Below are 41,537 nucleotides of genomic sequence, written 5' to 3'. Positions count from 1 at the left end.
GAACCCGTCCACCCGGCCCGCGCGCACCGCCGGCCGCGAACCTTCGACGATTTCCCCACCGCCACCGACCAAACCCACCAACTCCTCGACATGGTCACCCGCCTCGGATCAATCCCCGGCCTCTACCGCTTCGACGACCTCGCCCTCGAATACCAACTCACCCGCCCCGGCCCCGGCCGCGACCACCTCGGCACCCTCCTCAACCCCCTCGACCACCACCCCGAACTCCTCACCACCCTCCAAACACACATCGCCAACAACCTCAACCGCCAACGCACCGCCCGACTCCTCCACGTCCACACCAACACCGTCGACTACCGCCTCAAACGCATCGCCCAACTCACCGGCTTCGACCCCACCCAAGCCAGCGGACTCTGGTACCTCCGCTCCGCACTCGTCGCCCGCACCTACACCACCGCATGAGGCCCTACCGGAAGAGGCATCGGTCGCCGCACCGCAGCAGCGGTCAGTGGGCAGGGTGTCTGCGTATTTCGGCGACGTAGGCGCGGGAGACGGTGCAGGTCAGCAGATCCAGCATGTCGACCAGGAAGCTGCGATCGGCCACCGGATCGGTGGTTCCTTTACCACCGGCCGGATCGATGCGATCAAGGGTCAGTTTCACCCCGTCGTGAATCGCGTGCTGCACCATATCGATCGGTACGCCGTCGCGCGCCCACACCGCCGCGGCGTGTTCGAGTCGCCGCAGCGCCCGCGCCGCCCCGGTGGGCGCATCGCCGAGTAGGATGAGCGCCAGTTCGAATCCCATCCGCATGACTATCGCGGGATCGGAATGCGTTGCACTCCTGGCATTTCCGGAATCGAATCCATCGCCCTCCGCGGATTCCGCATCCCAGGAGTCGTAGGCCGGCATCGCGCTCCTTCCGTGCGCCCGATCCCCATCGCACTGACGAAGGTAACGGTGACGCGCGGTGATTACGAGCAGTCGGCGCGGGTTGGCCCAAACATCCGAACCACAGGGGTCCGCGGTTGTGAGATCTCCCAATCGTCGGCCGAATTCGGGTCATCCGTCCGCAATTCGGACGGCCCAGTCCGGCATACGAGAACCGTCGGCTGATTCCGGGAGATCCGCGGATATTCGCGACTCCGGCCGCACTCGGCTGTCGCCGAAACCGTGATAGCCTGAACGTGATACATGCTAGCGTGATTATCACGCGAAGGAAAGCGATTGGGGCGGAAGAGATTTCGTCGGGCGTATGATCATCACGCAGCAGTGCCTCGTTTCGTCGACCTCCCGGGCCGCGCGCCGCGCCGATACGCTGGCACCCATGGGAGCCCGATTACGTACCGCGCGAAAATTGCTGCTGGGCCGCGAGATCGAACATATGATCAGCACCGCGGGGGTGAATCAGGCGGAGGCCGCACGGATCATCGATACCAGCCAGAGCCGGATCGCGATGTTGATCAACGGCGCCAGCTCGATCACCGTCGGCGATCTCGAACGCCTCGCGGTCGCATTGGGTTTCACCGACCCCGGGTATCTCGACAGCCTCGAGGCGTTACGCCGGGACAACCACAAACGCGGTTTCTGGAATACCGGTCACCGCCGCGCCTACCTCGAGGAATTGCGTCTGCTGGTGGACCTCGAGGCCCACGCCAGTCTGCTGCGGGTCACCGAGGCCGAGATCGTGCCCGGACTGATCCAATGCGAGCCCTATATCCGGGCCCTGCACGAACCCCCGCACGACGCGCAGACCGCGTCCGCCGATCCCTGTGCGGTCACCGTGGAGGATTCCGTACGCGCGCGACTGGCCCGCCAGGACGTCCTCACCGGTCCCGCCGCGCCGCGTTTCCACGCCGTGCTCTCGGAATCGTGCCTGCGCCGCGAATACGGCGGCCGCGCGGTGATGGCCGAACAACTGGAATACCTGCTCGAACTGTCGCATCGGCCCAACATCATCCTGCAGGTGCTGCCGTTCACCGTCCCCACCCGCGGCGCGGGGATGGAGGACCGCTTCACGCTGGTGCGGGTCCCCTCCCCCGGCGCGGCGGGCGACCTGGACATGGCGATCGTGGAGAGCCAGGGCGACATTCGCTATATCGACGACAAGCCCGCGGTACGCGCCCGGGAGACCGTCTGGGACCGATTATCCGCGGCCGCAGCGGATCCCGATCGGTCGCGAGCGTTCATCGACCGGATCGCGCGTTCGTTCCGACGCGAGAGCGTCACCGGGACGTGACCCACCGACCGTAATCTGCAAAGCCTAAGGAGTGCCGGGCAGCTATGAGCGACAACGACTTTCCCTCACGCGACATCGACACGAGCCGGCCTTCGGCGGCGCGCATGTACCACTACTATCTGTCGGGACAGGCGCTGTTCGACGTCGACAAGGTCTTCGGTGAGCGGGTGTTCGCGCTGTTCCCCCACGCCGATGCCTGGGCGCGGCACAATCGCGAATTCCTGTGCCGCGCAGTCGATTTCATGGCCACACTCGGCATCCGGCAGTTCCTCGACATCGGCGCCGGCCTGCCGACGGCGGGCAACACCCACGAGATCGCGCGGGCCCACGAGTCGCGGACCCGGGTCGTGTACGTGGACAACAACACCGAGGCGGTGGCGCGCTGGCACGATCTGCTGCACCGTACCGACACTCTCGCCACCACCGCGGTCATCGATGCCGATCTGCGGTGTCCCGACGATATTTTCGACCATCCCGAGACCCGGCGCCTCATCGATCCGGATCAGCCGCTCGGATTGCTCATCGTCGGCGTCTGGCCGTTCGTGCCGGACAGCGACCGCCCGTACCGGCTGATGGCCCAGCTACGAGATCGGCTCCCGCGCGGCAGCTGTGTGGCGATGAGCCATGCCGGTCTCGACGACGCGTCCGAGGATGTCCAACGCGGAATGGCCGCGGCGGCAGAGCTCTACAAGCAGACCTCGGATCCGTTGACCCTGCGCCGCCGTGACGATTTCGCCGCCTTCTACGACGGCCTCGAACTCCTGAATCCCGGGATCGTGCACGCCCCCGATTGGCGGCCCTCTGCACCGGTGGACATAGCGGATCCGGCACGGCCGTGTAATTTCGCGGCCGTCGGCTACAAGCCTTAGCCGGCACGGTCGGCGCGGCGGTCCGCGCATCGGTGCGCCGGCAGCTTTACTCCGTAGAAAGGGCATCCGATGACGCGGCCACCGACCTTCACCGTAGGTGAATTCCGAAAAGCCTCAGCCAGTTCCCCGCACCAGAACTGCGTGCGCGTCGCACGCAAACACGGATGGACCGCCGTCTGGGACGACAAGTGCGCTACTGCCGCCACCACCGCCGCCACGGCCGTGGGCAGCACCGAGATGCTGCTGGTCACCGACGAACAGTTCGACAAATACCAGGCGGGTATCCGTGCCGGGCGCACCGAGCGATTACCGATCACGCAGTTGCGGCGCCCCGACGGACGCTATGTGCTGCGCACCGAAACCGGCCGTCGCGCAACGGATGTGGAGCTCGTCTTCGATCGAGCCGAGCTCGACGCCTTCCACCACGGTGTGCGGACCCACGAATTCGATCTGCACAGATTCACCGCACCGGCACTCGACGGTGCCGAATACGACACTCGCGCAAGCAGTCTCACGGCTCGAATACCGGCCTAGCGGCTCCCGCACGTCTCCGGTGCCCGCCCGCGCGGGCACCAACCCCCCTCGAAAACCTCTGCGCCGCAGAGTGTCCGGATCAGTCCGAGCCCGCGGCGGTGTTGTCGTCCAGCTGCACCTGTACCCGCACCCGGCCCTTCTCGTCACGCGTCGCCACGGCGTGGCCGCGCCGGTCGCCACCGTCCAGATGCAGCGTGATGGGGCCGCCCTCACCGGTGAAGTTGCGCCACCAGCTCTTGCGATCGGGCATAGCGACGCCGATGAGGATGGAATCGCCGGAACGCCGATAGTTCACCGGTGTGCTGAACGTCTTACCCGACTTTCGCCCGACATAGCTGATCTCGACGAACCCCTTCCGCATCAGCGGGCCGAGAACCGGCGCCTCCGTGAGCGTGAGTACCACCGAATTGAAGCCGCGCACGGCCGATTTGACGTCCACCTGTTGCCTCCTGACTGGCCCGATCGAAAGATGTCACTCTACCGGCGTCCGATGACATCGCCAGGCGAGCGACGACGTTCAGCCCAGGTCCGGCCCGGACCGGATCTCGGCCCCGAGCGGGTGTTTGGCACGCCGCGGCGATCGGCCGGCCGCCCGGCATCCCGCCGCACCTCGTCCGCCCGCGGAGGCGTCCGCGACCCGGTCGATGGTCCGATCCGGTCCGCGCACGGGCGGCTCCCGCGTCGGCTCCGGCAGGGCACCGGCCAGCCCGGCGCCGATTCCGAGTGCCGGCCCGGCGACCGCGCCCGGTGCGAAGGCGGCGACCACCGCACGACGCCGAGCGGGCCACGGCGACGTCGCGCGCACCATCGCCCACCAGACCCGGATGCCGTCCGCGGTCGCGTCGCAGAGGCGCAGATACGGCACGGCGGCGTAACCGGCGGCGAGGATCAGGACCGCACCGGCGGCGCAGTCGAGCAGATAGTGGTTCGCGGTCCCGATCACCACCAGCGTGATGAGAATCGGATAGCCGGCACCGGCCCAGCGTGCGAGCGGAGTCCGGCCGAAGCGGTACAGCATCAGCCCGCACCACAGCGCCCAGCCGACGTGCAGACTCGGCATCGCGGCGAAATCGTTGGTGAGCGAATCCAATCCGCGCGGCGTGCCGGCATCACCCTGCCACCAGCCCACCGAGGCGTGCAGTGCCATCACGTCGATGAAACCGTGGGACTCTTCCAGCAGTCGCGGCGGCGCGGTGGGCAATGCCACGAATCCGATCAGGCCCGCGACGGTCGCGATGCCCAGCTGGGTGCGAGCCGCCCGGTACTGCTCGCGGTGCGCCCACCACATCCAGATCAGGATCGCCGGAGTCACGACGTAGTGCAGCGTGGCGTAGGCGAAGTCGGCCGGAATCGCGATCCAGGCGTGGCCGACGAAGATCCGGTTCAGCCACAGTTCGGGGTCCAGCCGCAGCCAGTCCTCGATCCGCAGCAGCGCGTGCGCGTCGTGACGGGCGTGGTCGATACCGCTGCCGACCAGCAGCCGGGCGCCGTCGTAGGCGAAATACACCACGACGACCAGCACCACTTCCCGAAACCAGCCCCCGGCTCGCGCCGGAACCTGCGCGAGCGGACCCGAGATGGTTGTTGCAGCCACGACCCGACCTCCACGACGAGGGCTGACGTACAACGTACGGTACGTCGTACGTGCATACTACAATGGCGGCGAGACCGGATTTCATCCCGACCGGAGACAGTGCCGTGACATCTGAGCCCGCCCGACGAACCCGAACCGGGGGCGGCCGCCGCCGAGTACCGCGCCATACGCTCAGCGCCGAGGCGATCGTGGACGCCGCGCTGCGCATGCTCGACGACACCGACTGCGAGGGCATCTCCATGCGCGCCCTCGCCGCCGAACTGGGCGTCGGCACGATGACGCTCTACACCTACTTCCGCAGCAAGGACGAACTGCTGCAGGCCGCGCGCGATCAGGTGCTCGACAGCTTCCATCCGCCGGACGTCTCCGGCGACTGGGCCGATCGGGTACGGGCGTGCTGCCAGGCGCTGTACCGGCTGCTCGTGGAACGCCCGGCGGTGCTTCGGGTACTCGCCGTGAAGCCCGACGGCGACGGCGATTTCGCCGATACCGCCACCGCCGCACTGGAATTGGTGCTCTCCCAGTTACGGGCCGCCGGTCTCGGCCGACAGGAGACCGCGCGCGGATACGTGGTGCTGTTGCAATACACCTTCGGCTCGGCGCTGCGTCATGTGTTCGCCCCGGCGCGCCGCAACGGTGAGAACATCCCCAGCCGCCTGCAGATGCTGGATCCGGTGGCCCATCCGACGATCACCGATCTGATGCCCGAACTGGTCATCACGCACGGCAGCGGCGAGGAGCAGTATCTGTTCGGCCTGGATCTGATTCTCGACGGGTTGCGCAAGGCGGCCGCGGCACAGCACTAGTCGGGCGCAGTACTAGTCGATCGACAGGCGCAGGGCCAGGTCGATGATCACCGCCTCACGCGGTGCCACGACGTCGCGGCGAGGTTCGTTCACCCACAGCACCGTCTGGCCGGCGCCGTCGAAGCGGGGCAACGCCACGCAGCGCCGCGGCCCGACCACCACGACACGGTGCAGACGCAGCAGATGCAGCAGCGCCAGCGGTAGATCGAGGGCGGGTGCGGTGACGACGAAAGCCAGGCGCCGCGACCGCGGATGCCCGAGCACCGGACCGCAGATCGGCAGTGCGGCGATCATCCTGTGTCCCAGTCGGTTCGGCAGAGCGATCAGGCCGAACCGGCCACCGGTCACCAGATGCGGCCGGGGGCCGATCATCGTGACCGGCAGTCCGCGGTCGGCATACGCCGCGCGGATGCTGTCCGGGTCGTGGACGCCGGCGAACATCATGGGCCCTGCCCGTTGCCTCGCGCCACCTCACCCGTCTCCCTTGCCGGCTCCTCACCTCAACAGCCGCGACGTGGCCGGATCAGGGCCGAAAGTCCCCGCCATCGGGGACCTTGGTCATCGATCCGGGATTTGTAGGATTGCCGGAAAGTAGCAGGAGCTGCTTCGGCAATCGGGAGGCCCGATGATCGACCGGAACCGGACGGCGACACCCGTACGCGGCCGCTGGGGCATGCTGGCGGTGCTGTGCGCGAGCCTGCTGCTCGTCGCCATGGACGCCACCGTGCTCAACGTCGCGTTGCCCTCGCTGATCGAGGACCTGCAACCGGGGGCGCTCGCGCAGCTGTGGATCGTCGACATCTACGGATTGGTTCTGGGCGGCCTGCTGATCACCTTCGGCGCGGTCGGCGACCGGATCGGCCGCAAGCGGCTGTTCCTGACCGGATTCGCGCTGTTCGGCGTCGCGTCGGTGGTCGCGGCGACCGCACAGGTCACCGGTCAGCTCATCGGCGGCCGCGTGCTCCTTGCGGTGGGCGGCGCGATGGTGATGCCCTCGACGCTCTCGCTGATCCGCAACATCTTCGACGATCCGCACGAACGCACCCGGGCGATCGCGATCTGGGCGGCGATCGCCGGGGTCGGCGCGGCGGTGGGTCCGATCGTGGGTGGCGTCCTGGTCGAACACTTCGGCTGGGCCGCGGCGTTCTGGATCAACGTGCCGGTGGTCGTGCTCACGCTGGCGGCAGGGATCGGTTTGCTGCCCGAATACCGGGCCCCGTCGACCACCCCGTTCGACTGGCCGAGCGTGCCGCTGTCGGTGCTCGGTATCGTCGGATTCGTCTGGGGCGTCAAACATCTCGCGCGCGGGGAGGACATCGTGCTGAACGTGTGCGTCCTGCTGGCCGGGCTCGCCATGCTGTTCTGGTTCGCGCGCCGGCAGTTGCGGCTGACCGATCCGCTGCTCGACATCCGGCTGTTCCGGCGACCGGTCTTCCTCGCCGCGGCCCTGGCGACACTGATGGCGATGATCGCGATCGGCGCCGCCCTGTTCCTGATTTCGTTGTGGCTGCAATACATTCACGGCTACTCTCCCGCCGAGGCCGGGATCCGGACGGCGCCGGCCGCGGTCGCGACTCTGGTCGGCTCGCTGACGACACCGGCGCTGCTTCGCTGGACCGGTGTGCGCGGAGTGATGGTCACCAGCCTGCTCATCCTCGCCGCCGGCTTCGCGGTCCTGGCGACCTCGCCCGAACCCACCAGCTACGCCGTGGTCGCGCTGGTCCTGGTCTGCCTGGGTATCGGTGACGGCATCGCGGTCACCGCCGCCGCGGCGGTTCTGGTTTCCTCGGTGCCGGCCGAACGCGTCGGCCAGGGCGGCGCGGTCGAGGAGACCAGCTACGAACTGGGCAACGGCCTGGGGGTGGCGCTGCTGGGCAGTGTGCACGGCGCGCTGTTCACCCATTACATGAGCGAGGTCCCGCTGACCGGAGCCCAGGGCGAGACGGCCCGCGAATCGGCCGGCGGCGCGATCGCGGTGGCCGGCGATATCGGCGGTGAACTCGGGAGCCGCGTGCACGAGATGGCTTCGGCGGCATTCGATTCCGCACTCACGGTCACCTCGTACGCGGCCGCCGGTGTGGTGGCTGCCGTCGCGGTTCTCACCGCGATACTGATCCCGCGGCACACCAGCGTGACACCGCAGCACTGACGCGCCCGCCGACTGCGCGTTCAGCCGCCGCGTTTGCGGCGATGGCGGCGATGGGTGGTATCGCAGAGCGGATAGATCCCGGACCGGCGGCAGGTGCACACCGCGACCACGAACCGATCGCAGCGCACGACGCGTCCGTCGTCGGTCACCAACTCCACCGGCCCCTCGACGAGCGCCGGACCGTCCTTGGTGAGCGTGACCCGCGTGCGGCGGGCCGGGCCGGGGGTGGGCTCGTCATTCTCGATCGGCACGGATCACCACCAACTCCTCTTGCCGTGTTCCCGGTTCGATCAGGCGCTGTCGCTCCAGCCAGTGCGCGCGCCGGTTCAGTACCGGACCGAATTCGCAGGTTTCCCGCACGACGATCGCGGCCTTGAGCCCGCCGTCGCGCAGTTGCCGTACGGTCAGATCCGGATCGCACAGCGAGGAATGCACGATCAGCGCGATTCCCTTGGTGCGCAACAGCTCCGGCATCATCCGGCACAGCGGATCAAGAAGCGCCCGGCCGCGTGGTCCGCCCTCCCAGGCGCGCGCCCGGCCATGTGCCGGAATCTCGGTAGGACCCGGCACGTAGGGCGGGTTCGCCAGCACCGCGTCGAAGGTACGCCGGTGCAGCACCCGGCCGAAATCGCCGTGCAGCAATTCCAGCGGCACCCCGTGCAACCTGCTGTTGAGCCACGCCGAGGCCAGCGCGCGGCGCGAGATGTCCACCGCGGTGACCGCGGACGCACCGGCCCGCCCCGCCTGGATCGCCACGGCGCCGGTACCGGTGCACACGTCCACCACCTGGGACCCCTCCGGGATGGCGGCGGCCCCCAGCGCTCTGATCAGCAGTCCGGTATCGGCTGTCGGGGCGTAGACACCCGGTGCGCGGAACAGTCTCATGATCGCCGAATACCCGCCTTCCGATGATCAACCCGCGCGATCGCGTGGGATCGCCTCCGGGTCGCGCAGCGAGCTGCGCCCGGCCGACCAGCTGTCGAGCATGTGGCGGTCGATGGCGTTCTCCAGCAATGTCGTCGCCTGGATGCCGAAGACCATCGGTGCGATCAACTCGGGCTCGCGGACCGACAGATCCCCGATGACGTCGCGGCGCATCACCTGTTCGTGCACCGCGTCGGCCTCCACGTGTTCGGCGTAGAAGCGCACACACGCTGGATGCGCGTCCAGCCGCCGCAGCGTGTCGACCATGCGACGCGCCGCGGGTGGCGACCCGATCTCGACGCTCGCGAAGTGGCCGACCAGCTCGCCCCGGAACTGCCGGTGCAGGCCGAACAGCGACATCATGTTCACCAGCGCCAGCATCGGCGCGGGGACGGCATCGAGATAGTGCAGGTAGGTGTCGTCGAGGCCGGCGCCGGCCAGCAGATCGGCGAACAGCTGAGCGTGGACGTCCTCGCCCCGGCCGGCGCCGAACTCGTCGTATTCGACCGCGACCAGCGCGGCCTTCGCCTGACCGCGCAGACGGGGAATCACCCACGCGTAGGGATCGGCCTCTTTGTGGTGGTAGATCGAGCGGTGCGCGAAGTATTCGCACACCTGCCACCACTGGCCCTGTTCGTTGAGGAAGTGCCCGACGCCCGTGCCCTCGACCGGCTCGACGAGCAGATCGTCGAGTTCGCCGTCGAGGTCGTCGCCGCCGGGCACATCGCGTCGCATCGCGGCCAGGAACCGGTCCTCGAGGTGGGCGCGCATGCGCAGCAACGCCGGGTCCCACTCCCACCGCGGGTCGACGGAATCGAAACCGCGGTAATGCAACTCGTAGCACAGGTGCAACGCCAGCTGCAGATCCTCGCCGTACGGGTCGGTGTTCGCGGTGTCGAAATCGACGTGGCAGGCGGTGCCGCTGAGCAGTGCGCACAGACCGGCGGAGAGTTCGCCGCGCGGCTGCGGTAGCGGCGGCGCGCCGGTATTCGCGGTCACCGGCGCCGGGGTGGGCCGATGCCGGGACGCCGAGAGGTGCCGATGGCCGGATGTTCGGCGCACTTCGGGGTGCGGAATCTCCATAGGCGCCGCATACCCGGTGCTCGTCGCCTTCAATCGGCGCACCGGGGCAGACAGGTTCGAGCGCGGATCGGCGGGTATGCGCGAAACAGAGCATCCCGTCGCCCGTCGAAAGGAGCACCTTGTGAACGACCCGACCGGTTCCCGAGCTCCCGGGGACGACCTCACCGCCATCGCGATCAGTTGCACCCTGAAGAAGTCGCCCGATCGATCGAGCAGCGAGCTGATCGCCGAGCAAGTACTGCGCGAACTGTCGAACCACGGCGTCACCGGCAAGACCGTGCGCGCGGTCGACCTGGACATCCGACCCGGCATCACCGCGGACGAGGGTGACGGCGATCAGTGGCCCCACCTGCGCGAACAGATCAGCGCGGCGGACATCGTGCTGATCGCGACGCCCACCTGGCTGGGCCACATGTCCTCGGTCGCGCAGCGGGTGCTCGAACGCCTCGACGCCGAACTGTCGGTCACCGACGACCAGAACCGGCCCGCCATGGTGGGCAAGGTGGGGATTGCCGCCGTCGTCGGCAACGAGGACGGCGCGCACAAGATCTGCGCCGACACGTTCCAGGCACTCAACGACATCGGCTTCACCGTGCCGGCCCAGGGGTGCACCTACTGGAACGGCGAGGCCATGAGCGGCGTCGACTATCTGGACCTGGACAGCACTCCCGAGGCCGTCGCGACGACCACCGCGGGCATGGCGCGCAATGCCGCGCATCTGGCGCGGACCTTGAAGGCCGCGCCCTACCCGGCCTATCCGTCGTAGGGCCCGGGCGGATCGCACCGCGAATCTTCATGCGTTCGAGGAGCCGATATGTACACCGAAAGCGCCGGACCGCGAATACGGGCGAGCGAGACCCCGGTCCCGGAACCGGTTCCGCCACAGCCGGTTCCGGATCCCACGCCCGAACGTCCGATCCCGGCCCCGGAACCCGATCCGCGGCCGCCGTTCCCGGAGCCCGGTCCCGTTCCGGGCCGGCCGCCCGAACCCGGCCGCCCGATACCGGGACCCGCCCCGGATCCGATCCCCGGCCCGCCGCCGCCGAGCCCCGGCCGACCGGTCCCTCCGGAGCCCGTTCCGGAGCCGCCGCCCGACCCCGGCCGACCGATACCTCCGGAGCCCATTCCCGAGCCGCCGCCTGATCCTGGCCGCCCGATCCCCGGCCCAACGCCCGACCCGAACCCGTCCGTACCCGGCCGTGATCCGCGGCCACCGGTTCAGCAGGCCGGTGTTTCACCGGCCCCGCGCCGGGCACCCGCCGGACATGACATCCGATGAGCAGACCCCTGGAACGCATCCGCAGGTCACCGCCGAGGATCTGCGGATGCTGCTGGACGCGGGCAGCCCCGGCACCCGCCTGGTGCTGACCGAAGGCCGGGTCCGGCTCGCCACCGACAGTGGTGCGGACGGAATGGAGTTGATCCGGCGCCCCGAACTGGCCGACCGCATCGGCGACCACCCCGATCAGCACGAACTGGCCGAGCAGGCCGAACTACTCAACACGCTGATTCGCATGCAGGGCGCCTGAGCGCCCGCGCGAGCCCCGAGAAGGAGACGAGATGAGCCGACCCGACCGAGAGCCCACCGTCCTGGTGGTCACCTCACAGACCGGTGTGGAACGCGACGAGCTGCTGGAACCCCTGAAGCAGTTGCGCGCCAACGGAATTCGCGTCACCCACGCCGCCCAGTCCACCGATGCGGTGCAGACCTTCGTGCACGACACCGAAGCCGACACCACCGTCGACCCGGACACCGATCTGGCCTCGGTATCGGTGAGCGATTTCGACGCGCTGGTGGTGCCCGGTGGCACCGTCAACGCCGACAAGTTGCGCGCCACCAAGGAGGCCGTCGACCTGGCGCGCGGATTCGCCGACGCCGGAAAGACGATCGCCGCGATCTGCCACGGCCCGTGGCTGCTGGTGGAGGCGGATCTGATCCGCGGCAAGACCATGACCTCGTATCCGTCGCTGCAGACCGATGTGCGCAACGCGGGCGGTCAGTGGGTCGACGAGCAGGTGGTCCGGACGCAGGACGGCTGGACGCTGATCACCTCCCGCAATCCGCGCGATCTGGACGCGTTCTGTTCGGCGATCGAGACCGAAGTGGGCGCGAAGTGACGGTGACGGCACGATCATGGTGAAAGCCCCGGGTGCGGCGGAATTCGTGCCGGACACCACGGATCTCGCGCGATTGCGCGAGGCCGCGGGCGGATGTCACGGCTGCGATCTGTACCGGCATGCGAGCCGGACCGTCTTCGGCGAGGGCCCGGCGCACGCCCCGATGGTGATGATCGGCGAGCAACCCGGCGACCGTGAGGATCTGGCCGGACACCCGTTCGTCGGCCCCGCCGGGACGCTGCTGAATCGCGCCCTCGCCGATGCCGGAATCGACCGTGACGCGGTGTATCTCACGAACGCGGTGAAGCATTTCAAGTTCACCGAGCGTGGTAAGCGCCGCATCCATCAGAAGCCCGGGCGCACCGAGATCGTCGCGTGCACGCCCTGGCTGACCGCCGAGCTCGACGCGATCCGCCCGCGGTTGGTGGTCTGCCTGGGTGCGGTGGCCGCCCAGGCCGTCTTCGGTCCCGCTTTCCGGATCACCCGCGACCGCGGGCGGCTGATCGCGCACGACGATCACCGTGCGCTGGCCACCATCCATCCGGCCGCCGCGCTGCGCGCTCCCGATCGCGACGAGGCCTACGACGGGCTGGTCGCCGACCTCACCGAGGCGGCCACCGCACTGTCCGGAACGAGCTCCTAGGAGCGAAAACGCTTGCGGCACACCACGGCCGCCGCCGGTGGTCCGGCGGCGGCCGTTGCTGCCGGAGACGGGCAGCCGAAGTACGTCAGCTCGGTGTCGTCAGCTCAGCTTCAAGGAGCGGCCGATGATCTCCTTCATGATCTCGGTGGTGCCGCCGTAGATGGTCTGCACGCGCGCATCCATATACGCCTTGGCGATGGGGTACTCGCGCATGTAACCGTAACCGCCGTGCAGCTGCAGGCATTTGGTGATCAGGTCGAGCTGTTCCTCGGTGCTCCACCACTTGGCCATCGCGGCATCCTCGGCCGAGAGCGTGCCGGCGTTGAGAGCCTCGATGAAGCGGTCGACCAGCACGCGCACCGCGGTGGTCTTGGTGGCCAGCTCGGCCAGGACGAAACGCGTGTTCTGCTGGGCGCCGATGGGTTTGCCGAAGGCCTTGCGGTCGCGCACGTACTGGATGGTGGTCTCCAGGCAGCCTTCCATCGCGGCGGCGGCCATCACGGCGATCGACATCCGCTCCTGCGGCAGGTTCTGCATCAGGTGGATGAAGCCCATGCCCTCGGTGCCGAGCAGGTTTTTGGCCGGAACCCGCACGTCGGTGAAGCTGAGCTCGGCGGTGTCCTGCGCCTTGAGACCGATCTTGTCGAGGTTGCGGCCGCGCTCGAAGCCGGGCATGCCGCGCTCGACGACGAGCAGCGAGAAGCCCATCGCCCCCTTCTCGGGATCGGTCTGCGCGACCACGATCACGATGTCGGAGTTGATGCCGTTGGTGATGAAGGTCTTGGCGCCGTTGATGACCCAGTCGTCGCCGTCCTTCACCGCGCGGGTCTTGATGCCCTGCAGATCCGAACCGGTGCCCGGCTCGGTCATGGCGATGGCGGTGATGATCTCACCGGAGCAGAATCCGGGCAGCCAGCGCTGCTTCTGCTCATCGTTGGCCAGCTCCAGCAGATACGGCGCGATCACGTCGTTGTGCAGCGAGAAGCCCAGACCCGAGTACTGACCCTTGGTGGTCTCCTCGGTGATCACCGCGTTGTAGCGGAAATCCTTGACCCCGCCGCCACCGAACTCCTCGGGCACGGCCATGCCGAGGAAACCCTGCTTACCGGCCTCCAGCCACAGCTGCCGATCCACGACGCCCGCCTGCTCCCACTCGGCATGGTGCGGCGCGACGTGCTGATCCAGAAATTTACGGTATGACTCCCGGAACAGATCGTGTTCGGGTTCGAAAAGGGTGCGCTCCACGCCAACCTCCTAGTGACCACATCGGCAACTCGCCTGCCACATACGGTACCCGGAAGGGGAATCGCGGTTCACTTCAGATCCGAAAAAAGTCGCCCACCTGTGCGAAAAGCTTCAGCAGGTGATCCCTGCGCACCCTGAACGCGGGTAAACCTCTACAGTCCGACAGCGCCGCGGACGCGGCCCCACAGGGTGCGCCCGCGATCACGATCGCGCTCGGCCAGCAGAGCGATGATCTCCTCCTCCAGCGCCTTGCGCACCACCTGCTGCAATTCCTCCGCGGCGGCGTCCAGATCGGTGGCGTCCTGCCACGGCGTGGTCTCGATGGGCGTGCCGATCGAGTAGTAGAACCGTTCGGGCCGGGGCACGACGGTGGGACCGATTCCGCGCATGAGCGGCGGAGTGAGATTGCCGCGGATTCCGAGCGCCTCGACGGTCCAGCGCAGCGGGCTCATCACCGGATGATCGCCGTCGAAGACCACGTCGAACACGTCGTCGGCGCCGATCATCGCGGTGGGCAGGATCGGCGCGCCGGCCTCGATCGCCATGCGGGCGAAGCCGGTACGCCCCTCCCATTTGAGGTGGTATTTCTCACCTTTGCGGCGCATCGCCTCGCGGCCACCGCCGGGGAACACGATGACGGCCTCGCCGTTGTCGAGCAGGGTGCGGCAATTGTCGCGCGAACCACGCACGCTGCCGATCCGGTGCACGAGCTCACGCACCGGCGGCACCCGCATCAGCACGTTCTCCGCCAGGCCGCGCACCACCCGGCCGGTGCGGTGGTAGATCTCGTGCACCAGCAGCGGCGCGTCCACGCCGCCGAGCAGCGTGTGGTTGCCGACGAGCATGACCGGGCCGGTCTCGGGAATGTTGTCCAGGCCGTGGAAAACCGGACTGTTCCACAGCCGCACCGGCGTCGACAGGGCGTCGAAAACGCGAAGATCGATGGCGGGCACCGTCATTCGCAACGGTGCTCCGTCACTGAGCGTGGCGGGAACGCTCGGCATCGCGGCAGCGCTCGGCCTGGCGGAAGCGTCCGGCGACGCGGACTGCCCCGGTGTTGCCGGCGAGCGCTCGGCGGTGGATTCGACAGGCATGGATTCGATGGGCATGGATTCGACAGGCGTGGAATCGACAGGCATGACATCGTTCCCGGACATTTGCACCCTCCCTGCAGCCGTTCGGTGACGCGATTCTACCGAAACGACTGTGGCACACAGACTACGAAAGCTTCAGTGCGAAGGCCCCGCTGCTTCCGCACTGCCGACGGTGCCCGCGTGCGCGTACTGCGACAGGGTCGGTGCGAGCGCCCGGGGAACCCGGGCCCGCACCCGCGTACCACCCTCCTCGTGCGAGGAGCTGATGATGCGGCCGTCGGAGTGGATGCGCGCGAGCAGATCACCACGAGTGTACGGGAGCAGCACACTCACCTCGACATCGAGCCCGCCGAGGATCTCCGCCAGCCGTTCGCGCAACTGGTCGATGCCGCGGCCGGTGCGGGCCGAGACGAACACCGCGCCCGGCAGCTGCGCACGCAGATGCGCCAGCTGCGTCGCGTCCAACGCGTCGATCTTGTTCACCACCAGCAACTCCGGCGGCCCGGATCCCTCGCCCTGCTCGCGCAGCACATCGGTGATCACCTCGCGCACGGCCTTGATCTGCTGATCGGGCAGCGCGTCGGAACCGTCGACCACATGCAGCAGCAGATCGGCGCCGGTGACCTCCTCGAGGGTGGACCGGAACGCTTCCACCAGCTGAGTCGGCAGATGCCGGACGAATCCGACGGTGTCGGTGAAGACGACCTCGCGGCCGTCGTCGAGCGCGGCCCGGCGAGTAGTCGGATCCAGGGTGGCGAACAGCGCGTCCTGCACCAGGATGCCCGCGCCGGTCAGGGCGTTCATCAGGCTGGATTTCCCGGCGTTGGTGTAGCCGACGATCGCCACCGCCGGGATGCCGCTGGAGGTGCGCCGCGACCGCTTGGTGTCGCGGGCGGTCTTCATCTCCTTGATCTCGCGGCGCAACTTGGCCATCCGCTCGCGGATCCGGCGGCGATCGGTCTCGATCTTGGTCTCACCGGGGCCACGGGTACCCACACCGCCGCCCGCACCACCGGCCCGGCCACCGGCCTGCCGCGACATCGATTCACCCCAGCCGCGCAGTCGCGGCAGCATGTACTCCATCTGTGCCAGCGACACCTGCGCCTTACCCTCGCGGGAGGTGGCGTGCTGGGCGAAGATGTCCAGAATCAGCGCGGTGCGGTCGATGACCTTCACCTTGACGACCTTCTCCAGCGCGTTCAGCTGCGCGGGGGTCAGCTCACCGTCGCAGATCACCGTGTCGGCGCCGGTCCCGAGCACCACCGAGCGCAATTCATCGGCCTTACCCGAGCCGATGTAGGTGGCCGGATCGGGCTTGTCGCGGCGCTGGATCAGCGCGTCGAGCACCTGAGAGCCGGCGGTTTCGGCGAGCGCGGCCAATTCGGCCATGCTGGCGTCGGCCTGCGCGGCGTTGCCCTCGGTCCACACGCCGACCAGCACGACCCGCTCCAGTCGCAACTGCCGGTACTCGACCTCGGTGACGTCGGTGAGCTCGGTGGACAGCCCCGCGACACGGCGCAGCGCGCTGCGTTCGTCGAGTTGCAGTTCACCGACCGTGGGCGCGGCCGCCCAGCCGTTGCCGGAGTAGCCGCTGCCGTCGTCCTCGTCGGCGTCGTAATCGCTCACGCCGGTATCGGCGTCGTCATCGCCGATGCTGTAGTCCTGGTCCGCGTAGCCGTCCGTCTCCGAGTCGAGCTGCTCGATCGGGGTGAACTCGTACGTTTGTGATTTCCTCATACACCTCCATGGTCCCACGCCACAACCATCGGGCGCACTCGGATATTTCCGGCCGACGCCGGGAGCGGCCCCGGTACGGCGCAGCTCACACGGATCAGGCGCCGGCCCACCACTCACCGGCGAGGTGTCCGGAACCGACCAGCACCGAGGGGCCGCGCAACCACGCCTGCCCGTGATCGATGCCCACGGTGACGGCACCGCCGGGCACCCGGACCCGCACCTGCGCCGAATCCGCCGCCGGATCGATGCCCGCACTCGTCAGCGCCGCGGCGGCCGCGGCGACCGTGCCGGTGCCGCAGGAGCGGGTTTCGCCGACGCCGCGTTCGTAGACCCGCATATCGACCGCGCCGTCCTCGCCGAGCGCGGTCAGAATCTCCACGTTCACGCCGTGCGGGAACAACTCCGGATCGAAACCGGGTGGCACGGAGAGGTCGAGCGCGGCCAGCCCGTCGGCGGTGAGCCCGGGATCGACACAGGCCAGATGCGGATTGCCTACGTCGACCCCGACTCCGGCCAACGCGCTGCCGGCGACCGTGGCGGTGGAATCACCGAGCATCCGCACCGGGCCCATACCGACGGTGACCTCGCCGTGCACCTCGTCGAAGGAATGCACGACCACCGAGCGCGCGCCCGCCCGGGTGCCGACCACGAATTCGGTATCCCGCTGCATTCCGGTGGCGAGCAGATAGTGGGCGAACACGCGCACGCCGTTGCCGCACATCTCCGCGATCGACCCGTCGGCGTTGCGATAGTCCATGAACCAGTCCGCCGCGGCCACACCGTCGGGCAGTTCGGCCAGCTCGCCGCGCTCCACCAGCGCCCCCGCCCGGGCGACGCGCAGCACACCGTCGGCGCCGATGCCCCGGCGCCGGTCACACAGCACGGTGACGGTGTCGGGGGCCAGGCGCAGGCGGGCGTCGGCGTCGGGCAGCACCACGAAATCGTTCTGGGTCCCGTGGCCCTTGCCGAATTCGATATCGGCCGCGCCGGACACCGTCTGCACCTGCTCGCTCATCGACGTCGTTCCTCCACCCGTCCCGCACTATTCACCGGCCGCGCCGGCGTTCACCTTCGATACCGACACCCGGCGCTGCCGGGATATTTCGTACAGCACGACCGAAACGGCGCAGGGGGTGACCGGCATCGCACCCGCCGGAATCCGCACCATCTCGTCGCATGCGTCGCGCCACCGCGCGTCGAGCTCGCCGTCGTCGGCGAACACCATGATCGTCGCATCCGCGAAGGTGTGCGCATCGACCGGCTCGTCGGCGGGGTCCGCACCGACACCGACCAGCCGGGCCGGGACTCCCGCGCCCGCCCGCAATTCGGCTACGGCAGCCGGTCCGGGCACTCGCACCACCGGCACCGCGAACAACGCGCCTGCCGAGGCGCGCACACACCGCGGGTCGTATTCGTCCGCGCCGGAACCGCTGATCACCACCGCGGCGGCGCCGAAGGCGTGCGCGGTGCGCAGCACACTGCCCAGCCGCAGCGCGGAGGCCGGGCGATCGATCACGACCACCGGACGTGCCGGATCGAGGCGGACCTCCGAGCCGTCCCGGCTGCGGGTGTGCGCCAGCGCCACCAGTTCCGGTGTGCCGGTATCGGGTTCGGCGAGTTCGTCGAGGGCGTCACCGACCAGTCCGATCGCCGGCACCGCGTCGTTGTCGAGCACCTCGCGCGCCCACGCCGGCAGCGGGGCGCCGAGGCGGTACAGCACCGCCTCCAGCGGCCAGCCGTTCGCCACCGCCGCGGTGATCGGTTCGCGGCCGTGGACGAGAAAGCGGCCGTCGCGCCGGCGGCGGGCGCGGTTGCCGAGATAGGCTCGCCACTCCCCCACGGAGGCATTACGGGTCGTCGATGGGCGGGTGGTCGATGGGCGGGTCACTGCCGAATCGATTCCTGTTCGTCGAGCACATGGGCCAGTACCGCATCCGCCAGGCGCGGATCGGCGCCGTCGACCCAGTGCACGCGTGGGTCGCGGCGGAACCACGAGCGTTGCCGGCGCACGTAGCGGCGGGTGCCGATCAGCGTGCGCTCACGCGCATGGCTCAGGTCGTATTCGTTGTCGAGATGAGCCAGGACTTGTGCGTAACCGATCGCCCGGCGTGCCGTCTGACCCCGGCGCAGGCCGCGGCCGATCAATTCGCGCACCTCGTCGACGAGACCCTGCGCGAACATCGTCTCGGTGCGGGTCTCGATGCGCGCGTCGAGCTCGGCGGTCTCGCGGTCGACGCCGATGATCGTGGTATTCCATCGGGGCGTGCCGCGTTGCGGCTGCGAGGCGGCGAACGGCCGGCCGGTGAGTTCGACGACCTCGAGCGCCCGGACGATCCGCCGCCCGTCGGTGGGCAGAATGGTCTGCGCCGCAACGGGATCGGCGGCGCGCAGGGCGGCATGGACGGCGGCGATCCCGTCGCGTTCGAGAACCGCCTCCCACTTCTCGCGGACGCGGGTGTCGGTGGCCGGGAATTCCCACTCGTCCAGCAGCGCCTGGACGTACATCATCGAACCGCCCACGATGACCGGCACCCGGCCGCGCGCGAGAATGTCCTCGACGTCGGCGGAGGCCGCGGCCTGATACGCGGCGACGGTGGCCGTTTCGGTCACCTCCAGCACGTCGAGCTGGTGGTGCGGAATGCCGCGGCGCTGCTGCGGCGGCAGTTTGGCGGTGCCGATATCCATGCCGCGATACAGCTGCATGGCGTCGATATTGACGATCTCCCCGTCCAGGCGAACCGCCAATTCCAATGCCAGATCCGACTTTCCGGTCGCGGTCGGGCCGATGACGGCGATGGGCGCACTCATCGCGCACCCGCCGGATACCAGACCGACGCGTGGTAGCCCACACCGAAAGGTGCTGCGCGATAGAGGGTTTCGACCTTCGGATCGGCGGTGTCGATACCGAACAGACCGGCCAGCACCTGAAAGCCGGGACGGCCCGCCACCTCGAGTTCGGCACACAGCCGCGGGTCCAGTGCGCCGAGTGCCGCGCGGTCACCGGCGTCGAGGGCGGCATCGATCCGCTGTTGTTCGCCCTCGGCACGGGGATCGAGGTATCCGGGCGAGGTGGTGGACAGGGTCGCGGCGCCGTCGGCCACGATCAGCACACCGTGCGCGCGCGGGTCGGCGTCCAGCTCGCCGCGCAATCGGGCCCCCAGATCCACGCAGCGGGCGGGCTCGGCGCCGGGATCGACCGGCAGCGCCCGCGCCTCGATGTCCTCGCCGTCCTCGGCCGCGATCCGTCCGCGCAGCCATGCGCCCACCAGCAGCGCGGCCGGCCAGTCGAATCGCGGCTCACCGCCGGGGTCCGTCGCCGACAACGCGACCCGGACGTCCGCGCCGAAGCCGCGGAAACTGCCCACGCCGGTCGTCGGCTCGGTGCCCGCGCCGACGATGGTCCAGTGCCGGGCCTGCCGGGCCAGCAGCCGCCCCGCCTCCAGGACGGCCTCGCGCAGTTGCGGTACCTGCGCGGCCGGGTGGGTGGCGTCGGTCAGCGGAGTCGCGCCGCCCAGTTCGGGAATCAGCACGAGCGGCGAGGGAATCAGCGCGGCGACACGAAACACCCGTCAACGGTAGCGGCCGCCGGGAAACGGCAGCCGAGGCCGCCGCTCACCCGGGGTGATCGTGTTCCCACCACCCTCAACCGTCACTCGGTCCACGCCACCGTTCGCAAGAGAGGGCAATTCTGTCTATTGGCTGGTTGAATGGGATCTGCTAGGGCGTAACCAGGCAGCCGTGACGCGCGGCAGGGATGAGGAGCGATGACCGACAACAGCGGAACCGAGAAGGCAGTGCATCCGGAAACCGGCGCGGCGCAGCAGTCCAGCAATCCCGCCGCGAAGCGTCCGACTCCGGCCGATGCCGCCCCGAAGCCCGGCGCGGCGCCACGCCCGGGAGTACCCAAGCCGGGCGCGCCCAAACCCTCCGCGGCGCAGCGAGCCGAACCGGCGGCGAAACCGGCGGCGACGCACCACGTCAAACCGGCTCCCGTCCCCGGCCCCGCCCATGAGCATCCGCATCCGGTGGTCGTGCCGACCGTCAGCGATCCCAGCGAATGGGGCCGGGTCGACGACGACGGCACCGCCTGGGTCAAAACCGGCGGCGGCGAACGCGTCGTCGGCTCGTGGCAGGCCGGTGACGCCGCCGAGGGCCTGGCGCATTTCGGGCGTCGCTTCGACGATCTGGCCACCGAGGTCGCGCTGCTCGAGGCTCGCCTCGCGGCCGGCACGGACGCCCGCAAGACAAAGGCCGCGGCCGTCGCGCTCGCCGAATCCCTGCCCACCGCGGCGGTGATCGGCGATGTGGACGGTCTGGCGCAGCGTCTGCAGGCGATCATCGAACATTCCGACGAGGCGGCCGCCCACGCCAAGGAGGAGAAGGAACGCACCCGGCACGAGCACACCGAGCGCAAGGAGGCGCTGTGCGCGGAGGCCGAGCAGATCGCCGCCGAATCCACCCAGTGGAAGGCGGCCGGTGACCGGCTGCGTGAAATCCTCGAGGAGTGGAAGTCCATCCGCGGGGTGGACCGCAAGGTCGACGACGCACTGTGGCGGCGCTTCTCCAAGGCGCGCGAGGCGTTCAACCGCCGCCGGGGCGCGCACTTCGCCGAACTCGATCGCGAACGCGCCGCCGCGAAGGCACGCAAAGAGGAACTGTGCGCGCGGGCCGAGGAGCTGTCCGATTCCACCGACTGGGTGGGCACCGCCGCGGTCTTCCGGGATCTGCTGACCGAGTGGAAGGCGGCCGGGCGCGCCCCCCGCGAGGCCGACGAGCAGTTGTGGCGGCGCTTCAAGAGCGCCCAGGACGTGTTCTTCGCCGCGCGCAACGCCGCCGCCTCCGAACGCGATGCCGAATTCGGGCAGAACGCGGTGGCCAAGGAGGAACTGCTGCGCCACTACGAGGACCGCATCCCCGAGCACATCGAACCCGATTCCGCGACACTGGATTCCGCGCGCGCCGCCCTGCGCGAACTGCAGGAGCGGTGGGATGCGGTCGGCAAGGTGCCGCGCGAGCGCATGCACGAACTCGAGGGCAAACTGCGGGCGCTGGAGAAGCGGGTACGCGAGGCGGTGGACGCCCAGTGGCGGCGTACCGACCCCGAAGCGATGGCTCGCGCGGCGCAGTTCCGCGAGCGGGTCGCCCAGTTCGAGGAACAGGCGGCCAAGGCCGAGGCGGCGGGCCGCACGCGCGATGCCGAGAAGGCGCTCGAGCAGGCCAAGCAATGGCGTGAATGGGCGGATGCCGCCGAGGGTGCGGTCAGCCGGCGCTGAGCCGTTCGTTCGCCGGCCGGCGGTGTCGAGTTCGCCGCCGACCGGCCGGTACGCGCCGCCGCCCCGCAGCAATCTCGACGAGGAGCCGACCATGGATGTCCGCGAGATCAATCGAGGCGTCATCGAGCAGTTCCGCGCCGGTGGCCCGATCGAGGGGATGCACCGGGATCGTCTGGTGCTTCTCACCACCACCGGCCGGCGGTCGGGGACGCCGCACACCACGCCGATGATGTTCCATCCCGACGGCGACCGGTTGCTCGTCGTCGCCTCGAACGTGGGCGCCCCGCAACATCCGGACTGGTATCTGAACCTCGTCGCCGATCCGGCGGTGACGGTCGAGGTCGACCGGGAGACCTATCCGGCCACCGCGGTACCGCTGCAGGGCGCCGACTACGACCGGGCGTGGACGGAGCTCACCGCGTTGTATCCGTTCTTCGCCGACCACGCGAAGAAGACCGAGCGCACCATCCCCGTGGTGGCGTTGCGACGCTGAGCGCCGGACCGGCTACTTGTCGTCGCCGAACAGCCGGCGCCGGTCCTGCTCTTCCTTTTCGGCGGCCGCGATGCGCCGGCGCTCTTCGGCCTCGAGCTGGAGCGCGGTCCGGCTCCACACCACGCGGATCCAGTGGAAGGTCAGCACCACGATCCCGATCGTGGCCAGAATCAGTCCGATGCCCGGTCCGGCGCCGTGGTAGTTGCCGAGGCCGGGGGTCTGGCGGTGCCAGATCGAGAGCACCCCGAAAACGCTGCCCACCGCGGATCCGGCGACCGCGACCCAAGCCAGCGCCCAGCGGCGGGTGACCAGCGCCAGCGACGAGAACCCGATCCCGAAGATCACCACGAACCATTCGAAGACCCGCGACGGCAGCCCGATGTGCTCGGCCTGCGCATGGTTGTCGAAGGCCAGCACATCCAGGCCGCGGGCGGCGCCGGCATGCGGCAGGACCAGCGACAGCAGCAGGACGAACACCGCGATCGCGACCACCATCGCCCGCGTCCCGGGATCGATCTCGCCGGCGATCTTGCGTTCGACGGCCTCGAGGTCGCCGCGGAACTGCTCGAAGACCTTCGACTCTGCGGGGTTCATGCTCTCCTCATTCGGCTCGGTCGCATCGTTCGGCTGCTGCGCCGGTGGCTGGTGCGGGTGCTGCGGCGCGGACGCGTCACCGGATCGCTCCGGTGTGGCGTCGCGATCGGCGTCCTCGTTCCCGCGTTCGGCCATCGGTCACGCCCCGCATCCGGTGTCACAACCGGCGGCCGCCGGCGGAGTCTCACAACCGGCGGCCGCCGGCGGAGTCTCCGGGGCACCGATCCGCGGCAGTCCGAGGCCCACCCCGATCGGTGCGGTCTTCGGCAGTACACCGCGTTCGTGCGCATCGCCGGCGCGGGTGCGGCGGTGGGTGTGGACCGGACCGTCGGCGATGAGGTGGTGGGGCGCCGCCTCGATGATGTCGACGGTGACGATATCGCCGGGCCGAATCGCCGCGTCGCCGGGCCGGAAGTGCACCAGCCGGCCGTCGCGCGCCCGGCCGCTCATCCGCGCGGTCGCCGCGTTCTTCTTGCCGGCGCCCTCGGCGACCAGCAGTTCGACCTCGGTGCCGATCAGCGCGCGATTGGCTTCCAGCGAGATCTGTTCCTGCAGTTCGATCAACCGGTCGTAGCGCTCCTGGACCACCGCCTTGGGCACCTGATCGGCCATGGTGGCTGCGGGCGTGCCGGGACGGATCGAATACTGGAAGGTGAAGGCGCTGGTGAACCGCGCCTGCCGGACGACGTCCAGGGTCTCCTGGAAATCCTCCTCCGTCTCGCCGGGGAAGCCGACGATGATGTCGGTGGTGATCGCGGCGTGCGGCATCGCGGCCCGCACCTTCTCGATGATGCCGAGGTAGCGATCCTTGCGGTAGGACCGGCGCATCGCCTTGAGCACCCGGTCCGAACCCGATTGCAGCGGCATGTGCAACTGCGGGCACACGTTCGGAGTCTGCGCCATCGCCTCGATGACGTCGTCGGTGAATTCCGCCGGATGCGGCGAGGTGAAACGCACCCGCTCGAGCCCGTCGATGCTGCCGCAGGCGCGCAGCAATTTCGCGAAGGCGCCGCGGTCCCGGTGTTCAGGCGCGAAGTCGGCCGGATGTCCTTGCGGCAGTGCGGGTTCGGCGAAGTTCACCCCGTAGGAGTTGACGTTCTGCCCGAGCAGCGTCACCTCGAGCACGCCCTGATCCACCAGCGCCTGCACCTCGGCCAGCACATCGCCCGGCCGCCGGTCGACCTCTTTGCCGCGCAGCGAGGGCACGATGCAGAACGTGCAGGTGTTGTTGCAGCCCACCGAGATCGACACCCAGCCGGCGTAGGCGGATTCGCGACGAGCCGGCAGCGTGGACGGGAAGGCCTCCAGCGATTCCAGGATTTCGACCTGCGCCTGCTCGTTGTGGCGGGCGCGCTCGAGCAGCACCGGCAGCGACCCGATGTTGTGGGTGCCGAAGACGACATCGACCCAGGGCGCCTTGCGCACGACGGTGTCGCGGTCCTTCTGCGCCAGGCAGCCGCCGACCGCGATCTGCATACCGGGCCGCTCGGCCTTGATCGGGGCCAGATGTCCGAGCGTTCCGTACAGTTTGTTGTCGGCGTTCTCGCGCACCGCGCAGGTGTTGAACACCACCAGATCGGCGGTCTGCCCGCCCGTCGCCTTGGTGTATCCGGCGTCCTCGAGCAGGCCCGACAGCCGTTCGGAGTCGTGCACGTTCATCTGGCAGCCGTAGGTGCGCACCTCGTAGGTCCGCGGGGACTGCGGATCGGTGGCCGAACCGGGGGCGCGTCCCGCAGCCGAATGCGCTGCAACCTGCATGGACGAATTCACGGGTCCAGGGTAGACGCTGCGCGAAATCGGACGCCCACCCCGGTCGCCCGGGACCGGGCCGCGGTGACGCCGGTCACGCGGGCGGGTGCCCAGGTCACCACCGGGTTAAGCGCAGGCGGCGACGGCGCGACGCACGCGCCAAAAGTGCGCATTTCGCGCAGGACCGCTCTAGGGTCGACTGTCATGACCGATGCTGCCGACGCAACACCCGGCACCGCCAGCGCTGGGAACACCTCCGATCCGGTCGCGGCCGAGGCATCCGCGGGAACCGCGACCGTTCCACCGATGATCTCGATGCGCAACGTGGACAAGCATTTCGGCGATCTGCATGTGCTGCGCGATGTGAATCTGGAGGTGCCGCGGGGGCAGGTGGTGATCGTGCTCGGCCCCTCCGGGTCGGGCAAATCCACGTTGTGCCGCACCGTCAATCGGCTCGAACCGATCGATTCCGGCACCATCGCCGTCGACGGTGTCGAGCTTCCGGCCGAGGGCCGCGCACTGGCGAAGTTGCGCGCCGACGTGGGCATGGTGTTCCAGTCGTTCAATCTGTTCGCGCACAAGACGATCCTGGACAACGTCGTGCTCGGGCCGGTCAAGGTGCGCCGCATCGACAAGAAGCAGGCCCGCGCGCGGGCACTGGAACTGCTCGAGCGGGTGGGCATCGCCGATCAGGCCGACAAGTATCCGGCGCAGCTGTCGGGCGGTCAGCAGCAGCGCGTGGCCATCGCCCGGGCGTTGGCGATGAATCCGAAGGTGATGCTGTTCGACGAGCCCACCTCGGCGCTGGATCCGGAAATGGTCAACGAGGTGCTGGAGGTGATGGTCGCATTGGCCAAGGAGGGCATGACGATGCTGGTGGTCACGCACGAGATGGGATTCGCCCGCCGCGCCGGAGACCGTGTGCTGTTCATGGCCGACGGCCGGATCGTCGAGGACACGGCGCCCGAAACCTTCTTCACCGCACCCGCTTCCGAGCGTGCCAAGGATTTCCTGGGCAAAATCTTGAGCCATTGATCGCAATGCACGACCGCGGCGGGATCGATGACCGGCCCGCGCACCGCGGAGGACCCTTCACACTTCACGAGAGAGAAGGCATTCGATGAGGATCACCCGAGCGCTGCGGTTCGGCATCGGCGCGCTGGCCATCGCGGTCGTCGCGACCGGATGCGGCGGCGGCAGCAACAAGACCGCCACCGAACACGCGTCGGAAGGCAAACTCACCATCGGCATCAAATTCGATCAGCCGGGTCTGGGCCTGCGCAATCGGGACGGGTCGTTCTCCGGATCCGATGTGGATGTGGCGACCTACGTCGCCGGAAAGCTCGGCGTGAGCCCGGACAAGATCACCTTCAAGGAGGCTCCCTCCGCACAACGCGAGACGCTGATCCAGAACGGGCAGGTCGATTATGTGGTCGCCACCTATTCGATCACCGATCAGCGCAAGCAGAAGGTCGACTTCGCCGGGCCGTATTACGTTGCGGGCCAATCCTTGCTGGTGCGCGCCGACAACGCCGATATCACCGGTCCGGAATCGCTGAAGGGCGGCAAGAAGCTCTGCTCGGTGAAGGGATCCACACCGGCGCAGAACATTCAGAAGAATTTCGCCAACGATGTGCAGTTGCAGGAATACGACACCTATTCGCTGTGCGTGGAGGCGCTGAAATCCGGGGCGGTGGACGCGGTCACCACCGACAACATCATTCTGGCCGGTTACGCCGCGCAATCTCCGGGCCAGTTGAAGGTGGTCGGGCAGCCGTTCACGACCGAGAACTACGGCATCGGCCTGAAGAAGGGCGACAAGGAGTCTCGCGACAAGATCAACGATGCGATCGAGGCGATGATCAACGACGGCTCCTGGAAAGCCTCGCTGGAGAAGAACTTCGGCAACACCTTCCCGATCCCGTCGCCGCCGCAGGTCGACCGCTACTGATTCGGCGCGGGTTCCGGCCGCCCGGAACCCTGTCCGGCACAGAGAAGTAGGAGGGCGCGTCCACCGTGTTCGACTTGATCTCCCGATACGACAATCAGCTGTGGGACGCCTTCTGGGTAACCATCGAACTGACCGTGTTCTCCGCCGTCGGGGCGCTGATCATCGGCACCCTGGTGGCGGCGATGCGAGTGTCGCCGATTCCGGTGGCGCGGTGGATCGGTACCGCGTATGTGACCGTGTTCCGCAATACCCCGCTCACGTTGATCCTGGTGTTCTGCTCACTCGGTCTCTATACGACCCTGGGCATCAAACTCGCGAGTGAGAGTTCGGGGCTGGATTTCCTGCCCACCAACAACTTTCGTTTCGCCGTCCTCGGCTTGAGTGTGTACACGGCGTCGTTCGTGTGTGAATCGCTGCGCGCGGGTATCAACACCGTGCCGCTGGGGCAGTCCGAGGCGGGACGGTCACTGGGCTTGACTTTCGGTCAGAATCTGCGACATGTGGTGTTGCCGCAGGCGTTCCGGTCGGTGATCGCGCCGCTGGGCAGCGTATTGATCGCGCTGACGAAGAATTCCACGATCGCGTCGGCGATCGGTGTGGCCGAGGCGGCGGCTCTGATGGCCTCCATGAACGAGACCGAGGCCGACATTCTCGCCATCGGCGCGATCTTCGCCCTCGGCTTCGTCATTCTCACGCTGCCCACCGGATTGCTGTTCGGCTGGCTGGCCAAGCGATTCGAGGTGAAGCGATGAGTGCGAATGCCTCGGTCCTCTACGACGTCCCCGGCCCGAAGGCGCGCCGGCGGCATGCGCTGTATTCGGTGCTGGTGCTGGCGGTCCTGGTGGTGCTCGGCTGGCTGGTGTGGCGGGCGTTCGACGAGAAGGGCCAGCTCACCGCCGAGAAGTGGAAGCCGTTCGTAGAGTCGGAGGTCTGGCAGACCTACATCCTGCCCGGCTTGCGCGGCACCCTGGTGGCCGCCGCGCTGGCGATCGTGTTCGCGATGGTGATCGGCGTGGTCTTCGGCTTGCTGCGCCTGTCCGAGCATCGCGTCGTGCGGTGGGTGGCCGGGGTGATCGTCGAGGTGGCCCGGGCCATTCCGGTGCTGATCCTGATGATCTTCCTCTACAACTGGTTCGCCAAGGACAATCTGTTCGCCTCCGACCAGCTGGCGCTGGCGGCCGTGGTGATCGCCCTGACCGTGTACAACGGGTCGGTGATCGCCGAGATCGTGCGCTCGGGCATTCGATCGCTGCCGCGCGGCCAGACCGAGGCGGCCCAGGCGCTGGGATTGCGCAAGGCGCAGATGATGCGGATCATCCTGCTGCCGCAGGCGGTGACGGCGATGCTGCCTGCGCTGATCTCGCAGATGGTCGTGGCGCTCAAGGACACCGCACTCGGCTACCAGATCACCTATCAGGAAATCGTGCGCCAGGGTCAGCAGCTGGGTGCGGCCGAGCAGAACACCGTGCCGGCGCTGATCGTGGTCGCCGTCATCATGATCGCCCTGAACTGGGCGCTGACTGTCCTCGCCACCAGAGTGGAGCAGCGGTTGCGGTCGCGGCGCCGGGGGCGGACGGTACTGGGTGTGAATTCGGTGCTCACCGATGCCGCGCCGGGCGTGGATCTGTCGCTGAGCCGGACCGCGGCGCCGTAACCAGGCGGTTCGGCGATCGCGGCGGATTCGGGTGCGCAGCTGGGCAGGGCGACGGTGTCGACGTCCTCCGCGGGACGAGTTGCGCTCGCACCGAGCACAACCCTCGCACCCGCCGGCTCGATGGTCGATCCTGAACGCGCACCACCCCGGTCGCCGGGCCACGCCACTCGCGGCGGCCGGGGATGGGTGTCCAATCGGCCGCTGTGCCTTCCCTGCGACTATCTGGCCAGGAAATGCCAGCCGAGCCACGCCCACAGGATTACCGCGACGATGCGGGCGGTTCGGGTGCGGGTCAGACAGCGCACGGTGTCGCCGAGGCCGGCGAACGATATACGGCGCCAATATGCCACCACCGCCGTGCTGATCACGATGACGGCCAGGACTGCGAATCCCGTGATCACGAGGGCGCGATCGGTCATTTCCGCACCAGCCACCATCCGGCCCCCAACCAGATCAGCCATCCGAGGAAGCGGCCCGGCCCAGCCTCCAGCGCGGGGCTGAGCAGGGTCGACAGGGTCGGATGGGCGGCGTCGGGGACGAGCAGTGCGGGCTGGGACAGCCAGGCATACAGTTCCCACGCCAGTACGGCTGCGAACAGGATCGACCACACCACCACCGCGCGCCGAACCGCCGGCGTGAGCGACATTCGCCGTGTCCCGACCCGAAGGGCACCGACGGCGACCACGACTGCGACACCGGCGACCAGCACCGTCGCGGCGACACCGAACGGACGGGTGAACGACCCCGCCACCGCCAGCCCGACCCAGACGGCGACCGCCCCGACGTGTCGGCGCCGGCTGCCGCCGCCCCGCACGTCGGTGGTCATCAGCGCAGCATAGGGCCTGCACCGGACACCGGTCGAGTCACGCGGGCGGGTAACCCTGCGCGAGTTCGGCGCGCACGGCGGCGTAGGCGATCGACTGCCGGTATCCCTGGCGGGCGAGCATGCCGACGAGGCGATTGACCACCTTGTCCTCAGAGAGGTTTCGCGGCAGGATGCGCATTTTGCGGCGCACCAGTTCCGCTGCTCGCTCCGCGTCGTCGTGGCCGGAATCCGCCGCTACCGCATCCGTGCCGGCGCTCTCCTCGGTATCGCCGACGGAGTTCTCGGTCCGGTTCGGCTGTGCGGCAAAGGATTGCGCGGCCGCGGCCATTTCATCCTTCACCACGGCATACGCCATGGACTGTGGGTAGCCGCGGCGGGCGAGCATGCCCACCAGCCGCGCGGTTGCCTTGTCCCGCGGTACATCGCGCGACAGCGTCGCGAGCTTTTTCCGCACCAACTCCGCGGCGTGCTCGGCGTCGTCGGGCCCGGACTTCCGCGACACCGCCCCGATCCCGCCGAGCCCGGCCCCTCCGCCGCCCCGGCCGCTCGGCGAATGATGTTCCGCTACAGAAGGCCCGGCACCGTCGGCGGGTTCGTCGTCCGCGACGGGATCTGTGTGGTCGAAACCGTCGGGGCCACTGCTCGACGTGGCGGCCGCGGCGAGCTCGTCCTTGACCACGGCGTAGGCCATGGACTGGTTGTAGCCGCGGCGGGCGAGCATGCTCACCAGCCGGTTGGTCCTCTTGTCGGTGGGGAGGTCCGGCGGCAGGGTGGTGAGCTTGCGGCGGACCAGTTCGGCGGCGCAGGCGCTCTCGTCGGCCGGGGTGATGGCGGCCAGCGCGGGCCCGGCGTCGGCGTCGGACACCCCTTTCCGTCGAAGTTCTTGCGCGAGAACCTTTTTCCCCTTGCCGGAGAAGGTGTGACGGGAATGCACCCACTGTTCGGCGAAGGCCGCATCGTCGATCAGCCCGACCTCGGCGAGGCGGTTCAATACCCGCTCGGCGACCTCGGACGCGAACCCCTTGGCCGCCAGTTTGTCCGCCAGTTCGGCGCGGCTGCGCGCCCGATCGGTGAGCAGGCGCAGGCAGATGTCCTTGGCCTGCGCCTCGGTCCCCGCCTTCGGTGCAGCGGATTGCGCGGCGTCGGAACGCTTCCCGCCGTCGGTGCCGGATCGACGCCCCGCACCCCGGCGCCCTCCCCCGTCGCCGCCGCCCCCGCGTGACCGTTTTCTCGAGCCCCGGTCGTCCGGAACGAACGAGCCGTTGTCGCTACCCTTCGGCTGCCCCTCCGCCCGGTGGATGCGGTCGGACTGACGATCGCCGTCGACGCGCTCGCCCCACCCGCGCTGCAGCGCGTCGACCTCGGCCTGCAGTGCGCGCATTCGATTGCGCGCCTGGGAGGCTTGTGTCGCAGAGCCATCACCGAAACGACCGGAGATCGCGGCTTCGACACTCGACCGCATCCGCCCCTCAGGCTCGGAACCGTCCCGCCCCTCGAGCCCACCACGACGCCCAGCGTCGGGCTCGGAACCGGACCGAATCTCCGGCTCGATGCGGGGCGGAAGCTCAGGCTCGAATACCGGCCGGTCGACGGGGCCGGATGTGCCCGTGGCATCGACCGAATCATGCTGGGCCACCGGGCCGTCGTCGGAACGCCATACACCGGTGGGCGAATCCCTCGCGTCCTGCTTCGATCGCCGGCGACGGGGCGAACCGCCCTGTCGGCGAACGGGTTTCGGCCACGACTCGTCGTCCGGGTCGCCACTGCGTCGGGAGCGGGAGTCGATGTCTTCCAGTTGCCGCCGCAGGCGTTCGACGGCGTCGAGCCGAGAGGCGCCAGGGTCCGGGAGGGGTGTGGACCCCGGCGCTTCCCGGTGCGGCATCGGTTAGAAGTCGACGGGCGCCTCGGCACCCGTGTCTGCGGTGACGTCGGCACCGATGCCGAGCTTCTCCTTGATCTTCTTCTCGATCTCGTCGCGTACGTCCGTGTTCTCCAGCAGGAACTTGCGGGCGTTCTCCTTGCCCTGGCCGAGCTGATCGCCCTCGTAGGTGTACCAGGAGCCGGACTTGCGGATGAAGCCCTGATCGACACCCATATCGATGATCGAGCCCTCCTTGGAGATGCCGGCACCGTAGAGGATGTCGAATTCGGCCTGCTTGAACGGCGGCGACACCTTGTTCTTGACGACCTTGACGCGGGTGCGGTTACCCACCGCATCGCTGCCGTCCTTCAGCGTCTCGATGCGGCGCACATCCAGACGCACGGAGGCGTAGAACTTCAATGCCTTACCACCCGTGGTGGTTTCGGGCGAGCCGAACATCACGCCGATCTTCTCGCGCAGCTGGTTGATGAAGATGGCGGTGGTGCCGGAGTTGTTGAGCGCACTGGTCATCTTGCGCAGCGCCTGGCTCATCAGGCGGGCCTGCAGACCGACGTGGCTGTCACCCATCTCGCCCTCGATTTCCGCACGCGGTACCAGCGCCGCGACGGAGTCGATGACGATGATGTCCAGCGCGCCGGAGCGCACCAGCATGTCGGCGATCTCCAGCGCCTGCTCACCGGTGTCGGGCTGCGACACCAGCAGGGCGTCGGTGTCGACACCGAGTTTGCGGGCGTATTCCGGATCCAGCGCGTGCTCGGCGTCGATGAAGGCCGCGAGTCCGCCGTTGGCCTGCGCGTTGGCGATGGCGTGCAGAGCGACCGTGGTCTTACCGGAGGATTCCGGACCGTAGATCTCCACGACGCGGCCACGCGGCAGACCGCCGATGCCCAGCGCCACATCCAGCGCGATCGAACCCGTCGGAATGACCGAGATGGGCTGATGCGCCTCCTCGCCCAGGCGCATGATCGCGCCCTTACCGAAGCTCTTCTCGACCTGCGCCAGAGCGAGCTCGAGCGCCTTGTCGCGGTCGTAGGCCTGTGGTGCCATCGTCTGTTCCCCTTCTGACGGGTAAGTCTCGTTGTGTGGTTAGCGCCCACGGTAGAGGGCGGCACCGACAAGTTCTGACGGCAAGCTTAGACGAACACGTGTTCGAGGCAAGCGACGCGCCCGCCGACACGCACGGCAGCCGCACAGCCGCACCCCGTTCCCGGCAATCGCCGCGCTGTCCGGCCGGTCATGCGGCCTCGATCCGGCCGTGGCCTCGTCATCGAGTTGCCGTCGGCACCACCGCGATCCGGTCGGTCTGCATCAACGCCTGCGCCTGTTTCAGCATCCGCAGCGTCGGGGTGACCTCGACGTCGACGATCCCGTCCAGAGCCCCCAGCCGCTCGGTGAGGTAGCGGTACAGGTGCGAACTGTCGCGGCAGACGATGGAGGCGACCAGATTGGTGGGCCCGGTGGTGGCCGCGACGAACGCCGTCTCCGGATGGGTGGCGATCGCCCGGCCGACGGCGTCGAGCTCGGCCGGGCGCGTCCGCACCCACAGCGAGGCCCGCACCGCGTATCCCATGCGCTCGACGGCGAAATCGAGATCGAAATACAGCACGCCCGCCGCCGCCAGCTCGGACATCCGCCGCGCGACCCGGGTCGGACTCCAGCCGGTTTCGGCCGCCAGCCGGGCATAGGAGGCGCGTCCGTCGCGGGCCAGCAGCGCGAGCATCGCCTCGTCGGCCGCGGACAGGTCCATCGGCGCGTCGGGTCCGCGCTGATCGTTCATCGCGGGCCGCGGTCCCAGCCGCCGCAGCTGTTCGGCGGTCAGCAAGCGGCTGTAGCGCGGCCACTCCTCCGCCAGCGGAAACCGGTGGATGATCTCGTAGGCCATCAACCCGGTGACCTGGCTGGCCCGCGGAAGAACGTTGAGCAGCAACGCATCTCGCTGTTCGATCGAGCGCGGGCGGCTCACACAGGTGACCTCCGAACCGGTCGACAGCAGCGCCACCCAGCTCACATCCGGCAGCCGCGCCAGCGATTCGGCCAGCCGCAGCGCCTTGTCCGGGGTGGACCGCACCCGCAGCATCCAGCGCGTATTCCCCAGCGGCATGGCGTTGACCTGGCCGGAGACGTGCAGGATGCCGCGTTGGCGCATCGATCGATAGCGGCGGGCCACGGTTTGCTCGGAGACACCGAGGATCGCGCCGAGGGTGGCGAACGGGATGCGGGCATCGGTGACCAGGCCGTGCACGATCTGCTTGTCGAGCGTATCGAGAACGGAGGATTCGATTTCGTCTTCGGGGTTCACAGGCGGAATCTCGCATCGACGGCCGGATAGCTGGATGGATATTCAAACATCTCGCACGCTTGGCGTCGATATCGTTCGCACTACCCGGAGGTCGCCGTGCGGAAATGGCTCCCCTTGTTCGCGGCGTGCCTCGGCACGCTCATGCTGCTCATCGACGTCACGATCGTCAACGTCGCGCTCCCGGACATCGCCGCCGATCTCGGCACCGGACTGTCGGGATTGCAATGGGTCGTCGACGGCTACGCGCTGGGCCTGGCGGCACTGCTGCTGGTGCTGGGCTCGTTCGCCGACCGATTCGGCGCCAAACCCACCTATCTCGCGGGTCTGGCGATATTCGCGGCCGCCTCTCTGGCCTGCGGACTGGCTCAGTCCTCGGCCCTGCTGGTGGCCGCGCGGGCCGTGCAGGGAGTGGGCGGTGCGGCCATGTTCGCGACCACTCTGTCGCTGCTGCACGCCACCTACATCGGCCGCGATCGCGGCACCGCGTTCGGCGCGTGGGGTGCGGTCGCCGGGGCGGCCGCCGGCATCGGGGTGGTGCTCGGCGGGGTACTGACCGACCTGCTGTCGTGGCGGTGGATCTTCCTGGTGAACCTGCCGATCGCGGCGGTCACCATCGTGCTGTCGCTGTACGCCTTCGGCCCGTCGCCGCGCCGGCCCGGCCGTAGCGTGGACGTCGCCGGGATGGCCGCCTTCGCCGTCGCGGCGACCGCGCTGACCTACGGCATCATCCGGGGCGGGGAAGACGGGTGGGGCGACGGCGCGGCAGTCGGCACGCTGATCCTCGGCGCGATCGCGCTCGCCGGCTTCGCTCTCGTCGAATCACGCAGCGCCACACCGATGTTCCCGCTCGCACTGCTGCGCAACCGGGAATTCACGGCCACCCTGGTCGCGGCGGCGGGCTTCAATTTCGCCGCCTTCGCGAGCAGTCCCCTGATCTCGCTGTGGTTGCAGCAGCCGCTGCAGCTCAGCCCGCTGCGCGCCGGCCTGTCCATGCTGCCGATGGCGGCGACGGCGTTCGTGGTCTCGGGCGCGTTCGGGCGGTGGCTGCACGACGTGGCTCCCCGCTGGACCATCGGTGGCGGATTGGTGATCACCGGTATCGGGGCGGGCCTGCTCGGCGTGATCGACGCCGGATCCACCTGGAGCGCACTCCTTTTCGGCTACGTGGTGATCGGCATCGGCATCGGTGTGCTCGCGCCGCCGCTGGTGGCGGTCGCGATGGCCGCGGTGCCTCCGCAGCAGAGCGGCACCGCCGCCGGAGCGGTGAACACCGCCCGGCAGCTGGGCCTGGCCCTCGGTGTCGCGGTACTCGGCACGGTATTCCGCAGCTCGGCGGGCGAGGGCCGGATCACGGTGTCGCAGTTCGTGTCCGGGCTGGACGCCGCGGTCGCGGTGGCGGCGGGTGTGGGCATCGTTCTCGGCATCATCGCCTTCGCCCTGTTCCGCACCCGTGCCGGGACCACCGAGCCGGCGGAACCGGCTGCCGCCGAGATCCAGGTCGGCTGAATCGGCGCCGATTGCCCGGAGAAAATGCGGTCACCCTTCGGATCCGAGCCCCGCCGGCAATCGCGGCGGGGTTCCCTGAGTCCAGGTGATGCGCAGCGAGGAGGCCCGGATCCGCCAGCCGTCGGCTGTGCGGACCAATTCGGTGTCGGCATGGCCCGCAGAGATGAACACCGCCTCGGAACCATCGGCGAGGACATGGGTGCTCAACTGAGCGCCGCGCGCCGTGGCGCGGTCGCCGTCGATCTCGATCACCGCGTTGGTTCCCAGGTGAACGGTCCGGTCGAACAGCGCCATCCCGCGCCGGATGTGCGCGAGTACGGCGTCGCGGCCGTGGACGGTGCCGATCGGCATCTCCGCGGTCGCGTCCTCGGTGTAGTAGGTGCGCGCCCACCGGTCGTCGAACACACCCTCGTCGAGCGAACGCAGATAGCGGTCCAGCAAGTCGGTTATCTCGGACCGGTCCAGTAGTTCCCGAATCCGGTTCTCGGTGATCTCGGTATCCATGCGACCACCCTGCAACCTCGAGCAAGCTCGAGGTCAAGGTCGCTGTGACGCAGCCGACGGCCGGCGCTCACCAGCGGTTCTTCGGTACGTCGAATTCCGCACACAAGGCCCGCCAGACCTCGCGCGGGTCGATACCGTCCTCGATCGCCTGGGCGCCGGTACGGCCGTTCATCGAGGGCAGGACATGATCGGCCAGCAGCAGGTCGCCGCGGGCGACGCCGAATTCGGTATGCAAGAGTTCCTGAAATTCAGTCAACCGCACCGTGCCGAGGGTACCGGTCGCGCACGAACCGCCGGCGGGCGTGCGGTCAGCTCGCGCGAGCCCGATCCAGCGTGCGGTGACAGATGTCGATCGGATCGGCGACATCGGAGACGGTGGCCGCGGCCGCGGCGGCGGCCTTGCGATAGGACTCGTCGCCGAGAACGGTGTGCACCGCCGCGCGCAGCGATTCCGGGGTGAACGGCCGCACCAGCAGCGAACTCCCCTGGCGGACGGCACGATTGGCCAGTTCCCACTGATCCCCGCCACCGGGCACCGTCACGATCGGCACGCCGGCGAGCAGAGTTTTGGCCAGCAATCCGTGTCCCCCGCCGCCGACCACCACGGCGGCGTGGCGCAACAGCTCGTCCTGCCGTCCCAGACCCGCCGTCGCCCACGGCGGAAGATCCGCAGGGGGCGTATCGAGCATCGAAATCGCCACGCGCACAGCACTGTCCGCGAGCGCCTCCAACGCACCGGTCGCCAGATCATCGAACCCGGTCCGGGCGGTCGAGGGCGCGACCACCACCAGCGGCCGGTCGCCGGGCGGCGGCGCCAGCAGCTCCGAGGTCGGCTCCCACAACAGCGGCCCCACCACGTGCGCGTCCGCGGGCCAATCCGGCCGTTCGACCTCCAGAGCGGGCAGCGTGGCGATCAACCGCGCGTCCGGACCCGGATCCACCTCCGGCAGGCCCACACTCGCCCGGGCCGCTCCACGCTGGCGCTCACCGCGGGTAATGGCGCGCGCGGTCAGCCCGCGCAGCACCGTATCGCGCATCCGCCCACGCAGGCCCTCCCCCGGCGCGAGCCCACTGCCGATGGGAGGCAACGCTTTCGACGGCAGATACAGCGGATGCGGCGACAACTCGACCCACGGCACCCCCAGCCGCTCGGCGGCCATCCCACCGCCGGCGGTGAGCACATCCGAAACCACCAGCTCCGGCAGCATCGCACTGAGATCGGGGAGGATCTCCGAGGAGATATGCGCCGCGCGTTCGTGGATCCGCGCGCCGGCGTCGGCGTCGTCGTCCTGCGGGCGCGGCGCCAAACCCTTCAACCGCCGCACCGCGATGCCCGCGTCCCGCGCCGCATCGAACCAGCGCGGACTGGTGAACAACACCGGATCATCGCCCGCCTGAAGAAACCGCAGGCACAGCGCGATCGCCGGAAACGCATGACCCGGATCCGGACCCGCGACGACAGCCACTCGCATGCGCCCCACCCTGCCATACCCCCTCCCTGCCCGATGCCGGGCGGGCACAGCTACCCGACGGTCATGAACGGCGCCCGGGACGATCGTGGCCGCTCACAGTGCCGGCGATCAGTCGGCGAAGTGGTACAGCTCGAATCCGACCGCCCGCTCGGCATCGAAACCCGCTTGCGGTCCCGTGGCCCGATCCACGATGGCGCGGGCCTGATCCGCCACCGGCTCGTCGCTCAGCGCGCTCAGGTAGCGACTGTGCTGCATCAGCGAATCCACCGCCGCCCGAACGGTATCGGTGACATCCACCGCATGCGTCGCCACCGGACCCACCACCGCCGCCCAGCGCGGCGTCCAGATCGGCAATTCGGCCAGCTCCGGGAAGATCCATTCGTTGCCCGCGTCCGAGATCGCGTCCAGCGCACTGCGCCCCACCGCGCGATGATCGGCGCTGTTCGCATAACCCGGCGCCCAGGTGTCGCCGAAATTGAACAACACCACCATCTCCGGTCGATGCCGCCGGATCGCCGCGGCCAGATCGCGGCGCAAACCGAGCCCACCCTCGATCCGCCCGTCCGGATAGCCGAGAAACTCCACATCCTCGACCCCGACCGCGCGCGCCGACGCGATCTCCTCCTGCTCCCGCACCGGACCACACTCGGCCGGCGGCAGGCCCGCGATCCCGGCCTCGCCGCTGGTCGCCAGCAGATACCGGATGTGCTTACCCTGCTTCGTCCAGCGCGCCACCGCGGCCGCGGCACCGTACTCGATATCGTCGGGATGGGCGACGATCACCAGACCGCGCTCCCAATCCTCGGGTAGCTCTAACATCTGCCTCCGCTTCGCTCCGTCGGTCCACAATCGAGGCGGCCGAGAACCATGAACGTGCACCGCTCCGAAACGCTAACACGACCGGTTCCTCGGCTTCGCCGTCGCGAAACAGCAAGGGGCCGTTCGGTATTCGTACCGAACGGCCCTGGGTTGGCTCACTACAGTTTGGTGACCGTCGACTTGTTCGAGCCGGAGACGGCCTTGTACAGCAGGTACAGGCCGAAGACCACGACGCTGATCATCAGGATCGGGAACAACGCCTTGACCAGCGCGCCGATCACGATCAGCGCCAGCCACACGAGCGCGACGACGCCCAGAATCTTCCAGAACATGTCCATTCCTCCCGAAGGTTTCCGAACCGCCGTCAACGCGATCCGACTCCTCCATACTGTCAACTCGACGCCGGAAAATCACCAGGTCACAACCGATATCCGGGAAATATCAGGGTGAACCCCTAGCCGGATCAGCCGCGAGGATCGGCCCTGAACGCGGCGCCACCGGCCCCAGGGACCCGACGCCGCCCAAGTGCCCGCGCTCAGTGCCGGTCGGCCAGGTCGGTGAGGGCCTGAGCCCAGCCGTCCAGTCGGTCGGCCGCCTCGCGCAGGGTGAACATGGTCCAGCCGAATTCGTCCGCCGGGGCCGGCGCTTCGCTCGCCCCGGCCGCCAGGATCTGACCGGCCGCGGCGACAAGCTGCTCGTATTCGGTCACGCCGGATTCCAGCCGGCCGACCATCGCGCCCGATTGCTGCCGCAATCCCGCCCCGGCATGCGAGGTCGCAACCACCGCGAGCGCCTTTTCCATCGCCGCGATATCCCCGGCGAGAGCGTGCAGGGCGGCCGCGCCGGATGCCGCGGTCGCCACGGTGTCGGCGAAATCGTCGGCCGGGATTCGCCCGCTCGCCTCGATCTGACGGCCGAGGGCGTGAAAGGCGCGTTCCGCCCGGACCAGCCGGGCGATGGGCGCCCGCGCCGCGGACTGCGCTGCGGGCAGCCGCCGGGGTACGAACGCCGCGGGCGGCAAGGGGTTTCGACGCAACTCCAGGTATCGGCGGGTGCTCACCGCCGCGCCGGTCACCAGCGCGGCCGCACCGCCACCGACCACCACAACCGCCCACACGGGCGCCGAGATCGCGACCAGTCCGGCCGTTCCCAGCGCGGTCACGCCCGAGGCCGCGCTCCAGCGGAGGCTGCGTCGCCGCACCCGCCGCCGGCGGCGAAGTTCCCGCTCCCGCGGGTCGGCCCACTTCCGGACCGCATGCAAGGCGAATTCCCCGGCGTCGCGTAGCGTGCCCGGAACCCGCGCGGCGCGTGCGAGCGGCTCCTCCGCGGCCACGGTGTGGGCGATGGGATCGCGAAACGCACCTCGGCCAGGCGAACGACGGCGCTCGCGCGCATTCCCACCGGCTCCGCGTGATCCGGTGGGCGACCAAGCGGGCCCGCTGTCCGGCTCACGGATCTCGTGGTCGACGCCGTGAGCGCTCGGGTTGTCCGTGTCCGATGCGGGATCGACTATCGTCCGGCCGCCATCGGATTCGATATCGGGAGCCTTGCCACGCCGACGAGACCGACGACCGGACGGCGCTACACGACGACCGCGCAGAATCTCGCGCGCCGCGCGGCGACGGGTGTTCACGTCTCGGCCCTCGGCCCGGGAGTTCCGGTCCGCGGCCGTGTCGTCCACCGCCTCGGACGATCGACGGTGCGCACCGGCACCTTCGGGCTCGGCATACGCGGCGGATGTGGTCACGCCCGGCGGCGAGGGATCGTCGACGCCGGTCACCGCGTTCTCCTCGAAAGCCGGTGAAGGCGTGGCCGCACCGGAAACGCGATGCCGCTCAATGGATTCGGCGATCGACTGCCACGCGGCGGCGTCGGTGACGGGTGGGGAGGTCGTCAGTGGCGTCCGCGCCGCATCGGCCGACGGTGCGGCGGAGGCGGGCGGCGCGGCCGCGGCGCCGCGAGCGGATCGGGACCAGGGCCGCGCACGGGTCGGCGCGGGCTCGTTACCTGCCCGCGTTCGTCCCATCTGCCCAGCCTTCCGATCGACCCGCTACGCGCCTTACTGCTGCGCGGCCTGGCCCTTGTTCACCTGCGGCTGAGCCGGGTTGGCGATGGACTGACCGGCGGAGTCACCCGAGGGCAGCGCGTCGCCACGCATGGAGGCGCGGATCTGCTCGAGGCGGTTGTGGCCGGCCATCTGCACGCTGGCCTGCTGCACCTCCATCATGCGGCCCTGCACGGTGTTCTGCGCGAGCTCGGCGGCGCCCAGCGCGTTGGCGTAGCGACGCTCGATCTTCTCGCGCACCGCGTCCAGGCTGGGGGTGCTGCCGGGAGCGGACAGCGTCGAATCCATCTGCTGCAGCGATGCGGAGACCTGCTCCTGCATCTTGGCCTGCTCGAGCTGGCTGAGCAGCTTGGTGCGCTCGGCGACCTTCTGCTGCAGCAGCATGGCGTTCTGCTCGACCGCCTTCTTGGCCTGGGCGGCGGCCTGCAGCGACTGGTCGTGCAGCACCTTCAGGTCCTCGACGGACTGTTCGGCGGTGACCAGCTGGGCCGCGAACGCCTCGGCGGCGTTGGTGTACTGGATCGCCTTGTCGGCATCGCCGGCGGCATTGGCCTGATCGGCCAGCTGGACGGCCTGGCGCGCGTTGGCGTTGAGCTTCTCGACCTCGTCGAGCTGACGGTTGAGCTTCATCTCCAGCTGGCGCTGGTTACCGATCACCGACGCGGCCTGCTGCGACAGGGCCTGGTGTTGACGCTGGGCTTCCTCGATAGCCTGCTGAATCTGCACCTTCGGATCCGCATGCTCCTCGATCTTCGAATCGAAGAGGGCCATCAGGTACTTCCAGGCCTTCACGAACGGATTAGCCATCGATTGATCCCGCCTCCATCTGACTACGCCGCGCCCCAGCACGGCGGCGGTGCGCGACCGTCACGCACCCCTGTGTCCCTATCCTCCACGGCATCGGATCCGGGCTGCCGAACCACCCGTAACCGACGCTTACAGAGAATCTATCGGTTTCCGCTCCGTCGTACAGCCTTGCCGGCGCCGATCCGGCGCCGGCAGTTGTGATCGCCGGTTCGCGGCGAGTCACTTCGCTTGCACCAAGACCAGTTTCTCGGCCTTCGGGGCCGGAATCACGATCCGGGTGTCCTCGGCGATTCCCGCACGGGCCGACGCACTCGCGGCGGGCGCGGTGTCGGCGGTCTCCGTCGCGGGGGCCGGGGCGTCGGCGTCGGCCATGGTGGCGCTCACGTCGACCAGCACCTGCGACAGCGGCACGTCCAGCGCCTGGCAGATCGCGGCCAGCAGCTCGCTCGAGGCCTCTTTCCGGCCGCGTTCGACTTCGGACAGATAGCCCAGGCTCACGCGTGCCGACGTCGACACCTCGCGCAGGGTCCGGCTCTGGGCGATCCGAGCGCGCCGCAGACTCTCGCCGATGGCCTCTCGAAGCAGCGTCATCTCGTTCTCCTCACGTTCTCGCCTCACCGGGCCGAGCGCGACCGCCGTCGAGCGTGAC

At 69.0% G+C, this 41,537-nt stretch carries 46 protein-coding genes and 1 pseudogene; 18 read left to right on the top strand and 29 right to left on the bottom strand.

Annotation, left to right across the window (positions count from 1 at the left end):
• A partial coding sequence (locus tag A5789_RS05545) for a CdaR family transcriptional regulator (RefSeq protein WP_197516555.1) occupies positions 1-423 on the top strand: 423 nt, incomplete at its 5' end.
• A 43-nt stretch (positions 424-466) separates the two neighbouring features.
• Here the strand turns inward: A5789_RS05545 and A5789_RS05540 are convergent.
• On the bottom strand, positions 467-871 hold the full coding sequence (locus A5789_RS05540) for a hypothetical protein (RefSeq protein ID WP_063016663.1): 405 nt from the start codon (positions 869-871) through the stop codon (positions 467-469).
• Positions 872-1,214: 343 nt separating this feature from the next.
• Here A5789_RS05540 and A5789_RS05535 point away from each other — a divergent pair, with 343 nt between their 5' ends.
• The 3 genes from A5789_RS05535 to A5789_RS05525 all read left to right on the top strand — a co-directional run bounded on the left by A5789_RS05535 (position 1,215) and on the right by A5789_RS05525 (position 3,601).
• Positions 1,215-2,198, top strand: coding sequence for a helix-turn-helix transcriptional regulator (locus tag A5789_RS05535; RefSeq protein WP_227462858.1), 984 nt, complete (start codon positions 1,215-1,217; stop codon positions 2,196-2,198).
• Positions 2,199-2,242: 44 nt separating this feature from the next.
• A complete protein-coding gene (locus A5789_RS05530; protein ID WP_064901944.1) occupies positions 2,243-3,067 on the top strand; it encodes an SAM-dependent methyltransferase in 825 nt (274 codons plus the stop codon).
• A 141-nt stretch (positions 3,068-3,208) separates the two neighbouring features.
• Positions 3,209-3,601 carry a hypothetical protein gene (locus A5789_RS05525; RefSeq protein WP_063016667.1) on the top strand — a complete coding sequence of 131 codons (393 nt, stop codon included), beginning with the start codon at positions 3,209-3,211 and terminating at the stop codon, positions 3,599-3,601.
• Positions 3,602-3,680: 79 nt separating this feature from the next.
• Here A5789_RS05525 and A5789_RS05520 read toward each other — a convergent pair whose 3' ends face one another.
• Together A5789_RS05520 and A5789_RS05515 are read right to left on the bottom strand one after the other, a co-directional pair.
• Entirely contained in the window at positions 3,681-4,040 is a 360-nt protein-coding gene (locus tag A5789_RS05520) for a hypothetical protein (RefSeq protein ID WP_064901945.1), read from the bottom strand.
• Between the two features lie 78 nt (positions 4,041-4,118).
• Complete coding sequence (locus tag A5789_RS05515; protein WP_193615510.1) at positions 4,119-5,195, bottom strand: phosphatase PAP2 family protein; 1,077 nt, start codon at positions 5,193-5,195, stop codon at positions 4,119-4,121.
• Between the two features lie 104 nt (positions 5,196-5,299).
• Between A5789_RS05515 and A5789_RS05510 the strand changes: the two genes are divergently transcribed.
• The gene (locus A5789_RS05510) at positions 5,300-6,001 is read left to right on the top strand and encodes a TetR/AcrR family transcriptional regulator (RefSeq protein WP_193615511.1); all 702 of its coding nucleotides are present in this window, start codon (positions 5,300-5,302) and stop codon (positions 5,999-6,001) included.
• 12 nt (positions 6,002-6,013) lie between these two features.
• Here the strand turns inward: A5789_RS05510 and A5789_RS05505 are convergent, their stop codons facing one another.
• Positions 6,014-6,445, bottom strand: coding sequence for a hypothetical protein (locus tag A5789_RS05505; RefSeq protein WP_064901948.1), 432 nt, complete (start codon positions 6,443-6,445; stop codon positions 6,014-6,016).
• 181 nt (positions 6,446-6,626) lie between these two features.
• Here A5789_RS05505 and A5789_RS05500 point away from each other — a divergent pair, with 181 nt between their 5' ends.
• Complete coding sequence (locus tag A5789_RS05500; RefSeq protein WP_064901949.1) at positions 6,627-8,150, top strand: MFS transporter; 1,524 nt, start codon at positions 6,627-6,629, stop codon at positions 8,148-8,150.
• A gap of 20 nt (positions 8,151-8,170) precedes the next feature.
• Here A5789_RS05500 and A5789_RS05495 read toward each other — a convergent pair whose 3' ends face one another.
• From A5789_RS05495 to A5789_RS05485, 3 genes are read right to left on the bottom strand one after another with little or no spacing between them, the layout of a single operon-like run.
• Positions 8,171-8,395: a CDGSH iron-sulfur domain-containing protein gene (locus A5789_RS05495; RefSeq protein ID WP_197039777.1), complete on the bottom strand. Its 225-nt coding sequence runs from the start codon at positions 8,393-8,395 to the stop codon at positions 8,171-8,173.
• Positions 8,385-9,035: a HemK2/MTQ2 family protein methyltransferase gene (locus tag A5789_RS05490; protein ID WP_064901950.1), complete on the bottom strand. Its 651-nt coding sequence runs from the start codon at positions 9,033-9,035 to the stop codon at positions 8,385-8,387. The genes A5789_RS05495 and A5789_RS05490 overlap by 11 nt, the downstream gene beginning before the upstream one ends.
• A gap of 27 nt (positions 9,036-9,062) precedes the next feature.
• Complete coding sequence (locus A5789_RS05485) at positions 9,063-10,073, bottom strand: iron-containing redox enzyme family protein (RefSeq protein ID WP_063017485.1); 1,011 nt, start codon at positions 10,071-10,073, stop codon at positions 9,063-9,065.
• Positions 10,074-10,278: 205 nt separating this feature from the next.
• On the opposite strand from A5789_RS05485, the gene A5789_RS05480 reads away from it, so the two are divergent.
• From A5789_RS05480 to A5789_RS05465, 4 genes are all read left to right on the top strand, one after another.
• The gene (locus tag A5789_RS05480; RefSeq protein WP_051755157.1) at positions 10,279-10,923 is read left to right on the top strand and encodes a flavodoxin family protein; all 645 of its coding nucleotides are present in this window, start codon (positions 10,279-10,281) and stop codon (positions 10,921-10,923) included.
• A 499-nt stretch (positions 10,924-11,422) separates the two neighbouring features.
• A complete protein-coding gene (locus tag A5789_RS05475) occupies positions 11,423-11,686 on the top strand; it encodes a hypothetical protein (RefSeq protein WP_063017452.1) in 264 nt (87 codons plus the stop codon).
• Between the two features lie 31 nt (positions 11,687-11,717).
• Positions 11,718-12,275: a type 1 glutamine amidotransferase domain-containing protein gene (locus A5789_RS05470; RefSeq protein ID WP_064901951.1), complete on the top strand. Its 558-nt coding sequence runs from the start codon at positions 11,718-11,720 to the stop codon at positions 12,273-12,275.
• Between the two features lie 16 nt (positions 12,276-12,291).
• Positions 12,292-12,918: a UdgX family uracil-DNA binding protein gene (locus A5789_RS05465; RefSeq protein WP_063017449.1), complete on the top strand. Its 627-nt coding sequence runs from the start codon at positions 12,292-12,294 to the stop codon at positions 12,916-12,918.
• Positions 12,919-13,017: 99 nt separating this feature from the next.
• Here A5789_RS05465 and A5789_RS05460 read toward each other — a convergent pair whose 3' ends face one another.
• Positions 13,018-14,163 (bottom strand): acyl-CoA dehydrogenase family protein, encoded by a 1,146-nt coding sequence (locus A5789_RS05460; RefSeq protein WP_063017447.1) that lies wholly within the window; start codon positions 14,161-14,163, stop codon positions 13,018-13,020.
• 152 nt (positions 14,164-14,315) lie between these two features.
• Positions 14,316-15,122: a lysophospholipid acyltransferase family protein gene (locus A5789_RS05455; RefSeq protein ID WP_227462859.1), complete on the bottom strand. Its 807-nt coding sequence runs from the start codon at positions 15,120-15,122 to the stop codon at positions 14,316-14,318.
• On the opposite strand from A5789_RS05455, the gene A5789_RS37205 reads away from it, so the two are divergent.
• The gene (locus tag A5789_RS37205) at positions 15,106-15,348 is read left to right on the top strand and encodes a hypothetical protein (RefSeq protein WP_181068487.1); all 243 of its coding nucleotides are present in this window, start codon (positions 15,106-15,108) and stop codon (positions 15,346-15,348) included. The two genes, A5789_RS05455 and A5789_RS37205, sit on opposite strands and share 17 nt — an antisense overlap.
• Before the next feature lie 44 nt (positions 15,349-15,392).
• On the opposite strand, the gene hflX is transcribed toward A5789_RS37205, so the two are convergent.
• From hflX to A5789_RS05430, 5 genes are all read right to left on the bottom strand, one after another.
• Complete coding sequence (gene hflX / locus A5789_RS05450; protein ID WP_082857335.1) at positions 15,393-16,994, bottom strand: GTPase HflX; 1,602 nt, start codon at positions 16,992-16,994, stop codon at positions 15,393-15,395.
• Between the two features lie 94 nt (positions 16,995-17,088).
• Entirely contained in the window at positions 17,089-17,970 is an 882-nt protein-coding gene (gene dapF, locus A5789_RS05445) for a diaminopimelate epimerase (protein ID WP_064901958.1), read from the bottom strand.
• 66 nt (positions 17,971-18,036) lie between these two features.
• Positions 18,037-18,834, bottom strand: a complete 798-nt coding sequence (locus A5789_RS05440) for an RNA methyltransferase (protein ID WP_227462860.1) — start codon at positions 18,832-18,834, stop codon at positions 18,037-18,039.
• A 44-nt stretch (positions 18,835-18,878) separates the two neighbouring features.
• Positions 18,879-19,802, bottom strand: coding sequence for a tRNA (adenosine(37)-N6)-dimethylallyltransferase MiaA (gene miaA / locus A5789_RS05435; protein ID WP_063017443.1), 924 nt, complete (start codon positions 19,800-19,802; stop codon positions 18,879-18,881).
• Positions 19,799-20,560 (bottom strand): hypothetical protein, encoded by a 762-nt coding sequence (locus A5789_RS05430; RefSeq protein WP_063017441.1) that lies wholly within the window; start codon positions 20,558-20,560, stop codon positions 19,799-19,801. Before A5789_RS05430 ends, miaA begins: the two co-directional genes overlap by 4 nt.
• 198 nt (positions 20,561-20,758) lie before the next feature.
• Between A5789_RS05430 and A5789_RS05425 the strand changes: the two genes are divergently transcribed.
• Both A5789_RS05425 and A5789_RS05420 read left to right on the top strand, forming a co-directional pair.
• Entirely contained in the window at positions 20,759-22,267 is a 1,509-nt protein-coding gene (locus A5789_RS05425; RefSeq protein ID WP_063017439.1) for a DUF349 domain-containing protein, read from the top strand.
• 91 nt (positions 22,268-22,358) lie between these two features.
• Positions 22,359-22,760 (top strand): nitroreductase family deazaflavin-dependent oxidoreductase, encoded by a 402-nt coding sequence (locus tag A5789_RS05420; RefSeq protein WP_064901960.1) that lies wholly within the window; start codon positions 22,359-22,361, stop codon positions 22,758-22,760.
• A 12-nt stretch (positions 22,761-22,772) separates the two neighbouring features.
• On the opposite strand, the gene A5789_RS05415 is transcribed toward A5789_RS05420, so the two are convergent.
• Positions 22,773-23,354, bottom strand: coding sequence for a hypothetical protein (locus A5789_RS05415; protein WP_063017477.1), 582 nt, complete (start codon positions 23,352-23,354; stop codon positions 22,773-22,775).
• A 138-nt stretch (positions 23,355-23,492) separates the two neighbouring features.
• A complete protein-coding gene (gene miaB / locus A5789_RS05410; protein ID WP_064901952.1) occupies positions 23,493-25,112 on the bottom strand; it encodes a tRNA (N6-isopentenyl adenosine(37)-C2)-methylthiotransferase MiaB in 1,620 nt (539 codons plus the stop codon).
• A gap of 297 nt (positions 25,113-25,409) precedes the next feature.
• On the opposite strand from miaB, the gene A5789_RS05405 reads away from it, so the two are divergent.
• From A5789_RS05405 to A5789_RS05390, 4 genes are all read left to right on the top strand, one after another.
• Positions 25,410-26,138, top strand: coding sequence for an amino acid ABC transporter ATP-binding protein (locus A5789_RS05405; RefSeq protein WP_063017471.1), 729 nt, complete (start codon positions 25,410-25,412; stop codon positions 26,136-26,138).
• A gap of 85 nt (positions 26,139-26,223) precedes the next feature.
• Positions 26,224-27,054, top strand: coding sequence for a glutamate ABC transporter substrate-binding protein (locus A5789_RS05400; RefSeq protein WP_064901953.1), 831 nt, complete (start codon positions 26,224-26,226; stop codon positions 27,052-27,054).
• A gap of 65 nt (positions 27,055-27,119) precedes the next feature.
• Positions 27,120-27,806: an amino acid ABC transporter permease gene (locus A5789_RS05395; protein ID WP_063017436.1), complete on the top strand. Its 687-nt coding sequence runs from the start codon at positions 27,120-27,122 to the stop codon at positions 27,804-27,806.
• On the top strand, positions 27,803-28,708 hold the full coding sequence (locus tag A5789_RS05390) for an amino acid ABC transporter permease (RefSeq protein ID WP_064901954.1): 906 nt from the start codon (positions 27,803-27,805) through the stop codon (positions 28,706-28,708). Before A5789_RS05395 ends, A5789_RS05390 begins: the two co-directional genes overlap by 4 nt.
• 218 nt (positions 28,709-28,926) lie before the next feature.
• On the opposite strand, the gene A5789_RS05385 is transcribed toward A5789_RS05390, so the two are convergent.
• The 5 genes and pseudogenes from A5789_RS05385 to A5789_RS05365 all read right to left on the bottom strand — a co-directional run bounded on the left by A5789_RS05385 (position 28,927) and on the right by A5789_RS05365 (position 33,715).
• Positions 28,927-29,127 carry a DUF6186 family protein gene (locus A5789_RS05385; protein WP_064901955.1) on the bottom strand — a complete coding sequence of 67 codons (201 nt, stop codon included), beginning with the start codon at positions 29,125-29,127 and terminating at the stop codon, positions 28,927-28,929.
• Positions 29,124-29,534 carry a hypothetical protein gene (locus A5789_RS05380; protein WP_064901956.1) on the bottom strand — a complete coding sequence of 137 codons (411 nt, stop codon included), beginning with the start codon at positions 29,532-29,534 and terminating at the stop codon, positions 29,124-29,126. The genes A5789_RS05385 and A5789_RS05380 overlap by 4 nt, the downstream gene beginning before the upstream one ends.
• 652 nt (positions 29,535-30,186) lie before the next feature.
• Positions 30,187-30,834, bottom strand: a pseudogene (gene recX, locus A5789_RS36300) (recombination regulator RecX); the annotation flags it as partial.
• 585 nt (positions 30,835-31,419) lie between these two features.
• Positions 31,420-32,463: a recombinase RecA gene (gene recA, locus A5789_RS05370; RefSeq protein ID WP_064904203.1), complete on the bottom strand. Its 1,044-nt coding sequence runs from the start codon at positions 32,461-32,463 to the stop codon at positions 31,420-31,422.
• 217 nt (positions 32,464-32,680) lie between these two features.
• Positions 32,681-33,715, bottom strand: a complete 1,035-nt coding sequence (locus tag A5789_RS05365) for an Lrp/AsnC family transcriptional regulator (RefSeq protein ID WP_227463068.1) — start codon at positions 33,713-33,715, stop codon at positions 32,681-32,683.
• 96 nt (positions 33,716-33,811) lie between these two features.
• Between A5789_RS05365 and A5789_RS05360 the strand changes: the two genes are divergently transcribed.
• A complete protein-coding gene (locus A5789_RS05360) occupies positions 33,812-35,221 on the top strand; it encodes an MFS transporter (RefSeq protein ID WP_064904201.1) in 1,410 nt (469 codons plus the stop codon).
• Between the two features lie 30 nt (positions 35,222-35,251).
• On the opposite strand, the gene A5789_RS05355 is transcribed toward A5789_RS05360, so the two are convergent.
• The 8 genes from A5789_RS05355 to A5789_RS05320 all read right to left on the bottom strand — a co-directional run bounded on the left by A5789_RS05355 (position 35,252) and on the right by A5789_RS05320 (position 41,479).
• Complete coding sequence (locus tag A5789_RS05355) at positions 35,252-35,725, bottom strand: nuclear transport factor 2 family protein (RefSeq protein WP_063017425.1); 474 nt, start codon at positions 35,723-35,725, stop codon at positions 35,252-35,254.
• A gap of 67 nt (positions 35,726-35,792) precedes the next feature.
• A complete protein-coding gene (locus A5789_RS05350) occupies positions 35,793-35,987 on the bottom strand; it encodes a DUF3046 domain-containing protein (protein WP_030513212.1) in 195 nt (64 codons plus the stop codon).
• A gap of 46 nt (positions 35,988-36,033) precedes the next feature.
• A complete protein-coding gene (locus A5789_RS05345; RefSeq protein ID WP_063017423.1) occupies positions 36,034-37,197 on the bottom strand; it encodes a glycosyltransferase in 1,164 nt (387 codons plus the stop codon).
• A gap of 108 nt (positions 37,198-37,305) precedes the next feature.
• Positions 37,306-38,016 carry a PIG-L deacetylase family protein gene (locus tag A5789_RS05340; protein WP_064904199.1) on the bottom strand — a complete coding sequence of 237 codons (711 nt, stop codon included), beginning with the start codon at positions 38,014-38,016 and terminating at the stop codon, positions 37,306-37,308.
• 158 nt (positions 38,017-38,174) lie between these two features.
• The gene (locus A5789_RS37200; RefSeq protein WP_030513209.1) at positions 38,175-38,348 is read right to left on the bottom strand and encodes a hypothetical protein; all 174 of its coding nucleotides are present in this window, start codon (positions 38,346-38,348) and stop codon (positions 38,175-38,177) included.
• 203 nt (positions 38,349-38,551) lie between these two features.
• Complete coding sequence (locus A5789_RS37645) at positions 38,552-40,042, bottom strand: hypothetical protein (RefSeq protein WP_231956631.1); 1,491 nt, start codon at positions 40,040-40,042, stop codon at positions 38,552-38,554.
• 33 nt (positions 40,043-40,075) lie between these two features.
• The gene (pspA, locus tag A5789_RS05325; protein WP_030513206.1) at positions 40,076-40,888 is read right to left on the bottom strand and encodes a phage shock protein PspA; all 813 of its coding nucleotides are present in this window, start codon (positions 40,886-40,888) and stop codon (positions 40,076-40,078) included.
• Between the two features lie 219 nt (positions 40,889-41,107).
• On the bottom strand, positions 41,108-41,479 hold the full coding sequence (locus tag A5789_RS05320; protein WP_030513205.1) for a helix-turn-helix domain-containing protein: 372 nt from the start codon (positions 41,477-41,479) through the stop codon (positions 41,108-41,110).
• Positions 41,480-41,537: the final 58 nt, after the last annotated feature.

This window comes from Nocardia sp. 852002-51101_SCH5132738 (genome assembly GCF_001665695.1).
GTDB lineage: Bacteria > Actinomycetota > Actinomycetes > Mycobacteriales > Mycobacteriaceae > Nocardia > Nocardia nova.
Note: the sequence above shows the minus strand (reverse complement) of the source record. Positions and strands in the feature narration are given on the sequence as shown.

Coding starts and splice junctions, on each gene's coding strand:
- A5789_RS05355 (WP_063017425.1), bottom strand. CDS start 35,725: ATGGATACCGAGATCACCGAGAACCGGATTCGGGAACTACTGGACCGG.
- A5789_RS05470 (WP_064901951.1), top strand. CDS start 11,718: ATGAGCCGACCCGACCGAGAGCCCACCGTCCTGGTGGTCACCTCACAG.
- A5789_RS05500 (WP_064901949.1), top strand. CDS start 6,627: ATGATCGACCGGAACCGGACGGCGACACCCGTACGCGGCCGCTGGGGC.
- A5789_RS05340 (WP_064904199.1), bottom strand. CDS start 38,016: ATGTTAGAGCTACCCGAGGATTGGGAGCGCGGTCTGGTGATCGTCGCC.
- A5789_RS05535 (WP_227462858.1), top strand. CDS start 1,215: ATGATCATCACGCAGCAGTGCCTCGTTTCGTCGACCTCCCGGGCCGCG.
- A5789_RS05320 (WP_030513205.1), bottom strand. CDS start 41,479: ATGACGCTGCTTCGAGAGGCCATCGGCGAGAGTCTGCGGCGCGCTCGG.
- recA (WP_064904203.1), bottom strand. CDS start 32,463: ATGGCACCACAGGCCTACGACCGCGACAAGGCGCTCGAGCTCGCTCTG.
- A5789_RS05415 (WP_063017477.1), bottom strand. CDS start 23,354: ATGAACCCCGCAGAGTCGAAGGTCTTCGAGCAGTTCCGCGGCGACCTC.
- A5789_RS05540 (WP_063016663.1), bottom strand. CDS start 871: ATGCCGGCCTACGACTCCTGGGATGCGGAATCCGCGGAGGGCGATGGA.
- A5789_RS05505 (WP_064901948.1), bottom strand. CDS start 6,445: ATGATGTTCGCCGGCGTCCACGACCCGGACAGCATCCGCGCGGCGTAT.
- A5789_RS05400 (WP_064901953.1), top strand. CDS start 26,224: ATGAGGATCACCCGAGCGCTGCGGTTCGGCATCGGCGCGCTGGCCATC.
- hflX (WP_082857335.1), bottom strand. CDS start 16,994: ATGAGGAAATCACAAACGTACGAGTTCACCCCGATCGAGCAGCTCGAC.
- A5789_RS05420 (WP_064901960.1), top strand. CDS start 22,359: ATGGATGTCCGCGAGATCAATCGAGGCGTCATCGAGCAGTTCCGCGCC.
- A5789_RS05475 (WP_063017452.1), top strand. CDS start 11,423: ATGACATCCGATGAGCAGACCCCTGGAACGCATCCGCAGGTCACCGCC.
- A5789_RS05490 (WP_064901950.1), bottom strand. CDS start 9,035: ATGAGACTGTTCCGCGCACCGGGTGTCTACGCCCCGACAGCCGATACC.
- A5789_RS05530 (WP_064901944.1), top strand. CDS start 2,243: ATGAGCGACAACGACTTTCCCTCACGCGACATCGACACGAGCCGGCCT.
- miaB (WP_064901952.1), bottom strand. CDS start 25,112: ATGCAGGTTGCAGCGCATTCGGCTGCGGGACGCGCCCCCGGTTCGGCC.
- A5789_RS05390 (WP_064901954.1), top strand. CDS start 27,803: ATGAGTGCGAATGCCTCGGTCCTCTACGACGTCCCCGGCCCGAAGGCG.
- pspA (WP_030513206.1), bottom strand. CDS start 40,888: ATGGCTAATCCGTTCGTGAAGGCCTGGAAGTACCTGATGGCCCTCTTC.
- A5789_RS05405 (WP_063017471.1), top strand. CDS start 25,410: ATGATCTCGATGCGCAACGTGGACAAGCATTTCGGCGATCTGCATGTG.
- A5789_RS37200 (WP_030513209.1), bottom strand. CDS start 38,348: ATGTTCTGGAAGATTCTGGGCGTCGTCGCGCTCGTGTGGCTGGCGCTG.
- A5789_RS37645 (WP_231956631.1), bottom strand. CDS start 40,042: ATGGGACGAACGCGGGCAGGTAACGAGCCCGCGCCGACCCGTGCGCGG.
- A5789_RS37205 (WP_181068487.1), top strand. CDS start 15,106: ATGGCGGGCACCGTCATTCGCAACGGTGCTCCGTCACTGAGCGTGGCG.
- A5789_RS05425 (WP_063017439.1), top strand. CDS start 20,759: ATGACCGACAACAGCGGAACCGAGAAGGCAGTGCATCCGGAAACCGGC.
- A5789_RS05455 (WP_227462859.1), bottom strand. CDS start 15,122: ATGACGGTGCCCGCCATCGATCTTCGCGTTTTCGACGCCCTGTCGACG.
- miaA (WP_063017443.1), bottom strand. CDS start 19,802: ATGAGTGCGCCCATCGCCGTCATCGGCCCGACCGCGACCGGAAAGTCG.
- A5789_RS05345 (WP_063017423.1), bottom strand. CDS start 37,197: ATGCGAGTGGCTGTCGTCGCGGGTCCGGATCCGGGTCATGCGTTTCCG.
- A5789_RS05385 (WP_064901955.1), bottom strand. CDS start 29,127: ATGACCGATCGCGCCCTCGTGATCACGGGATTCGCAGTCCTGGCCGTC.
- A5789_RS05465 (WP_063017449.1), top strand. CDS start 12,292: ATGGTGAAAGCCCCGGGTGCGGCGGAATTCGTGCCGGACACCACGGAT.
- A5789_RS05380 (WP_064901956.1), bottom strand. CDS start 29,534: ATGACCACCGACGTGCGGGGCGGCGGCAGCCGGCGCCGACACGTCGGG.